At 66.1% G+C, this 47,519-nt stretch carries 45 protein-coding genes and 1 pseudogene; 18 read left to right on the top strand and 28 right to left on the bottom strand.

Translation table 11 applies throughout. The features are described from left to right. The coding region (locus QZ994_RS02690) for an RNA methyltransferase (RefSeq protein ID WP_290867835.1) at positions 1 to 642 on the bottom strand (642 nt) is incomplete at its 3' end. Positions 643 to 842: 200 nt separating this feature from the next. On the opposite strand from QZ994_RS02690, the gene QZ994_RS02685 reads away from it, so the two are divergent. Continuing rightward, the gene (locus QZ994_RS02685; RefSeq protein ID WP_290867832.1) at positions 843 to 1,913 is read left to right on the top strand and encodes an inositol monophosphatase family protein; all 1,071 of its coding nucleotides are present in this window, start codon (positions 843 to 845) and stop codon (positions 1,911 to 1,913) included. 83 nt (positions 1,914 to 1,996) lie between these two features. Here the strand turns inward: QZ994_RS02685 and QZ994_RS02680 are convergent, their stop codons facing one another. The 6 genes from QZ994_RS02680 to QZ994_RS02655 all read right to left on the bottom strand — a co-directional run bounded on the left by QZ994_RS02680 (position 1,997) and on the right by QZ994_RS02655 (position 9,206). Further along, positions 1,997 to 5,755, bottom strand: a complete 3,759-nt coding sequence (locus QZ994_RS02680) for a PilC/PilY family type IV pilus protein (protein WP_290867828.1) — start codon at positions 5,753 to 5,755, stop codon at positions 1,997 to 1,999. A gap of 13 nt (positions 5,756 to 5,768) precedes the next feature. Further along, positions 5,769 to 6,410, bottom strand: coding sequence for a hypothetical protein (locus QZ994_RS02675; RefSeq protein ID WP_290867825.1), 642 nt, complete (start codon positions 6,408 to 6,410; stop codon positions 5,769 to 5,771). Continuing rightward, on the bottom strand, positions 6,404 to 7,555 hold the full coding sequence (locus QZ994_RS02670) for a PilW family protein (protein WP_290867823.1): 1,152 nt from the start codon (positions 7,553 to 7,555) through the stop codon (positions 6,404 to 6,406). The genes QZ994_RS02675 and QZ994_RS02670 overlap by 7 nt, the downstream gene beginning before the upstream one ends. Next, a complete protein-coding gene (pilV, locus tag QZ994_RS02665; RefSeq protein WP_290867819.1) occupies positions 7,552 to 7,980 on the bottom strand; it encodes a type IV pilus modification protein PilV in 429 nt (142 codons plus the stop codon). Before pilV ends, QZ994_RS02670 begins: the two co-directional genes overlap by 4 nt. 75 nt (positions 7,981 to 8,055) lie before the next feature. Continuing rightward, positions 8,056 to 8,703, bottom strand: coding sequence for a Tfp pilus assembly protein FimT/FimU (locus tag QZ994_RS02660; RefSeq protein ID WP_290867817.1), 648 nt, complete (start codon positions 8,701 to 8,703; stop codon positions 8,056 to 8,058). Continuing rightward, on the bottom strand, positions 8,700 to 9,206 hold the full coding sequence (locus QZ994_RS02655; RefSeq protein ID WP_290867815.1) for a type IV pilin protein: 507 nt from the start codon (positions 9,204 to 9,206) through the stop codon (positions 8,700 to 8,702). The genes QZ994_RS02660 and QZ994_RS02655 overlap by 4 nt, the downstream gene beginning before the upstream one ends. A gap of 209 nt (positions 9,207 to 9,415) precedes the next feature. Here QZ994_RS02655 and mutS point away from each other — a divergent pair, with 209 nt between their 5' ends. Next, the gene (gene mutS, locus QZ994_RS02650; RefSeq protein WP_290867812.1) at positions 9,416 to 12,130 is read left to right on the top strand and encodes a DNA mismatch repair protein MutS; all 2,715 of its coding nucleotides are present in this window, start codon (positions 9,416 to 9,418) and stop codon (positions 12,128 to 12,130) included. Continuing rightward, positions 12,127 to 12,954, top strand: coding sequence for a proteasome-type protease (locus QZ994_RS02645; RefSeq protein WP_290867810.1), 828 nt, complete (start codon positions 12,127 to 12,129; stop codon positions 12,952 to 12,954). The genes mutS and QZ994_RS02645 overlap by 4 nt, the downstream gene beginning before the upstream one ends. 27 nt (positions 12,955 to 12,981) lie before the next feature. Here QZ994_RS02645 and QZ994_RS02640 read toward each other — a convergent pair whose 3' ends face one another. Further along, positions 12,982 to 13,722 (bottom strand): 1-acyl-sn-glycerol-3-phosphate acyltransferase, encoded by a 741-nt coding sequence (locus QZ994_RS02640; protein WP_290867807.1) that lies wholly within the window; start codon positions 13,720 to 13,722, stop codon positions 12,982 to 12,984. Between the two features lie 176 nt (positions 13,723 to 13,898). Here QZ994_RS02640 and QZ994_RS02635 point away from each other — a divergent pair, with 176 nt between their 5' ends. The 6 genes from QZ994_RS02635 to QZ994_RS02610 all read left to right on the top strand — a co-directional run bounded on the left by QZ994_RS02635 (position 13,899) and on the right by QZ994_RS02610 (position 19,622). After that, positions 13,899 to 15,554: a CTP synthase gene (locus QZ994_RS02635; protein WP_290867805.1), complete on the top strand. Its 1,656-nt coding sequence runs from the start codon at positions 13,899 to 13,901 to the stop codon at positions 15,552 to 15,554. Positions 15,555 to 15,578: 24 nt separating this feature from the next. Continuing rightward, the gene (gene kdsA / locus QZ994_RS02630; RefSeq protein ID WP_290867803.1) at positions 15,579 to 16,436 is read left to right on the top strand and encodes a 3-deoxy-8-phosphooctulonate synthase; all 858 of its coding nucleotides are present in this window, start codon (positions 15,579 to 15,581) and stop codon (positions 16,434 to 16,436) included. Between the two features lie 150 nt (positions 16,437 to 16,586). After that, complete coding sequence (gene eno, locus QZ994_RS02625; RefSeq protein ID WP_290867801.1) at positions 16,587 to 17,870, top strand: phosphopyruvate hydratase; 1,284 nt, start codon at positions 16,587 to 16,589, stop codon at positions 17,868 to 17,870. A 143-nt stretch (positions 17,871 to 18,013) separates the two neighbouring features. After that, entirely contained in the window at positions 18,014 to 18,334 is a 321-nt protein-coding gene (gene ftsB / locus QZ994_RS02620) for a cell division protein FtsB (RefSeq protein ID WP_290867799.1), read from the top strand. Beyond that, complete coding sequence (pnuC, locus tag QZ994_RS02615) at positions 18,334 to 18,990, top strand: nicotinamide riboside transporter PnuC (protein WP_290867796.1); 657 nt, start codon at positions 18,334 to 18,336, stop codon at positions 18,988 to 18,990. The genes ftsB and pnuC overlap by 1 nt, the downstream gene beginning before the upstream one ends. Further along, positions 18,987 to 19,622, top strand: coding sequence for an ATP-binding protein (locus tag QZ994_RS02610; RefSeq protein WP_290867793.1), 636 nt, complete (start codon positions 18,987 to 18,989; stop codon positions 19,620 to 19,622). The genes pnuC and QZ994_RS02610 overlap by 4 nt, the downstream gene beginning before the upstream one ends. Positions 19,623 to 19,667: 45 nt before the next feature. On the opposite strand, the gene QZ994_RS02605 is transcribed toward QZ994_RS02610, so the two are convergent. After that, entirely contained in the window at positions 19,668 to 20,651 is a 984-nt protein-coding gene (locus QZ994_RS02605) for an Hsp33 family molecular chaperone HslO (RefSeq protein ID WP_290867791.1), read from the bottom strand. A gap of 7 nt (positions 20,652 to 20,658) precedes the next feature. Continuing rightward, positions 20,659 to 21,195: a gamma carbonic anhydrase family protein gene (locus QZ994_RS02600; RefSeq protein WP_290867788.1), complete on the bottom strand. Its 537-nt coding sequence runs from the start codon at positions 21,193 to 21,195 to the stop codon at positions 20,659 to 20,661. A 262-nt stretch (positions 21,196 to 21,457) separates the two neighbouring features. On the opposite strand from QZ994_RS02600, the gene yaaA reads away from it, so the two are divergent. The 3 genes from yaaA (at position 21,458) to QZ994_RS02585 (ending at position 23,376) form a co-directional block, all read left to right on the top strand. Then, positions 21,458 to 22,234 carry a peroxide stress protein YaaA gene (yaaA, locus tag QZ994_RS02595; protein WP_290867784.1) on the top strand — a complete coding sequence of 259 codons (777 nt, stop codon included), beginning with the start codon at positions 21,458 to 21,460 and terminating at the stop codon, positions 22,232 to 22,234. Positions 22,235 to 22,407: 173 nt separating this feature from the next. Beyond that, entirely contained in the window at positions 22,408 to 23,073 is a 666-nt protein-coding gene (locus tag QZ994_RS02590) for a 2OG-Fe(II) oxygenase (protein WP_290867781.1), read from the top strand. 120 nt (positions 23,074 to 23,193) lie between these two features. Next, complete coding sequence (locus QZ994_RS02585; RefSeq protein WP_290867778.1) at positions 23,194 to 23,376, top strand: hypothetical protein; 183 nt, start codon at positions 23,194 to 23,196, stop codon at positions 23,374 to 23,376. Positions 23,377 to 23,549: 173 nt separating this feature from the next. Here the strand turns inward: QZ994_RS02585 and QZ994_RS02580 are convergent, their stop codons facing one another. Beyond that, positions 23,550 to 24,929, bottom strand: coding sequence for a DEAD/DEAH box helicase (locus tag QZ994_RS02580; RefSeq protein ID WP_290867775.1), 1,380 nt, complete (start codon positions 24,927 to 24,929; stop codon positions 23,550 to 23,552). Between the two features lie 286 nt (positions 24,930 to 25,215). Between QZ994_RS02580 and dnaX the strand changes: the two genes are divergently transcribed. Genes dnaX through QZ994_RS02560 form a run of 4 tightly spaced genes read left to right on the top strand, consistent with a single transcriptional unit; the run spans position 25,216 to position 28,710 of the window. Next, entirely contained in the window at positions 25,216 to 27,258 is a 2,043-nt protein-coding gene (gene dnaX, locus QZ994_RS02575; RefSeq protein WP_290867772.1) for a DNA polymerase III subunit gamma/tau, read from the top strand. 54 nt (positions 27,259 to 27,312) lie between these two features. Then, positions 27,313 to 27,639, top strand: a complete 327-nt coding sequence (locus QZ994_RS02570; RefSeq protein WP_290867769.1) for a YbaB/EbfC family nucleoid-associated protein — start codon at positions 27,313 to 27,315, stop codon at positions 27,637 to 27,639. A 15-nt stretch (positions 27,640 to 27,654) separates the two neighbouring features. Then, the gene (gene recR / locus QZ994_RS02565; protein WP_290867766.1) at positions 27,655 to 28,242 is read left to right on the top strand and encodes a recombination mediator RecR; all 588 of its coding nucleotides are present in this window, start codon (positions 27,655 to 27,657) and stop codon (positions 28,240 to 28,242) included. Between the two features lie 60 nt (positions 28,243 to 28,302). Further along, complete coding sequence (locus QZ994_RS02560) at positions 28,303 to 28,710, top strand: MAPEG family protein (protein WP_290867763.1); 408 nt, start codon at positions 28,303 to 28,305, stop codon at positions 28,708 to 28,710. An 83-nt stretch (positions 28,711 to 28,793) separates the two neighbouring features. On the opposite strand, the gene QZ994_RS02555 is transcribed toward QZ994_RS02560, so the two are convergent. Then, complete coding sequence (locus QZ994_RS02555; protein WP_290867759.1) at positions 28,794 to 30,617, bottom strand: transglycosylase SLT domain-containing protein; 1,824 nt, start codon at positions 30,615 to 30,617, stop codon at positions 28,794 to 28,796. A gap of 2 nt (positions 30,618 to 30,619) precedes the next feature. Then, entirely contained in the window at positions 30,620 to 31,396 is a 777-nt protein-coding gene (gene gloB / locus QZ994_RS02550; RefSeq protein ID WP_290867757.1) for a hydroxyacylglutathione hydrolase, read from the bottom strand. Between gloB and QZ994_RS02545 the strand changes: the two genes are divergently transcribed. Both QZ994_RS02545 and rnhA read left to right on the top strand, forming a co-directional pair. Next, on the top strand, positions 31,395 to 32,252 hold the full coding sequence (locus QZ994_RS02545) for a class I SAM-dependent methyltransferase (RefSeq protein ID WP_290867754.1): 858 nt from the start codon (positions 31,395 to 31,397) through the stop codon (positions 32,250 to 32,252). The genes gloB and QZ994_RS02545 overlap by 2 nt on opposite strands. Next, the gene (gene rnhA / locus QZ994_RS02540; RefSeq protein ID WP_290867751.1) at positions 32,249 to 32,698 is read left to right on the top strand and encodes a ribonuclease HI; all 450 of its coding nucleotides are present in this window, start codon (positions 32,249 to 32,251) and stop codon (positions 32,696 to 32,698) included. Before QZ994_RS02545 ends, rnhA begins: the two co-directional genes overlap by 4 nt. Positions 32,699 to 32,726: 28 nt before the next feature. Here the strand turns inward: rnhA and QZ994_RS02535 are convergent, their stop codons facing one another. The 15 genes and pseudogenes from QZ994_RS02535 to QZ994_RS02465 all read right to left on the bottom strand — a co-directional run. Further along, entirely contained in the window at positions 32,727 to 33,266 is a 540-nt protein-coding gene (locus tag QZ994_RS02535; protein WP_290867748.1) for a GNAT family N-acetyltransferase, read from the bottom strand. Beyond that, positions 33,259 to 33,867 carry an NTP transferase domain-containing protein gene (locus tag QZ994_RS02530; protein ID WP_290867745.1) on the bottom strand — a complete coding sequence of 203 codons (609 nt, stop codon included), beginning with the start codon at positions 33,865 to 33,867 and terminating at the stop codon, positions 33,259 to 33,261. The genes QZ994_RS02535 and QZ994_RS02530 overlap by 8 nt, the downstream gene beginning before the upstream one ends. A 25-nt stretch (positions 33,868 to 33,892) precedes the next feature. Continuing rightward, positions 33,893 to 35,038: a GTP 3',8-cyclase MoaA gene (gene moaA / locus QZ994_RS02525; RefSeq protein ID WP_290867742.1), complete on the bottom strand. Its 1,146-nt coding sequence runs from the start codon at positions 35,036 to 35,038 to the stop codon at positions 33,893 to 33,895. 77 nt (positions 35,039 to 35,115) lie between these two features. Further along, the gene (locus tag QZ994_RS02520; RefSeq protein ID WP_367172250.1) at positions 35,116 to 35,898 is read right to left on the bottom strand and encodes a C40 family peptidase; all 783 of its coding nucleotides are present in this window, start codon (positions 35,896 to 35,898) and stop codon (positions 35,116 to 35,118) included. Positions 35,899 to 36,038: 140 nt separating this feature from the next. After that, on the bottom strand, positions 36,039 to 36,461 hold the full coding sequence (locus QZ994_RS02515; protein ID WP_290867739.1) for an organic hydroperoxide resistance protein: 423 nt from the start codon (positions 36,459 to 36,461) through the stop codon (positions 36,039 to 36,041). Positions 36,462 to 36,558: 97 nt separating this feature from the next. Further along, the gene (locus QZ994_RS02510; protein WP_290867736.1) at positions 36,559 to 37,059 is read right to left on the bottom strand and encodes a MarR family winged helix-turn-helix transcriptional regulator; all 501 of its coding nucleotides are present in this window, start codon (positions 37,057 to 37,059) and stop codon (positions 36,559 to 36,561) included. A gap of 3 nt (positions 37,060 to 37,062) precedes the next feature. Continuing rightward, positions 37,063 to 39,054 carry an ABC-F family ATP-binding cassette domain-containing protein gene (locus tag QZ994_RS02505; RefSeq protein ID WP_290867734.1) on the bottom strand — a complete coding sequence of 664 codons (1,992 nt, stop codon included), beginning with the start codon at positions 39,052 to 39,054 and terminating at the stop codon, positions 37,063 to 37,065. 23 nt (positions 39,055 to 39,077) lie between these two features. Next, positions 39,078 to 39,962 (bottom strand): 50S ribosomal protein L3 N(5)-glutamine methyltransferase, encoded by an 885-nt coding sequence (gene prmB / locus QZ994_RS02500; protein WP_290867732.1) that lies wholly within the window; start codon positions 39,960 to 39,962, stop codon positions 39,078 to 39,080. Further along, positions 39,959 to 41,113, bottom strand: coding sequence for a succinyl-diaminopimelate desuccinylase (gene dapE / locus QZ994_RS02495; RefSeq protein ID WP_290867729.1), 1,155 nt, complete (start codon positions 41,111 to 41,113; stop codon positions 39,959 to 39,961). The genes prmB and dapE overlap by 4 nt, the downstream gene beginning before the upstream one ends. Positions 41,114 to 41,125: 12 nt before the next feature. After that, positions 41,126 to 42,310: a PilT/PilU family type 4a pilus ATPase gene (locus tag QZ994_RS02490; RefSeq protein WP_290867726.1), complete on the bottom strand. Its 1,185-nt coding sequence runs from the start codon at positions 42,308 to 42,310 to the stop codon at positions 41,126 to 41,128. A 57-nt stretch (positions 42,311 to 42,367) separates the two neighbouring features. Continuing rightward, positions 42,368 to 43,192, bottom strand: a complete 825-nt coding sequence (gene dapD / locus QZ994_RS02485; protein WP_290867724.1) for a 2,3,4,5-tetrahydropyridine-2,6-dicarboxylate N-succinyltransferase — start codon at positions 43,190 to 43,192, stop codon at positions 42,368 to 42,370. Between the two features lie 8 nt (positions 43,193 to 43,200). Next, complete coding sequence (dapC, locus tag QZ994_RS02480) at positions 43,201 to 44,442, bottom strand: succinyldiaminopimelate transaminase (protein WP_290867721.1); 1,242 nt, start codon at positions 44,440 to 44,442, stop codon at positions 43,201 to 43,203. Positions 44,443 to 44,475: 33 nt separating this feature from the next. Next, on the bottom strand, positions 44,476 to 45,657 hold the full coding sequence (locus tag QZ994_RS02475; protein ID WP_290867718.1) for a GGDEF domain-containing protein: 1,182 nt from the start codon (positions 45,655 to 45,657) through the stop codon (positions 44,476 to 44,478). Then, positions 45,654 to 46,865 carry a GGDEF domain-containing protein gene (locus tag QZ994_RS02470; protein ID WP_290867716.1) on the bottom strand — a complete coding sequence of 404 codons (1,212 nt, stop codon included), beginning with the start codon at positions 46,863 to 46,865 and terminating at the stop codon, positions 45,654 to 45,656. The genes QZ994_RS02475 and QZ994_RS02470 overlap by 4 nt, the downstream gene beginning before the upstream one ends. Positions 46,866 to 46,963: 98 nt before the next feature. Then, positions 46,964 to 47,519: pseudogene (locus QZ994_RS02465) on the bottom strand (hypothetical protein); the annotation flags it as partial.

Below are 47,519 nucleotides of genomic sequence, written 5' to 3'. Positions count from 1 at the left end.
GGGCATCAGCTTCTTGGGGGCGGCGGGGTCGAGGAAGCCAATGGCTGTGAGCGACTGCTCGAGGTGCGCCAGGAGGCCTTGCACGGCCTCCCCGCTGGCCAGTTCGGGCTCGGGCGTCCGGGGGGCCACGCCGAATCCACCGAGGGCCTGGCGCCACTCGTAAGCCAGCAGCTGCACGGCCTGTGAGAGGTTGAGCGAGCCGTAGTCGGGGTTGGTGGGGATGCTGAGCACGGCGTGGCAGCGGTAGACGTCTTCGTTGGCCATGCCATGGCGCTCGCTGCCAAACACGAACGCGACCTTGTGCGCAGGGTCGTGTCGGGCCAGGTCGGCCAGGCCTTCGCGAGGTCTGAGTGTGGGGGGGCCGAAGTCGCGAGGGGTCATGGCGGTGGCCAGGGCGAAGGTGACGCCATCGAGCGCTTCGGCCAGCGTGTCGACCACGCGGGCGCGCACCAGGATGTCGGCGGCACCGCTGGCCAGCGCGACCGTTTCTTCCTGGATCAGCACATCGGCAAAACGTGGTCGCACCAGCACCAGTTCAGAAAAGCCCATGACCTTCATGGCGCGCGCCGTGGCGCCCACATTGCCCGGATGGCTGGTGCCGATCAGGATGAATCGGGTGGGGTCGGGCTGGCGTGTGCTCATGGGTGCAGAACGGGGGCAAAAAGAAGGATGCAAAAAGCGAAGGCTTTCTATAGAATGCTCGATTCTCTTCGTTCTTTGATCACTGTTGCCGTCTTTCCCGCCGCGCCGGGCCCTCTGTGGCACTGCAGGTCATGCTTCTCATGAACCTGGGTGTTTGTTTGGGTTGGCCGTGGTGTCAACGCCTCTCGACCATCCAAGATATGTCACAAGCCCTGCACCCCATGCTCAACATCGCCATCAAAGCTGCCCGCGCAGCCGGGGCGATCATCAACCGGGCGTCGCTCGACATCGAGCGTCTGACCGTGACCGCGAAGTCTCACAATGATTTCGTGACCGAGGTGGACAAGGCGGCAGAAGACGTGATCATTGCCACCCTCCTGGAAGCCTACCCCGGCCACGGCATCCTGGCCGAAGAGTCGGGCCGCGAGCATGGCGCCAAGGACAGCGACTTCGTCTGGGTGATCGACCCCCTCGACGGCACCACCAACTTCATCCACGGTTTCCCGGTCTACGCGGTGTCCATCGCCTTGACCTGGCGTGGTCAGGTGCAGCAGGCCGTGGTTTACGACCCGAGCCGCAATGACCTGTTTTACGCCAGCAAGGGCAAGGGCGCCTACCTGAACGACCGCCGCATCCGCGTGTCCAAGCGCACGCGCATGCTGGAAACCCTGATCGGCACGGGCTTCCCCTTCCGCAAGGGCGACAACTTCCAGCGCTACATGAAGATGTTCGAAGAGGTGATGGTGCAGTGCGCCGGCATGCGTCGCCCGGGTGCCGCTTCGCTGGACCTGTGCTACGTGGCAGCAGGCTACCTCGATGGCTTCTTCGAGACCGGTCTGAGCCCTTGGGACGTGGCCGCAGGCTCGTTGATCATCACCGAGGCCGGTGGCCTGGTGGGCAACTTCACGGGCGAACCCGACTTCCTTTACCAGCGTGAAATCGTGGCGGGCACGCCCCGCATCTACGGCCAGCTGGTCAAGACCCTGGCGCCTTACACCCGTGTCATCACCGAAGACCCGAAGGCCGTCGGTGCCGACGAGATCGGTGCCGACGAGATCGATGCCGACGAAGGCGAGTCGGACCCGGAAGACGACGCCCTGATCTCGCAACTGCAGGCGGCCGAAGATGAGGCACGCGCCCAGAAGGCCGCTGCGCCGGTCGAACCCAAGCGCACCCGCATCACGGCCGCGGCAAAGGCCGCCGAGGTACAGGAAGAAGCCGCCAGCGACAAGCGTTCGCAAGGCCGCAAGCGCGACGACGCCCCCTTCTGATCTCTGTGATCGGCCGCACCGTGTGAGCCAGCCAGGCGCCCCCAGTGGGCGCCTTTTTCATGCCGGCGTGTGAAGGGGCGGCCTCACTGGCCGATGATGAGTTCGCGCCAGGACAGGCGGCGCGTGGCCGTGCTGGTGCTGGACGTGGGGATGGTGTAGACGCCCCGGCTGCCGTCCGAGAGGGCCACGATGCCCTTGGTGTTGCCGGTGGTGGTCTTGATGAGGGTGGCGGAACTGGCCAGGGCGGTGCCCGAAAGCAGGACGCCGGCCTCGGTGGCCGTGCCCACGGCGAGCCCGGTTTTGTACGACAGGTAGTTGAGGTAGCTGGAGCCCCCGGTGCTGCAGGCGCCGGCGCTGCTGGGGACGTTGCTCACGAAAACGAGGGTGCCGTTGCTCAGTGAAGGATCGACGTTGATGCGCTCGCCCGACACGGGCATGTCGACAAACCAGCCGTTCATGGTGGCGAGGTCGACGCTGTAGCTCACGGTGCTGGAGGCGGTGCGGGTGCTGCCGCCATCGCTGTTGGTCAGCACCTGCTGAACGAAACAGCCCGATGTGGTGGCGCTGCCGCAGACCTGGCTGCGCGGGCTGGCGTACAGCGCGGTGCTGGTCGAACTGCCCGTCAAGGGGTCTTTCAGGGCGTACATGGTTTGGGTCTGGGTGGTCGAGACATCGCTCACGCCCAGGTATCGGCCCGTGCCCACGTAGACCATGTGCTGGCTGCTGGCGTAGCCCAACTCAGGCGTGGTGGTGACCGGCTGGCGGCTGCCGTCTGCATCGGCCAGGGTGGTCAGCAACTGCACGGTGGCGCTGCCGCCTGTGGCGGTGAGGCCGGTGATGTCGAAGCGCCAGAGGTTGCCGTAGAGGTCGCCGCCGTACACGTATTCAGCGGTGTTGTTGCGGGTGTTGTCGACCCAGGCACTCAGCTTGGCGAGGCCACTGGGGCAGGGCAACACGCTGCAGCCCGTCACCAGGCTGCCGCTGGCGTTGGCGCCCAGCCCCGTGTTGAGCTTGTGCAGGATGGCGCCGGTGGCCGCGTTGAGCACCCAGAGGTGACCTTTGCCACTGCCGGGCGACACGTTGTTGTAGCCCGAAGAGAGCAGGACCACCCAGGTCCCATCCGAAAGCTTGGTGACGATGGGCGTGCCAAAGCTGTAGCCCAGGTCTTCGTCGCGCACATACCCATTGGCGGCGCTGGTGTCGTGGGTGAACTCCCACAGCACCTTTGGACCGGCCGGGTCGGTGACGTCGAGCGCGTAAAAGCCGCGACCCCCTGCGCCCAATCCACCCACGAGGATGGTGTGCCAGGCACTGTCGACGTAGATGTCGGCGCGGGTCAGGCTGCCGTTGACGAAGTGGCTGTGGGTGGACGCGTGGTTCTTGTCGGCCAGCTTGTAGAGAGAAGGCAGCAGCATCGAGGGGATGTAGGCCCAGGACTCCGCGCCCGTGTCGCTGCGGAAGGCATGGAGCATGCCGTCGTTGGCACCCACATAGACCATGCCTTGTCGGCTCGCGTTGGCGGTCTTGAAGCTGCTGTAGCCGGTGTCGCTGTAGGAGAAGGAGGGGGCCTGCACGTAGATGGCCTGGGCATCGACGATGTCGCCCAGCACATGGGTGCGGGGGAAGTAGTACTTCGTGTTGGCCGAGCCTTCGTTGCTTCGGTCGCCACGGAGGTAGTTGACGAGGTTGATGCCCCCCGCGCCTGTGGTGGTGCCAGCGGTGCTGCTGTCGACCTGGGCGCTGGTGGGCAGGCAGGTGCTGCCCGCCGCACACATTTGAGACAGGCTGGACAAGGCCGCCACCTTGAAGTAGCTCTGCATGGTGCTGGTCAGGCTGCTCCATTCAAAGGGGATCAGTGTGGAGCTGGCGGCTGGGTTGTAGGTGTAGACCTTGCGCGTGCTCCAGCTGAGGTTGTCGAGCAGGGCGGTGGTCGTGAGGGCACCGCTGGACGAGGTGCAGTCACTGCCTGCGCCGGATTGGGCCCAGTCGGGTGTGCTGGCGATGGCGCCTGTGCTGGCATCCAGCGTGTAGCGGGCCAGTTCGCCAAACCACTTGGCCGAGCAGAAACTGCTGGAGAAGACGTAGTTGGCGCTGGTGGCCGACAGGTTGGGGGTGCTGGCCGTGGCCGCGGCGGAGTTGCTGGTGGCGGCGCTGACAGCGTTGACGAAGTTGGTCAGGCCGGTTTTGAGTTCCGAGGGGCTGGCCGCGCTGTAGTAAGCGCCGCGGCCGTTGATGGCCGCATGCCAGAGGTCGTCGACCGCTGTTTGGGTGTTGTTGGCCGGCGTGGGCCAGTTGCAGGCTCCCGAGCTTTGCCAGGGGCAGGTGCCCGCCGCCAGGGTGGCGCTGCTGGTTGCCGTGCCTTTGAGCACATCGTAGTAATCGCCGCTGGTGGCCGACGCGTAGTTGCTGTCGAACAGCATGTACCCCGAGGCCCCCAGGCCCAGGGTGTAGGTGTACATGCGCTGCTGGCCGTTGCTGTAGCTGTTGCTGGAGACGTCGGTGCCAGTGCTGCGGTTGGTGGCGTTGCCAAAGGCCGAAGTCCGGAGGTCGGTGGCGTGGTAATACTCGGCGATGTCGGCCAGGGTGTTGGACTGCGCATTGCCGTCGTAATAGGGGCGCGACTCGCTGCCGTCGGTGTTGCCGATCTGCGTGCTGCCATCCACCTGATACGGGGTGGTCGACTCGTTCCAGTAGCCGTCGGTGGAGAGCAGGGTGTAGTTGCGCTGGCAGGCGTATTCGATCGGGTCGCCAGCGGTGACGCCATTGATGGTTGTGAGCTTGCCGGCGTAGTAACGACCTGCTGTGTAGAGCGCCTTCTTCAAGGGGGTGGTGCCGTTGGGCTTGGCGGCAAACAGCTTGGCGTAGAACTTGGCTTTCTGCCCACCGCTGGTTGTCGTGATGTCGGTGATGTCCAGAAAATCGCTGCCAGTGGCGTTGTTGATGCTCATGAAGCCCAGGCGATAGCTTGTGCTCAGGTCGATGAGGGCCAGGCTGGCGGCCGACTTCATCATCTGCATCCGCGTGCGGTAATAGGCGTACCAGTTGGCATAGTTGACCATCTCCTCCGTGTAGGTGCAGGTGGTGGTGTTGGTGGTGCAGTCGGTCCGCGTCGAGGCGCGCGTGCTGCTGCCTGGGTAGGTGTAGCTGCTGGTGCTTGAGCTGATGGTGACGGTCTGGATGCTCCCGGGGACGGTTCCGCCAGAGATGCTGGCCGTCGGGTAGCGCGGGTAGGTGTAGGTCGAGCCGCCGCTGGGTGCCGTCGAGATGTAGCGCGCCTGGCAACTGCTCAAGGCCGAGTTGGTGCACCAGCGCAGCGTTGCGGGGTAGGGATAGGTGGTGGACGCTGCGCTCTGCGTGGCGCAGGTGTGCAGGCTGGGTGTGGTGCAGTACTCACCGGCGATGGAGACGTAATAGGTCTTGGTGGCGGTGGCCAGGTTGGTGGTCGAGGTGGATTGCACCCCAAAGCCGTCCACCGGTACGGTGCTCCAGGCGCTGGTGTTGGCCGAGGTCATGCTCGGGTAGCTGCTGCCGTCGTATTTGACGGGCGGGGTGTAGGTCACCGCAGGGTCGTAGTAGACCCCATTGAAGGTTGGATTCTTATAGAGCTTGTCGATGCTGACATAGGTGTTGGCCCAATCAGGCAGGTAGGCCGAGCTCATGCTGCCCGAGTCGTCCAGGATGAAGAAGATGTTGGGCTTGACCAGTGTGGCCGTGGAGGTTTCCAGCGGCGCGCTGGCCAGGTCGGTCACGGCGGTGTGACCCCAAAGATGCAACGTCATGCCCAGGCTCAGGCAGACAGGCCGGATCAGGCTTTGGCGGAAGAGGGGGGGCGTGTGGTTCATGGGCGTTGTCTCTTCACATGGCCACCATGCTCTGGGTGTAGCTGACCGTGTTGCGCGGGCCGGTGGTTTTGACAGTGATGCGGTAATAGACCTGGCTGTCGCACCCCGTGCTGCCGCTGTTGACGTTGTGGCTCTGGCCGCATTCGGTCGAGCTCGGTGTGATCGCACAGCTGCCGCTGCTGGCGTCGCCGGTGGCATTGCACATGCGCTGGATCAGGTAGCTGACGCTGTTGCCGGCGGCGTCGCTGGCCAGGCTCACCGGTGTCACCGCGGCGGCGAGCGTGGTCCACCAGGCGTCCAGCGCCACGCTGCTGGCGGGGTCACTGCGGGTTGCCAGGTAGCCTTGGGCGCTCTGATCGCAGGCCAGCACCGACGAGCCGACGCTGCAGGCGCTGGCGCTGCTGGAACTGCTCAGCCCCTTGTTGTTTTCCAGCCAGGCCACCGCGGCCTCGGTGCCGCGGTCGCTTGATCCGACCGCCGACTGCTGAAAGGCCAGGTTGCCGGCGATCACCTGTCCGGAGCCCACCGATCGCATCATGGCCGCCGTGGCCAGGGCGAGGGCCACCAGCACGATCAGCGCCACAAACAGAACGAGCCCCTGCTGAGTGCGGGGGCGCGGAACGCGTGGAACAACGGCGCGTGGGCGGTTCAGCATCCGGAATCGCCTCCCTGGTAGGTCGTCTGTGAGCCCTGCCAGATGATGTTGCGCAGGGGCATGGTGGTTTCGAGCAGTCGGTAGCGAAAACGCTGCCAACCGGTGTTGGAGTTGGAGAGGTCGATCGCCGCACCACTGCTGCCCGACCAGGTCGGGTTGGTGGCCGTGTAGCTGGTATCGGTGTGCTGGCTGCGGCCCACCACGGCAAAGCGCGCCCCGATGACCCGTGCCCAGCGGCAAGCCAGGGCGATGCTGCTGGTGTCGTTGCTGCTGCCTGGGGTGAGTTGGTCGTAGGTGTCGGCCACGCCGGTCATCCTGGATGTGCTGCCCGAGATGCCGGACGTGTCTCGGGCGTACTGCGCCCTCAGGCTGACGATGCGGCTGACGACCGGCACCCACACGGTCTGGTTGCTGGTGTAGCTGCTGAGCCCGCATTGGTAGCGCAGGTAGTCGCACACCGTGAGTTGCCCATTGCGAACCGCCCAGGCCAGGATGGAGGGCGCACTCCCCAGGTTGTAGAGCACGGCATCCGCACCCACCGAGGTGGTGGCATTGTTGGCGGAGGTGCTCAGTTGCACCCCGTCGTCCACGCTGGTCACGGTACCCATGTAGAGCGCGCAGGAGGTGCCCCGGGTGAGCGGCGCTGGCACGACCCAGTCGCCTGCGCCGAAATAGCCATGGGTGGTGGCGGTGAAAGCCGTGCCGGTGCCGGATGCCGTTGGCGTGGTGGTGAGTGGATCGCCTTCGCTGGTGACGTTGGCGTTGCCACTGACCACGAGCAGCGTGTCGGTGTTGGCGTCGCCCTTTGGCACCATTGAGGAGGCCGGGTTGACGGTGATGGGTGCCAGGGCTGTCAGGGTGACCGAGGCCTTGTCCGTGAGCGTGGTGTACGTCAGGCTGCAGCCCAGCAAGCGGAAGGCATTGAGGCCGTAGCCGGCCTGACGGATGCTGCGGCCCAGCTCATGCGTGGCCATGGTGGCGCTGACCTGGGCATCGTTGCCATGCGTGGTGACGCGGCTCTGGATGTCGCCCTTCAGGTAGAGCTGCAACACGGTCAGGATCGAGAGCATGCCGATCACCAGCCCGATCATGATCTCGATCAGGCTGAAGCCCCGCTGCGGTGAGGTCGAGGGACGCTGGGTCACTTGAGTTGCGCCGTGGCGGTGTACTGGTGGGCGGCCTCATCGCCAGGCCCCTGCCAGTAAATGGAGATGGTGGCCAGGCTGCTGGACGCGGCGCTCGTGCCACCCGCCACCGTGGTGAAGCTGACCGTCGGCGGATGCTTGCTGACCCCGGGCAGGCCGGATGCCGCCAGCGCGCTCAGCCAGGTGGTGTAGCCACTGCCTTGGCTGCTGCTGGCGAATTGCGCCTGCAAGGTTGCGGCGGTGCGGTCGCTCAGCCACATCTTGCTGACCAGATCGGCCGCCTGCGTTGCCGCGATGGCGCGGTATTGCGCGGCGCTCGCTTGCTGCACCGCCTGGCGCTGCCCTGCGAGCAAGCCCAGGATGCCCAGCGAAAAGATCAGCAAGGCCACCAACACCTCGATCAGCATGAAGCCGGAGGTTCGCATCAGCCCAGCCCTGCCATGAGGGCGGGATGAACTGCGTGCGGACGAAGCGGAGGCGGCGCGAAAGTGCATGGCGATTCAGTTGCTGGTGGTGGGGCAGGACATGGGGTCGGTGGTGTCGCTGCGTGCCGGGTCGCACAACTGGACCTCGCCTGCGCTGCTGACCTGCACCCTCAGGCAACGCACCGTGCCCCCTGCTGCCGCGCAGGTCCCATCGCTGCTGCCCACATTCACGGTCAGGCCTGTGGTGACGGCCTGGCCGCCCAGGCTGTTGAGCCTCCCCAGGCCATCAAAACCGATCAGGGCCGTGCTGCCCACCATGGACAAGGTTGAGTTCGCTGGCAAGGCAGGGCTGCGCTGCAACACATACGGCGCGTTCGTGTCGGCAATGGCCTGGCCGCACGCACCCGCAGGCGAGGTGCTCTGCCCGCTGCCGTCTGCCACAGACAGGCTGACCAGCCAGTGAGGCCCCGTGGCCTGGAGTTGGCAGGAAGCGTCTTGCGTGCTGGTGAACTGAAAGCGCACCAACTGATTGCGACGTGCAGCCTCGGCCTGGGCAAATTGCAGGCCGCCTTGCACCGCCAGTGCGGCGTTGCGCACGCGGGCGTTGCGCAGCCAGTCTGCGAAGGAGGGCAGGGCATAACCCAGGGCCATGGCCATCACCGCCAGACCCACCATCAGCTCGACCAGACCCAATCCCCGCTGTGAACCGGATCGGTTTGTCATGGGCACTGGCCGCCGGGTTGCGTGATCCAGCAGCTGTTCGAGGTGGCCGCCCAGCCGCTGGCCGTGATGACCGACGTCTTGTTGCCGTCCTGGTCCACGGTGTAGGCGAAACCGGCCATGCTGCCCAGGCCGGTGGCCTTGAGTTGGTAGCTGCTGGACGACGACGGGGTGCAGGCAAAACTGAAGCTGCTGGTGGCGGTGGGCGTGGACACGCCGCAGGCGCTGGTGCTCCCAGAGGCGTAGACGCTGCGGGTGTCCTGGAACCACTGCTCCATCTTGATTTGCCAGGCCGCGAGGGTGGCCGTCGCCTCCGGGATGCGACCGCGCATGATGTAGCGGGTGTACGCGGGCATCGCGACCCCCGCCAGGATGGCCACGATCGCCACCGTGATCATCAATTCGATGAGCGTGAAGCCCTTGCTGGCGCATGTGGCGGGCCTCGCTGGCGCGCGCCAGGGCAGGCCGGACGACAGGGCGAGAGGAACAGCAAGAACGGGTGTCATGGGCCAGGGAAGAGTGCCCTGGTGATGATGGGGTGCCTGTGCAAAGGCACTGTGTCCAGCTGGTCGTGTAATGTGAAGGCTCGGTATCGGGCTCGACACAGTGCCGGGCGCTTAAAATCCGCGCCTTTGGTTTCAGGGCCCTGGATGGCCCTGCCGGCTGTCAGCGCATGTGACTGAGGGCTGGCTGTGCACAGCGTGCAAGGTGACGGATGGACAAGGACAAGACAAAAGTGGTCGACAGCGCGGCGGGCTTCGAGAAGCACACCCCGATGATGGCCCAGTACCTTCGCATCAAGCTGGAGTACCCCGAGACCCTGGTCTTCTATCGGATGGGGGACTTTTACGAACTTTTCTACGATGACGCACGCAAAGCCAACCGCCTGATCGACATCACCCTGACCGTGCGCGGCCAGTCTGCCGGCGAGCCGGTGGTCATGGCCGGTGTGCCCGTGCATGCGGTCGAAACCTACCTCGCCAAGCTCATCCGCCTGGGTGAATCGGTGGCCATTGCAGAGCAGATTGGCGAGCCTGGGGCCACCAAGGGCCCGATGGAGCGCAAGGTCGTGCGGGTGGTCACACCCGGCACCCTGACCGATGCCGAACTCCTCAACGAGCGCGCCGACGCCCTGCTGCTGGCGGTGGTGATGGACAAGCGCGGCCGCCACGCCGAGCACGCGGTGCCCTGTGGCCTGGCCTGGCTGGGGCTCTCCAGCGGTCGCCTGGGGCTGACCGAGTGCACCGAGCGCGACCTCGCCGGTTGGCTGGCGCGCCTGCAACCCGCTGAAATCCTGTACGACCGCGAGCGCGTGCCGCCAACCTTGCAGCCCATGCTGGGCCAGGGCCGCGGCACCGCCATGACCCCGCGCCCCAGCTGGCAGTTCGACACCGGCCTGGGCGCCCGCAAGCTGTGCGAACAACTGCAGGTGAGCAACCTGCAGGCCTGGGGCGCCCAGGAGATGGCCCTGGCGCAGTCGGCCGCGGCCGCACTGCTCAGCTTTGCCGAGCACACCCAGGGCAGGGCGCTGTCGCATGTGGCCTCGCTCGATGTGCCCCGCACCAACGAGCTGCTGGACCTGCCCCCGGCCACCCTGCGCAACCTTGAACTCACGCAGACCCTGCGTGGTGAAGACGCGCCCACGCTGCTGTCGCTGATCGACACGTGCCGCACCGGCATGGGCAGCCGAGCCCTGCGCCTGTGGCTCACACAGCCGCTTCGTGAGCGCGCTGTGGCCAGGAGCCGGCTGGACGCCATCGCCTGCCTGCTGGCCCCCGCGCAGCACGAGCAGGGATACGAAGCCTTGCGCGAAGCGCTGCGCCAGATGAGCGATGTCGAGCGCATCACCGCACGGATTGCCTTGCGCCAGGTGCGTCCCCGTGAACTGGCCGGTCTGCGCGACACCCTGCTGGGTCTGCCCGCCTTGCGCGAGCGCGTGGCCGAGACCACACCCCTGTTGGCCCAGCTGCACGGTGCGCTGCAGCCCGATGCGGCCATGGCGCAGCGCCTGCAGGCCATGTTGCTGGAAACCCCCGCGGTGTTGCTGCGCGACGGCGGCGTCATCGCCCATGGCTTCGATTCCGATCTCGACGAACTCCGCGCCATCTCCCAGAACTGCGACGCCTTCCTGCTCGACATGGAGGCCCGCGAGCGCGAACGCACCGGCATCCACAACCTGCGCGTGCAGTTCAACAAGGTCCACGGCTTCTACATCGAGGTCACGCAAAGCCAGGCCGACAAGGTTCCGCTCGACTACCAGCGACGCCAGACCCTGAAAAACGCCGAGCGCTTCATCACGCCCGAACTCAAGGCCTTCGAAGACAAGGCCCTGTCAGCCCAGGAGCGTGCCCTGGCGCGCGAAAAGGCCCTGTTCGACCAGCTGATCGACTTTCTCCAGGCCCACATCGCCACCCTCGGCACCCTGGCGCGGGCCCTGGCCACGCTCGACGCTCTGGCCGCCCTGGCCGAACGTGCCGCCACCCTGGGGTGGGCCCGCCCTGAGTTCGTCAACCAGCCCTGCATCGAGATCGAAAAGGGCCGCCACCCGGTGGTCGAAGCCCGCCTGATGGAAACCACCGGCGCGGCCTTCATTCCCAACGACTGCCGTTTCGACGCCAACCGCCGCATGATGGTCATCACCGGCCCCAACATGGGCGGCAAGTCGACCTTCATGCGCCAGGTGGCCCTGATCGCGCTGCTGGCGGCCATGGGTTCCTACGTGCCGGCCGCCGCCTGCCGACTGGGCCCCATCGACGCCATCCACACCCGCATCGGCGCGGCCGACGACCTGGCCAACGCCCAGTCCACCTTCATGCTGGAGATGACCGAGGCCGCAGCCATCGTCCACACGGCCACCGAGCACTCGCTGGTGCTCATGGACGAGATCGGCCGCGGCACCTCGACCTTCGACGGGCTGTCGCTCGCAGGAGCCATCGCCAGCTACCTGCACGACAAGAACAAGGCCTTCACCCTGTTCGCCACCCACTATTTCGAGCTGACCTCGCTGCCCGAGAAGCACCCTCGTGCGATCAACGTGCACGTGGGGGTGGCCGAGGCGGGGGATGACATCGTCTTCCTCCATGAGCTGCAGCACGGCCCCGCCAGCCGCAGCTACGGGGTGCAGGTGGCCCGCCTGGCCGGCATGCCCCACACCCTGATCCGTCAGGCCCGCGCCACGCTCGAATCCCTCGAGGCGCAGCAAAAGCAGCACGAAACCCAGATCGACCTTTTTGCCGCCCCTGTGGCGCCTGGCTTCGATGCCGAGGCTCTGGCCGCTTCCGGCAGCGCCCTGGCTGCTCCGGCAGGTGAGACACTCAGCCCTGCGGATGCCCAGACCCTCTCCTTGCTGGCCGGCATCGATCCGGATACCCTGACCCCTCGTGAAGCGCTGGACGCGCTCTACAAACTCAAAGCGGTGTTTTCATCATGACCTATTGCGTTGCCATGCGGCTTGAAGCCGGGCTTGTTTTCCTGTCTGACTCACGCACCAACGCGGGCATGGACCAGATCAGCACCTTCCGCAAGATGACGGTCTACGAAAAGGCAGGCGAACGCGTGATCGTCCTGCTGACGGCCGGCAACCTGGCCATCACCCAGGCGGTGAAGCAGCTGCTGGCCAATGAAACCATCGAGGGCTCGGATGGAGAGCCTGTCACCGTCTGGACGGCCAAGAGCCTCTTCGACGTGGCCCGCATCGTGGGCAGTGCCGTGCGCAAGGTCCACGCCCGCGACGCCGAGGCCCTCAAAAAGCATGGCATCGACTTCAACTGCAGCATCATCGTTGGCGGCCAGATCCAGGGCGAAACCATGCGCCTGTTCAACGTCTACGCTGCTGGCAATTTCGTCGAAGCCGGCATCGACGGCGTCTGCTACTTCCAGATCGGCGAATCCAAGTACGGCAAACCCGTCATCGACCGCGTGGTCACCCCACGCACGCCGCTGCAGGAGGCCGCCAAGTGCGCGCTGATCTCGATGGATTCCACCCTGAAGTCCAATCTTTCGGTCGGTCTGCCGCTCGACCTGCTGGTGTACGAGGCCAATGCGCTCAAGGTCGACAAGCTCATCCACATCGACGAGAGCAACAGCTACTTCCGCATGATCCGCAGCAGCTGGGGCCAGCGTCTTCAGCAGGTGTTCGACTCGATTCCCGATCCCACCTGGAGTGGCGACCAGCCTGACCTGAACACCGGCGCTACCAGCGCCCAGCCTCAGGCCATGAACCCACTGAGCAAGATCAGCGCTCCCAACGGCTGAACCCGCAGCCCGGTCACCCGGGTGTGGTCAGTGGCCCCGAGCGGCGGCCGCCTGGGCGACCTCGGCGTCCAGCGTGGCGATGCACTCCACCATCAGGGTGCGGCAGCGTTCCATCAGCGCCGGCACGTCGTCCAGCGTGAGGCCGGTCGTGGGGATGGGGTCGAGCGAGCGCAACACCACGTCACCGCTGTGCCAGCGGTTCAGTTTCATGTGCGTCACATAGGTGCTGGCGCACACCGGCACGATGGGCACCCCCGCATTGATCGCCATGACGAAGGCGCCTTTTTTCAGGGGGGCCAGCCCCTTGCCGTGGTTGCGCGTGCCTTCGGCAAACACCCAGATCGAGAGGTCGTGCTGCTGCAGCGCCTCGGTCACGGCCAGCATGGCCTGCTTGGCCTTGACCGCATTGCCCCGGTCGATCAGCACATTGCCGGCCAACCAATAGAGCTGCCCGAACAGCGGCAGCCACTTCAGGCTCTTCTTGCCCAGGCTCACCGTGCGTTCCGGCACCACGCGCCCGAACACGAAGAGATCGTGGTTAGAGAGGTGGTTGCTCACGATCACGGCCGGACGGCGGTGGTGGCGCAGCGACTCGGTTTCGCGCTTCACCCTCAACCCCAGGATGCGCAGGGCAGGGCGGCTGTAGAGGCGGGCACAGACCCGGCTGTTGTCGGGGTTGAAGGGGCGCAGCAGGCCAACCAGCAAACCCAGCACACTGGCCACGACGAACAGCGCGCTCAAGAGCAGCATGCGGAGCAAAAACAGCAAGGGCGTCTCCGTTATCAGGCGCCCGAAGCCGGGCAGAGCGCGGCATTATGCGGCGCCCCGCACGCCAGGCGTCGTGCACCAATCCACGCATGCGGGCGCCGTGAAGGGGGCCTGAGCACCTATAATGCCTCTTTACCACCGCAGCGTTCGTTCAACAGCGAACGCTTTTGCGCAACATGACCAAGTTTGTCTTCGTCACCGGCGGTGTGGTGTCCTCCCTCGGTAAGGGCATCGCCGCTGCGTCACTGGCCGCCATCCTCGAATCGCGTGGCCTCAAAGTCACCCTGATCAAGCTGGACCCGTACATCAACGTGGATCCCGGCACCATGTCGCCTTTCCAGCACGGCGAGGTCTTCGTGACCGACGACGGCGCTGAAACCGACCTCGATCTGGGCCACTACGAGCGCTTCATCACCACGCGGATGAAGAAGCCCAACAACTTCACCACGGGCCAGATCTACCAGAGCGTGCTTGAAAAAGAACGCCGCGGCGACTACCTGGGCAAGACCGTCCAGGTCATCCCCCACATCACCAACGAGATCCAGGATTTCGTGCGCCGTGGCGCCGGTGTGGGCACACCCGAAGCGGTTGACGTGGCCATCGTCGAAATCGGCGGCACCGTGGGCGACATCGAGTCGCTGCCCTTCATGGAAGCCGCCCGCCAGATGAGCCTGAAGTCGGGGCCTGCCAGCACCGCCTTCGTTCACCTCACCTACGTGCCCTTCATCGCGGCCGCGGGCGAGCTGAAGACCAAGCCGACCCAGCACACCGTGCAGAAGCTGCGCGAAATCGGCATCCAGCCGGACGCGCTGCTGTGCCGTGCCGACCGTGCCATCCCCGATGACGAGCGCGAGAAGATCTCGCTCTTCACCAACGTGGCCGAATCGGGCGTGATCTCCGTGTGGGATGCCGACACCATCTACAAGGTGCCGCGCATGCTCCACGAGCAGCACCTCGACGACCTCATCTGCACCAAGCTGCAGCTGCAGACCAAACCGGCCGACCTCAGCCGCTGGGACAACCTCGTCTACGAGGTCGAGAACCCCAAGGGCGCCATCACCATCGCGATGTGTGGCAAGTACACCGAGTTGTCCGACTCCTACAAGTCGCTCAACGAGGCGCTGCGCCACGCCGGCATCCACAACCATGCCCGCGTCAACATCGAATACGTCGATTCGGAAACGCTCACGGCCGAGACCGCCAGCCAGCTCAAGCAGTACGACGCCATCCTGGTGCCCGGCGGCTTCGGCAAGCGTGGTGTCGAAGGCAAGATCGTGGCGGCCCAGTTCGCCCGCGAAAACGGCATCCCTTACCTGGGCATCTGCCTGGGCATGCAGGTGGCCACCATCGAGTACGCGCGCCACAAGGCCGGCCTGACCGACGCCAACTCCACCGAGTTCGAGCCCAACACGCCGCACCCCGTGATCGCGCTGATCGACGAGTGGCTGGACGCCGATGGCACCGTGCAGAAGCGCGACGCCAGCTCCAACCTGGGCGGCACCATGCGCCTGGGCGCCCAGAGCTCCGATGTGCTGCCTGGCACCCTGGCCCACGAGATCTACGGCCCGGTCGTGACCGAGCGCCACCGCCATCGCTACGAGGCCAACGAACGTTACCTCGACAAGCTGCGCGAAGCCGGTCTGGTCATCTCGGCCATCACCCAGCGCGAAAAGCTGACCGAGATGGTCGAGTTGCCCACCAGCGTCCACCCCTGGTACGTCGGCGTGCAGTTCCACCCCGAGTTCAAGTCCACCCCCTGGGACGGCCACCCGCTGTTCACCAGTTACGTGAAGGCCGCCCTGGCACACCAGGCCGCCAACATCCAGGCCTGATCGGGCCGACAGGAAGCACTCCCCATGAAACTCTGCGGTTTTGACGCTGGCCTTGAGCATCCCTTTTTCCTGATCGCGGGCACCTGCTCCATCGAGGGGCTGGAGTTGTCCCTTGAAGTGGCGGGTCGGCTCAAGGAGGCCTGTACGGCCTTGGGCATCCCGCTGATTTACAAGGGCTCCTTTGACAAGGCCAACCGCTCCTCGGGCACGACCGCCCGTGGCGTGGGCATGGAGAAGGGCCTGCAGATCCTCGACGAGGTGCGTCGCCAGACCGGTCTGCCGGTGCTGACCGACGTGCACGACGAATCGCAGGTGGCCGAAGTCGCCAGCGTGGTCGACGTGCTGCAGACCCCGGCCTTCCTGTGCCGCCAGACCGATTTCATCCGTGCGGTGGCCAAGTCGGGCAAGCCGGTCAACATCAAGAAGGGCCAGTTCCTCGCGCCCTGGGACATGAAGAACGTCATCGACAAGGCCCGTGCTGCCGCAGTGGAAGCCGGCCTGTCGCCCGATCTCTTCCTGGCCTGCGAGCGCGGGGTGAGTTTCGGCTACAACAACCTGGTGGCCGACATGACCAGCCTGGCCGAGATGCGCAAGTCTGGCGCCCCGGTGGTCTTTGACGTGACCCACTCGGTGCAAAAGCCCGGCGGCCTGGGCGGCGCCAGCGGCGGCGCCCGCGAGATGGTGCCGGTGCTGGCGCGTGCAGGTGTGGCCGCGGGTGTGGCCGGCCTCTTCATGGAGACCCATCCGGACCCCGCCAAGGCCTGGAGCGACGGCCCCAACGCCGTTCCCCTCAAGCACATGAAGGCCCTGCTCGAAACCCTGGTCGAACTCGACCGCATCACCAAGAAGAACGGTTTCCTGGAAACCGACTTCTCCGCCTGAACCACGCGCACGCGTGGCCTGGCACCGTCCGGATGGGTGTGGTTTGCACGCACCGGGCGCCCCTCGGGTCGGTTATAACGTCGCCGGCATCGGCCGCAGGCCCGAGTTTTCCTTTGTTCAACACCATTCTTATTTCTTGAGGATTCCCAGATGAGCGCCATCGTTGACATCATCGGCCGCGAGATCATCGACAGCCGAGGCAACCCCACCGTCGAATGCGACGTGCTGCTCGAAAGCGGCGTCATGGGCCGTGCTGCCGTGCCCTCGGGTGCCTCCACCGGTTCGCGCGAAGCCATCGAACTGCGCGACGGCGACAAGTCCCGCTACCTGGGCAAGGGCGTCCTCAAGGCCGTCGAGCACATCAACAACGAAATCGCCGAAGCCGTGCTGGGCCTGGACGCTGCCGAGCAGGCCTTCCTGGACAAGACCCTGATCGACCTCGACGGCACCGACAACAAGGGCCGCCTGGGTGCCAACGCCATGCTGGCCGTGTCGATGGCCGTGGCCCGTGCCGCCGCCGAAGAAGCCGGCCTGCCCCTGTACCGCTACTTCGGCGGCATGGGTGCCGTGCAGTTGCCCGTCCCGATGATGAACGTCATCAACGGTGGCGCTCACGCCAACAACAACCTCGACCTGCAGGAATTCATGATCCTGCCGGTGGGCGCCCCGACCTTCCGCGAAGCCCTGCGCTACGGCGCCGAGGTCTTCCACGCGCTGAAGAAGATCCTGCACGACAAGCACATCAGCACCGCCGTGGGCGACGAAGGCGGTTTCGCTCCTTCCGTGGCCAGCCATGAAGAAGCCATCCAGCTGATCCTGCAGGCCATCGAAGCCGCTGGCTACACCGCCGGCGAGCAGATCGCCCTGGGCCTGGACTGCGCCGCTTCCGAGTTCTACAAGGACGGCAAGTACCACCTGGAAGGCGAAGGCCTGGTGCTGAGCGCCGAGCAGTGGACCGACATGCTGGCCACCTGGTGCGACAAGTACCCCATCATCTCGATCGAAGACGGCATGGCCGAAGGCGACTGGGATGGCTGGAAGCACCTGACTGAGCGCCTGGGCAAGAAGGTCCAGATCGTGGGTGACGACCTGTTCGTGACCAACACCAAGATCCTGAAAGAAGGCATCGACAAGGGCATCGCCAACTCGATCCTCATCAAGATCAACCAGATCGGCACCCTGACCGAAACGTTTGCCGCCATCGAGATGGCCAAGCGCGCCGGCTACACCGCCGTGATCTCGCACCGCTCTGGCGAAACCGAAGACAACACGATCTCCGATATCGCCGTGGGCACCAACGCGGGCCAGATCAAGACCGGTTCGATGAGCCGTTCCGACCGCATGAGCAAGTACAACCAGCTCCTGCGCATCGAAGAAGACCTGGGCAACGTGGCCGTCTACCCCGGCCGCAGCGCGTTCTACAACCTGCGCTGATTCGGCGAGGGCAGGGCGCCGTGCGGTGCCCATGCTGCGTCACCATGAAAGGGCCCTTGAGGCCCTTTTTTCATGGTGCTCGGGCGTTGATCGCAGCGCTGACGGGAGGGGGGTGACTGCGGCCTCTGTTAAGCTTGCGCGCCATGCGCATTGCCACCTTCATCCTGCTCGCCCTCTTGGCCGTGGTGCATGCCGAACTCTGGTTCGGCAAGGGCGGCGTGCCGCGCGTGGCCAAGCTCAGCCAGCAACTCCAGGCCCAGCAAAAGGTCAACGACGAAGCCCAGGCCCGCAATGAGCAACTGGCCGCCGAGGTGCGCGACCTCCAGGAAGGTCTGGAGATGGTCGAGGAAAAAGCCCGCACCGAGCTGGCCATGGTCAAGCCGGACGAGGTCTTCGTGCAACTCACGAGTCGCCTGCCGGAAGTGACCGCACCCACTCCTTCTGCGCCCTCCGCCGGCCACTGATGTCGGGCTCTGCGCTGCTGGCTGCCGGGCTCGCCTGGCTGGACTGGTCACTCTTGCCGTGGTTCACCGCCTGGGCGGTCCCCGTCAGCCGACTGGAAGGCGTGGCCTGTGTGCTGTCGCTCTGGATGGTGGCCTGCAATCTGCGTGTCAATCCGCTGGGCTGGCCCTTGGCGATGCTGAGCTCGGTGCTGTATGGCCTGCTCTTCCTGCGCTCCGGGCTGTACGGCGAGGCGGGTCTGCAACTGGTGTTCGTGCTGGTCTCTGCCTGGGGCTGGCGGCAATGGCTCAAGGGTGACGCCAGCCAGGGCGGCGAATCGGTGTCCTGGCTCACGGCCAGGCAGCGCGCCGGGGCCCTGCTGGTGCTGTTGTTGGCCTGGCCTGCACTGGGGCTGCTGCTGCGTCATTTCACCGACTCCGACGTGCCTTTCGCCGATGCCCTTCCCACCGCCGCCAGCCTGTTGGGCCAATGGCTGCTGGCGCGCAAGCGAGTGGAGAACTGGCCCTGCTGGCTCGCCGTCAACCTCTTCAGCATGGCCCTGTTCGCCCACAAGCAGCTCTGGCTCACGGTGTGGTTGTACGCTGTGTTCGCCTTGCTGTCGGCGTGGGGCTGGCGAGCATGGCGAGCATTGGCGCGCGCCGAGGCCCCTGCAGCATGAGTGGCACCGTCATCGTGGTGCTGGGGGCCGAGAGCACCGGCAAGACCACCTTGTGCGAAGCCATCGTGCAACGCCTGCAGGCAGGTGGGGTCGATGCGGTCATGGTGCCTGAGTGGTTGCGAGGCTTTTGTGACCAGGCCGGTCGCACGCCCCGTGTGGAAGAGCAGTTGGGCATCGCCGCCGAACAGAGTCGCCTGATCGCCCGCGCGGCGGACACGCACGATGTGGTCATCGCCGACACCTCTGCGCTCATGATCGCGATCTACAGCGAGTTCGTGTTCGGTGACCGCAGCCTTTATCCGATGGCCGAGGCCGCTCATCGGCAGGCCGACCTGACCCTGCTCACCTCGCTTGACCTGGCATGGCAGGCAGACGGGCATCAACGCGATGGCCCCCATGTCCGCGAGCCTGTGGATGACCTGATCCGCCAGGCCCTGCAACGCATGGGGGTGGGCTATGGGGTGGTGGCCGGTCAGGGTGACACCCGGGCTGAGCGCGGCCTGTCTTTGGTGACGCACTTGCTCGACGAGTCGGCCCGTGTGCGCCGGTCTGCAGGCCCCAGCACCTGGCGCTGGGTCTGCGAGCGCTGCGACGATGGCGACTGCGAGCAGCATTGGCTGCCCCGCAGCTGAATCACGCAGGCGGATGGGGCAGGGCGCCTGGCCTTGCCTGGGGTGTCACTGCAGGCGGGAGGAACCCGGTGGGGTCACGCCACCGTCGGTGAAGAGCCCTGCGGCGTCGACCGGGTCGAACTGGTAGTGCTGGCCGCAGAACTCGCAGCCGATGTCCACCTGGCCTTGTTCCGCGATGATGCTTTCGATCTCTTCCGCCCCCAGGCCGCGCAGCATCTGGGCCACGCGTTCGCGTGAGCAGGTGCAGGCAAAGCGAGGGGCGGTGGGGCCGGCCATGGGCTCGAAATGGCGCACGTCCTCTTCCCAGAAGAGTCGGCGCAAGATGGTGTCGACGTCCAGCGTCAACAGCTCTTCCTGGCTCAGGGTCGAGGCCAGGTGCGCGATGCGGTTGTAGTGCTCGTTCAGACCGATCTCATCTTCCTGAGACAGTTTGGCGCCCAGGTTGCCTTCGCCTTCCAGAGGGATGCGCTGGATCAGCAGGCCGGCGGCCACTTCGTCGTTGGCGGCCAGCACCAGGCGGGTGTCCAGCTGCTCGGACTGCAGCATGTAGTGCTCCAGCACCTCGCTCAGCTTGTGCAGGGGCTCCTTCTGGTCGCCATGCAGTGGCACCACGCCCTGATAGGGCTGTTGGCCGGGCTGTCGGTCCTGCGGGTCGAGGGTGATCGCGCAACGGCCCTTGCCATCCACGTTGACCATCACCTCCAGGGGCAGGTGCCCATTGTCGCTGGCAGGCAGTTCACCCACGACCTTGGCGGTCGAGCGGAAAGCCAGGTCGGGCTGGACTTCGGTCACAGCCAGCTTCACCGGGCCGTCACCAAAGATCTGCAAGACCAGCGCGCCGTTGAACTTGATGTTGGCCTGCATCAGCACGCCGGCCGCGCTCATTTCGCCCAACAGGCGTCGCAAAGGCGCATCGAAAGGTTCACCTTCTTCGCGTCGGCGAAGCAGCTCCTGCCAGCCATCGGTGAGGCGGACGATCATGCCGCGCACGGGCAGGCCTTCGAACAGGAACTTGTGCAATTCACTCATGGATTTTTCACTTTGACGGTGCGTCAACGCGCACCAGATCGGTCTTGTACTGGACCGCCTTGTTCACATACATGGCCGTGCCGACGCGCATGCGGGTTTTCTCGGCATCGGTGAGGGGGCGCACGGCCTTGGCGGGCGAGCCGAGGATCAGCATCCCGTCTTCGAACACCTTGCCTTCCGTGACCAGCGAGCCTGCGCCAACCAGGCATTCCTTGCCGATCACCGCGCCATTGAGCACCACGGCCTGGATGCCGATCAAGGCACCGTCACCCACCGTGCAGCCATGCAGCATGACCTGGTGACCCACGGTGACGTCGGCGCCAATGGTCAACGGAAAGCCGACGTCGGTGTGCAGCACGGCGCATTCCTGGATGTTGGAACGCTCACCCACGGTGATGGGCTCGTTGTCCCCCCTCAGCACGGCCTGCGGCCAGATGCTGCTGCCTCGTGCCAGCCGGACCTGACCGATCACGTCGGCGGATTCCGCCACGAAGGCCACGGGGTGGACGTCTGGAACCTGATCTTTGATGCGGTAGATGGCCATGGGGGAGGCGCCAGGCGCGGCGCAGCATGTGGGAGGCCTTGATTCTAGGTGGCTTGGGCCTCCCCGGGGGCGCCCTGGTGTGAAGCACCTCCGGGAAGTGGTGCGATCGATGGTGCGACAGGCCGCTGAGTGGGGCGACGCCGCCCGACGATTCGCTCAAGAATGCTGCCGACACGCTGGCGACGCGGTGGATCCGGCAGAATCCAAGCATCTTCTTGCCGGCCTGCATGCCCTGCCTGGCCGCACCTCGCCCTGACCCGACATGATCATCCTGCTGTCTCCGGCCAAAAGCCTCGACTACGACACCCCACCGACCACCAGCAAGCACACCTTGCCTCAGTTCACTGCCGCTTCGTCCGAACTCATCGAGGTGCTGCAGCCTTACACGCCGGCGCAGATCGCCAGCCTGATGGACCTGAGCGACGCGCTGTCGGCGCTGAACGTGGCGCGCTACGCCACCTGGACCCCGACCTTCTCTGCCTCCAACAGCAAGCAGGCCGTGCTGGCCTTCAATGGCGATGTCTATGAAGGCCTGAATGCCAACACCCTGAGCCAGGCCGACCTCGACTGGGCGCAGGAGCACCTGGGCATCCTGTCGGGACTCTACGGTGTCCTTCGCCCGCTGGACTGGATGCAGCCCTATCGCCTCGAGATGGGCACCCGTCTGCCCAACCCGCGTGGCAAGGACCTGTATGCCTTCTGGGGTGACACACTGGCCGAGCACCTCAACCAGCGCCTTGCAGCCCAGGGCGACGATGTGGTCCTCAACCTGGCCTCGCAGGAGTACTTCAAATCAGTGAAGCGAAAGGCCCTGCGCGCCCGCGTCGTCGAGTGTGTCTTCGAGGACTGGAAGGCGGGGCAGTGGAAGATCATCAGCTTCCATGCCAAGCGTGCCCGCGGCCTCATGGCGCGTCATGCGATCGTTCAACGGGCCCGCACGCCCGCCCAATTGCTGGACTTTGACGCGGAAGGCTATGCCCACGACGCAGCAGCCTCGGAGCCGGATCGCCTGGTTTTCCGCCGGCGCCTGGTGGATTGAGGTCGTTCAGCATGGTCGATCAGTTGGTGACACCGGCCTTGCTCCGGTGGATACGCGAGCAGACCGAGGCTGGTCAGCCACCTTTGGCCCTGCAAGAGGCCATGGAGCGCAGCGGCTGGGAGCCCGGCGTCGCAGCACGGGCCCTGGCTGAAGGGATGCGGCCTGAGGGGGCGATGCCTCGTGCCCTACCCGAGTTGTGCGTTCCGGAAGGCCTCAGCCAGTGGGAAGACCAGGGCGGCCATGCGGTGCAGGTGCTGGCGAGCCTGCAGCATCCGCGCGTGGCCATCCTGGGGCAGATGCTGAGCCCAGCCGAATGCGCAGCCCTGATCGACGAGGCACGCCCCAGGCTGTCTCGCTCGGAGACGGTCGTCAACGAAACCGGAGGCAGCGAGGTCAACCGGGCCCGGACCAGCCAGGGCATGTTTTTCCAGCGAGGTGAGACCCCCCTGTGTCGGCGCATCGAGGCGCGCATTGCCGCCTTGCTGGGTTGGCCCGTCGACCATGGCGAGGGCCTTCAGGTCCTGCGGTACGCGCCGGGCGCCGAATACAAGGCCCACTACGACTACTTCGACCCGGATCACGCCGGCACCTCCAGCATCCTTCGCCGCGGGGGGCAGCGTGTGGCGACCCTGGTGATGTACCTGAACACCCCGGAGGAGGGCGGTGCCACCGTCTTTCCAGATGCTGGGCTCAGCGTGAGCGCCGTGGCCGGCCAGGCGGTGTTTTTTGCCTACGGCTCGCCCGAGCCTTCCACAGGCACCCTGCATGGCGGGGCGCCCGTGGTGCGAGGAGAAAAGTGGGTGGCGACGAAATGGCTGCGTGAAGGCCATTTCGAATGAGCAAAAAATGTGCGGAAGGTGTCAACGGACCTTCTGCATGCCACGTTGAAACCTCACAACCCGGCCAAGAACGGGTTGTCACACACACCAACGTGCCTCTTTCCTCATTCGGAGTGAACCATGAAAAAACTGATCGCCGCCCTGATTGCCTCGATGTTCGCTGTGGGCGCTTTCGCCGCTGAAACCGCTGCTTCGGCTCCTGCTGCCGCTGCTTCGGCTCCCGCCAAGAAGGCTGCCAAGAAGGCCCATCACAAGGCCGCCAAGAAGGCTGCTGCCGCTGCTTCGGCCGCTGCCTCCAAGTAATCGGGTTCAGCTTGCCGGCCTGCGGGCTGGCGAGTCCGACAGAAAAAAGCCCGGCTTGTCCGGGCTTTTTGTTGTCCGTCATTCTCTGCGTGGATGGGCCATGAAAAAACCGGGCAGAGCCCGGTTCTCGTCGATCTGCGCAAGGAGGAGGCCATCGCCCCCCTTCCGTGCATTCAGCGACTGCGGTGTCGCAGCGATGTTGCCTGACCAGCAGAGGGCCGATCGCCGCTGCCACGCTGCTCGGGGCGGGCCGAAGAGCCTCCGCGTCCGTTGTTGCGTCCTTGGCCATTGCTTCCGCCGTTGCCGCGGGGTGCCTGACCGCCGGAGCGCCCACCGCCACCCGATCGGGAGCCTGCGCCGCCATGCAGCACACGGCGACCCAATTGAATCGGCTCGGGGCGTGCATGCGGGTCGGGCTCATAGCCCGCCACCACTTCGCGTGGGATGCTGCGTTTGATCAGCTTTTCGATGTCGGCCAGGAAGCCTTCTTCGTCGACGCAGACCAGGGAGACGGCCTCGCCCTCGGCGCCTGCACGGCCCGTGCGGCCGATGCGGTGCACGTAGTCTTCCGCGATGTTGGGCAGCTCGAAGTTCACCACATGGGGCAATTGGTCGATGTCGATGCCGCGTGCTGCGATGTCGGTCGCGACCAGCACTTGCAGTTCACCGGACTTGAACTCCGACAGCGCACGTGTGCGGGCGCTCTGGCTTTTGTTGCCATGGATGGCCATGGCCGTCACGCCTTGCTTGACCAGGAACTCCACCAGCCTGTTGGCGCCATGCTTCATGCGCGTGAACACCAGCACCTGGTGCCAGTTGTTCGACTGGATCAGGTGGGTCAGCAGTTCCTTCTTGCGGTCGCGATCGACCGGGTGGATCTTCTGGGCAATGGTGTCGGCGGTCGCGTTGCGGCGGGCCACCTCGATGATCTGAGGCTGGTTCAGCAGGCGCTCGGCCAGGGCCTTGATCTCGTCGGAGAAGGTGGCCGAGAACAGCAGGCTCTGCTTCTTCGGGGGCAACACATTCAGCACGCGGCGGATGTCGTGGATGAAGCCCATGTCGAGCATGCGATCGGCTTCATCGAGCACGAAGTACTCGACCTGACTCAGGTCCAGCGTGCCTTGCTGGTGGTGATCCAGCAGGCGGCCAGGGGTGGCCACGAGCACGTCGACACCACGGCGCAGGGCTTCGATTTGCGGGTTCATGCCCACACCACCGAACATCACCATCGATTTGATGGGGAGGTACTTGCCGTAGACGCGCACGCTTTCTTCGACCTGGGCGGCGAGTTCGCGCGTCGGGGTCAGGATCAGGGCACGGATCGGGCGCTTGGTACCCGCAGCGGGACGGCTGGTCGATTGGACCAGGTTGTGCAGCAAGGGGAGGGTGAAGCCTGCGGTCTTGCCTGTGCCCGTCTGGGCGCCGGCGAGGAGGTCCCCACCTTTGAGCACGGCCGGAATGGCCTGTGCCTGGATCGGGGTTGGCGTCGTGTAACCGGCTTCGAGAACCGCTTTCAACAGAGGTTCGACCAACCCCAGATTTTCAAATGACATCACAACAGGCCCACTCAAGGTTGTTCGGCGACTGCACTCGTCTTCACCGGGCCTGGCGAGATCGAGTCAACCGGGAATTCGATTCCAGGGTGCACGGGAATACCCGCGAACCGTGACGCGTTTCACTGTTCGCGTCAGCTGAAATTGTAGGGGGCGCAGCCCGGGCTGGATAGCCCTGCCTGGCAATTCAGGTTAACTTTGTGGGTGGACTTGTCACCAGATGTGTCCGAAAGGACCAACACAGCGCCCCGCAATCCGGGGGGGAAGGAGCACCTAGAATCGCGTCATGACTTCCATGGTTCTCGCACGCAAATACCGTCCTCGGGGCTTCGACAGCATGGTCGGTCAGGGGCACGTGGTTCAGGCACTGGGCAATGCACTCACGCAACAGCGCCTTCACCACGCCTACCTGTTCACAGGCACCCGGGGTGTGGGCAAGACCACGGTGTCACGGATTCTGGCCAAGTCGCTGAACTGCGTGGGCCCGGAAGGGAGTGGCACGATCACCGCCTCGCCCTGCGGGCAGTGTCAGCCTTGCCGCGACATCGACGCCGGGCGCTTTGTCGATTACGTGGAACTGGATGCCGCGTCGAACCGCGGTGTCGAAGAAATCTCGCAGCTGCTCGAGCAGGCGGTCTACAAGCCGGTCGTGGGACGCTTCAAGGTCTACATGATCGACGAAGTGCACATGCTCTCGAACACGGCGTTCAACGCCATGCTCAAGACGCTGGAGGAGCCGCCGGATTACCTCAAGTTCGTGCTGGCGACCACCGACCCCCAGAAGGTGCCCGTCACGGTGCTTTCGCGCTGCCTGCAGTTCAACCTGCGGCCCATGGCCGCTGAAACCGTCCTGCAACACCTGCAGCATGTGCTCGGCATCGAGGGCATCGGCTTCGACATGGGCGCCTTGCGCCTCCTGTCGCGCGCGGCCCGAGGCTCGATGCGCGATGCGATGTCCTTGGCTGATCAGGCCATCGCCTTTGGCGGTGGGCAACTGGAGGAGGGCGCGGTGCGCCAGATGCTGGGGTCGGTCGACCGCCAGCATGTGCAACGCATTGTCGAGGCCGTGGCCGCCAACGATGGGGCCGGACTGGTGGCCAGTGTGGATGCCTTGCGTCACGCTGGTTTGTCGGCATCGGGCACGCTCGAGGAGTTGGCCACCGCCTTGCAGCGCATGGCCGTCCTGCAGGCGGTGCCCCAGGCCTTGGACCCCGAGGACCCGGATGCGGCCATCTGGCAGGGGCTGGCGCCCTTGCTGGCCCCCGACGAAACCCAGCTGTTCTACAGCCTGTGCCTGCAAGGACGCGCCGAGTTGGCCCTGGCCCCCGACGAATACAGCGGGCTCTTGATGCTGTTGCTGCGCCTGTTGGCCTTCAAGCCAGGGCAGGGCGCTTCGCCCCCAAAAGCACCGGGCCCGGCAGCGCCACGTGAGGCTGCCGGGCCCGCAGGCAGCCGAGGGGTGAGCGTCGCGCCAGTGACGCGTCCCGTCCCTTCTGTGCCTGTCTCGGCCCCTGTGGCGCCTGTGGGCGCTGTGCCCCCCGTGGTGGCGCACTCCGCTGCGCCGGCGCCGCAGGCTCCGCCGGTGGTTGCGCTGCCCCCCGTGCCGTCGCCCGCAGCGCATGCGGCCCCCCCCGTGCCGCCTGTGGCATCGCCGACGGAGCCAGCCCGCCGTGCGGCACCGCCTCAGCAGGTGGCTCCGCCTGCGCGTTCGCAGGCCTCGTCATCCGAGGCGCCCCCCTGGGACGACATCCCGCCGGGCGAGCCCGATGGCTGGGCCGACAACGAACCACCCATGCCCATGGACGAGATGGTGTCGTCGTCGCGCCCTGGTGAGCAGGACGAACCGGCCTGGGCCGATTCGGAGCCCACCGCAGCGCAGGCTCCCACCGTGCGGACGGTGTCGCTCAGCCTGCCAGCCCCCGGAGAGGATCCCTTGGGTGAGCGCTGGGGCGCTCTGGTGAATGAACTCAACGCCAAAGGGCTGGTCACGGCCCTGGTGCGAGAGCTCGCCATGCAGGCTCAATGTCTGGCCCAGGCGGACCAGGGCGGCGAGAGCCACTGGCGCTTGCAGGTCGAGCGAGAGAACCTCCGCAGCGATGCCCTCAGGGAGCGGCTGGGTCAGGCCATGGGCCAGGTGCTGGCGGTGCCGGTGGTGTTGGAGATCGGCGCAGGCAAGGCTTTCAACACCCCCGCCCAGCGAGAGCAGGTGGCGCGAGAACAGCGCCAGTTTGCGGCCGAGGACCTGATCCAGGGCGATCCTCTGGTGCAAAGCCTCCTCGCCACCTTCCCCGGGGCACGGATCGCACATGGCTCGATCAAGGTGGTCTGAGCCTCTGCCGGTGTTCCCGGCGACAATCGCGTTTTGCGCAAGAAAGGATGAGCCATGCTCAAAGGACAACTCGCGGGCCTGATGAAACAAGCCCAGCAGATGCAGGACAACCTGAAGAAGGCCCAGGAGCAACTGGCCCTGATCGACGTCGAGGGCCAGTCGGGCTCCGGTCTGGTCAAGGTCGTCATGAGCTGCAAGAACGAGGTCAAGCGCGTCACCATCGACCCCAGCCTGCTGGCCGATGACAAGGACATGCTGGAAGACCTCGTGGCCGCCGCGTTCAACGACGCCGTGCGCCGCGCCGAAGCCACCAGCGCCGAGAAGATGGGCAAGCTGACGGCGGGCATGCCCTTGCCGCCCGGCATGAAGCTGCCGTTCTGATCTGGCTGGTGCTGAATGGCCGATTCCGCCCTGGACGCCTTGATCGACGCCCTCCGCTGTCTGCCGGGCGTGGGGCAGAAATCCGCCCAGCGCATGGCCTACCACCTGCTTCAGCATGATCGCCCATCGGCGCTCAAGCTGGCCCGGGCGCTGGAAGGCGCCGTGTCAGACATCGGGCATTGCCAGCGTTGCCACACCTTCAGCCGCGCGCCCGTGTGCGACGTGTGCCAGGACGAGGGGCGCGATGGCAGCCTCCTCTGTGTCATCGAGACCCCGGCCGATCAGGCTGCGCTCGAGCGCACGGGCAGCTACAAGGGGCACTACTTTGTCCTGCTCGGGCGCTTGAGCCCGCTGGATGGCCTGGGCGCCCGCGACATCGGCCTGGCCGCGCTGTTGGAGCGGGCCAGCGATGGCCTGGTCCAGGAGGTGATTCTGGCCACCAGCTTCACCGCCGAAGGCGAGGCCACGGCCCATGTGCTCAGCGAGCAGTTGCGAAACCGGGGCTTGAAGGTGACACGGCTGGCCCGTGGCGTGCCCGTGGGCAGCGAACTGGAGTATGTTGACCTTGGGACGATCGCCCACGCGTTCATGGACCGCCGTTGAGCGTGTTCGATCGGTGCCCTTGATCCATTCCAACAGGCCCGAGAGGCCAAGGAGACGTGCATGAGCATCGCCAATTGGTGTGTGGTGGCAGCGTGTGTGCTGCCGGTGTTGACCGTGGGCATGGCCAAGGCCAGCTTTGGCCTGAAGAGCCGGCGCAATCAGAACGGTTACGACAACCACCACCCTCGTGAGTGGGCTGCCAAGGTGCAGGGTTGGCAGGCGCGTGCAGTGGCAGCTCAGGCCAATGGCTTCGAAGCACTGCCGCTGTTCATCGCTGCGGTGGTGCTGGCTCAGCAGGCCCATGCGGACCAGGCCCGCATCGATCAGTTGGCGCTCGCCTTTGTGGCCGTGCGCGTGGCGTACGTTGCCGTCTACCTGATGAACCTGGCGATGGTGCGCAGCCTGGTCTGGTTCCTGGGCCTGGGTCTGTCGATTGCCATCTTGATGATGGCCAACGGGGCGGTCTGACCGCTGGCGGGCATCGACCCAAAGCAAAGGGGCCCCTGCAGGGCCCCTTTTTCATGTGCTGGTGCGTGCGTCGCCAGAGGGCATCAGCGTGCGCTGGCCACCCTCACGCGAGCCCGAGCGGCCGGTGCCGAGGGCTTGCTGGGCGTGCGGGCCGCACTGCGGTTGGCACCCTTGTTGCCGACAGGGGCCGCGCTGGCGATCCGGACCACCTTGGCATTGCCGCGAAGGGGCTGCGAGCGAGTGGTGCTGCGGTTGTCCCTGCTGTCCTTGTTGTCCTTGGCATTGCGAACCGCCACGGATGCCACTTGGGTGTTCGGGCGCCCCGCGGGCACGTAGACCGTGAGGGCCTGTCCCCGCGTGAAGCTAGCCTTCGTGCCCACGCGGTTCCATTGGGCCACCTGCTGTGGCGTGACCTTGTAGCGGCTGGCCACGGAGGCCACGGTGTCGCGCTTGCCGGCCTTGAAGTTGATGCGTCGAAGCGGTGGCACGTCGGGTGCCAGGGCCATCATGGCGTTGTCGGCCAGCGACTCGGAGACGTCCTGAGCGCGTTGCTCTGATCGCGGCACCAGCAGAGTCGATCCGGCCTTCACCAGCATCTTGGGTGGGATGTGGTTGAGCTCGCGCAAGCTGCCTTCGTTCATGCCCACTTCGCGTGCGGCGTCGGCCGGACGCATGGTGCGGGGCACAACCCAGGCGGTCAGCGAGGCCAGCGGGCCGCGGTGATTCTGGAGGTTGCGCACGAAGAGGTTGGCGTTGTCGTACGGCAGCAGAACCTGCGGGGTGCCGGCTGCCAGGATCACCGGCTTGTTCTGGGAAGGGTTCAGTGCCTTGAACTCATCGGCGGGCAGGCCGGCCAGGCGGGCAGCCAGGGTCAGGTCCATGTCGCGCTGAATGGGCACGCTGACGAAATAGGGGTGGTTTTCCACCGGCGTCAGGGTGAGATTGAAGGCCTCAGGGCGGGCCACGATGTGCTTGACCGCGTGCAACTTGGGCACGTAGTTGCGCGTTTCGGGCGGCATGTTGAGGCTCAGGTAGTCGGTGGGCAGGCCGGCTCGCTGGTTGCGGGCGATGGCCTTTTGCACATTGCCTTCGCCCCAGTTGTAAGCGGCCAGGGCCAGGTGCCAGTCACCGAACTGACGGTAGAGGCGCTGCAGGTAATCGAGCGCGGCACGGGTGGAGGCCAGCACATCGCGCCGATCATCACGGAACATGTTCTGCTTGAGCGCGAAGTCCTTGCCGGTGGCGGGCATGAACTGCCAGATGCCCGAGGCGCGCGCCGAAGACTGCGCCTGGGGATTGAAGGCGCTCTCGATGAAGGGCAGCAGGGCCAGTTCGGTCGGCATCTGGCGGCGCTCGATCTCCTCCACGACGTGGAAGAGGTAACGGCTGCCGCGATCGGTCATGCGCTGGACGTAATCGGGGCGGGCTGCGTACCAGCGTTCATGGTCGGCGACGAGGTCGGTCTCGAGTTCGGGCAGGGCGAAGCCCTTGCGCACACGTCCCCAGAGGTCCTGGTTGGCGGTGCTGTCCGACAGGTTGATCGGGGCGTCGGCGCGCAGCGGATCGGTGGGTGTGCCCACGGCTTCCCGGCCCTCTTCGTCGCCCGTGGCGGTCTGAGCCGATGCTGCGTTGACCAGCGAGGCGGCGATGCTGGGCGAGGTGTTGGAGGTGGGGACGGCGCCGGTGTCGACGCGCAAGCCGGTGATGGGGTCGGGGCGGGTGCCGAGTCGGCCCCCGCTCTGGATGTCACCACGGGCCGCGGTGGGGGCGTTTTGCACCAGGCGTTCCGGGTTCAGCGCCAATCGGCTGTTCTGAGTGGGCTGGCTGCTGCATGCCCACAGGCTCATGCAGCTGAGAAGGGTCAGGCCCAGGTGTGCCGGGCGTCGCAGCGCTTGCTTGTGCTTCATCGTCAGAATGTGTTCTTCCAGAGCCTCAGGGCGGAGAAGACCGACACAGGCTGGGTGTCCGCTGCCCCATGTTCCAGGGCGGCGGCCATGACCGCAGGTTGATCGCAGCGCAAGAAGGGGTTGATGCGCTTCTCGGTTTGCATCGTGCTGGGCAGGGTCGGCAGGTTCTGCGCACGCAGACCTTGGCAGTGGGCGAGGTGGCCCCGGATGTCTGGGTTGTCGGGTTCAACCGCCTGCGCAAAACGCAGGTTGCTGAGCGTGTATTCGTGGGTGGCGCATACCCGGGTGTGGTCGGGCAGTTGCGCCAGCCGGTTCAGGCTCTCGTGGAGTTGCTGCATGCTGCCCTCGAACAGGCGACCGCACCCAGCAGAAAACAGTGTATCCCCAACGAAGGCGAGCGGATCGGCATCGGTGGACGAGAGCCCCTCGTTCAAGATGTAAACGATGTGCCCGCGCGTGTGGCCGGGGGTGTCCAGCACCTGAAAGCTCAGGCCATGCCAGAGGACCATGTCACCGCCGCCCACGGGATGGGTGACCCCGGGAATGCCTTCGCGCTGGGGGCCATAGACCGGGATGGACCCTGTTTGCAACGAAGGGATGCCACCCACGTGGTCGGCATGATGATGGGTCACTAGAATGGCGCCCAGGGACAGCCCAAGGGCTGACAAGGCGCTCTTCACCGGCGCGGCGTCGCCCGGATCCACCACCAGGGCTTCACGGTCATCGTGCAGCATCCAGATGTAGTTGTCGGCGAAGGCGGGCAGGGCTGAGAGTTTCATGTCGATAGTCAAGCCGATTATAGAGTTGCACCCCTGGCTGGCTTTGCCGCCGGGCCAGGCCTTGCTCGCCTGGGAGCAGGCCCAGATGGACCGCCTGGTGGCCGATGTGTTCGGCTTTCACGCGTTGCAGCTGGGCCTGCCGGAGCTCGACGGCCTGCGTCACAACCGCATGCCGCACCGCTGGCTGGCGCTGGACGCAGCCTACCAGGGATGGGTGGCGCCACCCGAGGTGATGCCGTCGCCCTTTCCGACGCAGGGGCCCACAGCCGAACCGTTTCAAGGCGCGCCATTGAGCCTGCGTTGCGACTTCGAGGCTTTGCCGTTCCCGAGCAACAGCCTGGACCTCGTGGTTCTGCCCCATGCCCTGGAGTTGGCCCGTGACCCCCACGACACTTTGCGCGAGGTGGAGCGGGTGCTGATGCCGGAGGGGCGTGTGGTCATTGCCGGCTTCAACCCGGCCAGCCTGTGGGGCCTTTGGCAGCGCATGGGGCACTGGGGCGTGCAGTCGGCGACGGTGTTGCCGCAGGGCGAGTTCATCGCCTACTGGCGCTTGCGAGACTGGCTGCGTCTGCTGGACCTGGAGGTGGAGGCCGGGTGCTTCGGGTGCTACCGCCCGATGGTGCAGGGCGAGACCTGGTGGCAGCGGCTGAGCTGGATGGAGGCCGCAGGCGACCGGTGGTGGCCGGTGCTGGGTGCGGTGTATTTTGTGGTGGCGGTCAAGCGCGCGCGCGGCGTGCGCCTGATCGGCAAGGTCAAGAAGGCCAGGATGCCCGCGTCGGCGGCGCCGGCCGTGGTGGCCCAGCGGCATCAGCGCTGCGGGGCAGTCAAGAACGCACAGAAGGATGTGAACGGATGAGTGAAGCAGCAACGCCTGCCGTGGTGGCCTACACCGACGGCGCGTGCAAGGGCAACCCGGGCCGAGGCGGCTGGGGCGTCTGGATGGTCAGCGGCCCGCATGAGCGCGAGATGTGGGGGGGCGAAATGGTCACGACCAACAACCGCATGGAGCTGACCGCGGTCATTGAAACCCTGAGGGTGCTCAAGCGCCGATGCAAGGTCGTGATCTACACCGACAGCGAATACGTGCGCAAAGGCATCACCGAGTGGATCCACGGTTGGAAACGCCGTGGATGGAAGACGGCCGACAACAAACCGGTGAAGAACGACGACCTCTGGCGCGAGCTGGAGGCCCTGGCGGCTGGCCACGATGTGGACTGGCGCTGGGTCAAGGGTCACGCTGGCGACCCCGGCAACGAACGAGCCGACGGCCTGGCCAACCGCGGCGCGGCGGAAGCCCGCTGAGGCCACGACGGGCCTCGCCCCGTCAGGTTCAGAGAATCAGGACCATGGTGAGCTTGTCGAAGTAGCGCACCTGGCCGGGGCCGTCGACCAGCCTCAGGGCGTGGGGCACCACGCCGCAGCCACGGAAACCGGCCCGTTCGTAGAGGCGGATGGCCGATTCGCTGGAAGTGCTGACGCGCAGGGTGATCTGCTCAAGCCCGATGGCCTTGCGGGCCTCGGCGACCAGGGCCTCCACCAGCATGATGCCGATGCCTTTGCCGGTGTGGCTGGGGTGCACCATCATGCTGTTGAGCTCGGCGCTGTGGCGCAGCTTGTGCATCGACTGGCGTTCCAGGCCGATGACGCCCACCATGGTGCGCTGCTCCCAGGCGGCCAGCAGGAAGGTGCCGCCCAGGGGTTCGGTGAGGCCCAGTTTGCCCAGGAAGCTCTCGGGGGGGCGGGCCTGCTCGCTTTCGATGTCGGCATCGAAGGCATCCGGGTAGAGGCGCAGGCCTTCATCGCGGAGGCTCTTGTAGGGGCTGAGGTCGGCCGGTGCGATGCGGGCAAGGCGCACGGGGGAATCAGTCACCACCATCGCGGGTCTCCAGGGTATTGATGTTGTGGAAGCTGGCGTGATTTGTAAAGCATACGCCGAGCCATTTGCAGCGGGTGATGGCAGAGCGAACTTTACGTTCGCCTTTCACAAACTCGGCCGCGATTGTCGGAGAAACCCGCTTGTGCAGCAAGGCGCAAACCCAATGGTGTCGCATGGCGTCACCCGGCGCCTGGGACCAGGGTATGGCGACATCGGCGCCCTGAGCAAGGGCATGCGACAAGAGGCGATTCGCCAGGTCGACAGGCAGGTCAGGCAGGTCGCAGGGGGAGACCAGCACCCAGTCGTGCGGGCTGTGCGCCAATGCGGTCAGGATGCCGGCCAGCGGTCCACTGCGTTCGGGCCAGAGGGCATCGTCCGGGCGCACCCCAAGTGAGAGGGGGGATCTGGCGACGCCATTCAGGCTGTCATGCAGCAGTGCCTCGTAGGCGGTCAGGTTGCGGTTGGCCACGATGCCCAGGGCCTGGGCCTGTGGAGCCAGGCGAGCCAGCCCCCATGTTGCCAGGGGCTGCCCGCCGTGCAGAACCAGCCCCTTGTCCCGTCCGCCCATGCGCCGGCCCTCGCCGCCGGCCAGCATCCAAGCACTGAGGGCTGGCAGGGGCTCAGCCACCGATGAAGCTCATTTCCACGCGGGACGCAGCCGAGTCGGCCATGGCCTGGCCTTGCCCTCGGAGGGCAGAGTAACGATCGGTGCGACCGGCCCACAATGCGGCCACCCGGGCACGCAGGGTGGCCTCGTCCTGCCCGTCACGCAGCGGGGTGCGCAGGTCGTGTCCTTGGGTGGCGAACAGGCAGGTGTAGAGGCGGCCGTCGGTGGACAGGCGCAGCCGGCTGCAGTCGCCACAAAAGGCCTGGGTGACGCTGGAGATGAAGCCAACGTGGCCGGCACCATCGGCGTAGGCCCAGCGCTTGGCGGTGGCGCCTGGTTGGCCGGCATCCGCGGGCTGCAATGGGTGGGCGGCATGGATGAGGTGGCGCACCGCCTCCGAACTCAGCACGTGGTCCATCTGCCAGCCATTGGTTGCACCGACGTCCATGAATTCGATGAAGCGCAGTTCGATCCCTGTGCCGCGGAAATGGCGGGCCATGGGCAGGATCTGCGCGTCGTTCACGCCCCTTTGCACCACCATGTTGACTTTCACCTGGCTCAGGCCGGCTGCGCGGGCGGCATCGATGCCGGTCAGCACGTCGTCGACCTGCAGGCCGGTGTCACTCATGCGCTGAAAGGTGGCGGGGTCCAGTGCGTCGAGGCTGACGGTGACGCGGTCCAGTCCGGCATCTCGCAGCGCCTGGGCCTTGCGGGACAGCAGGCTGCCGTTGGTGGTGAGCGTGAGTTCAGGTGGGCCGCCGTCGAGGGTGCGCAAGGCGGCAAGCTGGGCCACGAGCCGTTCGAGGTCCTTGCGCAGCAGCGGCTCCCCTCCCGTCAAGCGGAGCTTGCGCACACCCAGAGAGAGCATCACCCGGGCCACCCGGGTGATTTCTTCGAAACTGAGTAACTCGGCATGGGGCAGGAACGCGTGGTCGCGCCCGAAGACCGATCTTGGCATGCAGTAGCCGCATCGGAAGTTGCAGCGGTCAGTCACCGAGATGCGCAGATCGGTGAGGGGGCGACCCAGCGTGTCGAGAGGCAGTTCATCTGCAGGCGACGGCAAGGGGGGAGGGAGGGCCTGCCCGCTGTGGCGCACAGGAGCGGCAGCAGCCTGGATGGGGATGACCACAGAGGGGCGTTGAACGTGCGACGGGCTCATGTTGCTGCGCATTGTCGTTCAAGGGAGGGCCGAGCGTGCGACAGCGTGGCGACGCCCACGCCAGGACCGGGGCCGATTCAGTTGGCCGGTGCGGCGGCCTGGCGGCCGTCGACCTTGGGCGCGCGGCGGGCGCCGTCAAAGCGGGCCTGCCAGTAGTCCAATCGGATGTCTTCCACACGCACTTCGCCACCGGCGCGGGGGGAGTGGATGAACTTGTTGTCGCCGATGTAGATGCCGACGTGCGAGAAGGTGTGTCGCAGGGTGTTGAAGAACACCAGGTCGCCAGGCTTGAGTTCGGCGCGGGAGACCGGCACGAGATCTGGCGAATTCGCCTGTTCGATCGCACGGCGGGGCAGGATCAGGCCCACGCTGTTTTCAAACACATGGCGGGTGAAGCCACTGCAGTCGAAGCCCTGTTCACGCGACTGCCCCCCTCGTCGGTAAGGCACGCCCAGGAAGTTCATGGCGGAGACGACGAGGTTGGAGGCCATGTCGGTCGCACGGTCGCGGACCTGCTGGGCCATTTCGACCACGGGACGGGTGTTGGGCATCAGGCCTTTGTCGGCCAGGAAGCGGGTGACGGGGTCTTCGGCCGGGGCCGTTGTACCCGAATTGCCCGCGGTGACCGAGCCTGCACTGCCTGCAGAGCCGGTGGGCAGATTGCCCGCGGGTGCGGTGACTGCAGGGGCCGTGACGGCAGCGGTTTGCGCCTGGGCATCAGTCTGGGCGATGCCCGGCACGAAGCCCGAGGCTGTCAGGAAGACGGCCAGGGTGCAAAGGGCACGGGAGATGCCTCGCCCGAAAGCATGGTCGCCCGAACAAGGGGCAGGGCGGCCGTGTGGGCTCTGGAAAAAACGCATGGGTCGCAAGCGTAGGCATGGGCCGGCGGCCCGTCAACCTCTGGAAGTGGGTGTAAACCTGAGGTTAGCACCGTTTCACAGGGTTTGACCGGAGCCGCTGGCCCCATCCTGATCCCTTTGGCGAGGGATTTTGTGCGATATCACACCAGCTTCAGGGTGACGTCGATGTTGCCTCGGGTGGCGTTGGAGTAAGGGCAGACGATGTGGGCTGCGTCCACCAGAGCCTGCGCTTCCTCAGCTGGCATGCCCGGCAGGGTGATGTTCAGCGTGACTTCGATGCCGAAGCCAGTGGGCAGGGGGCCAATGCCGACGTCGGCGGCGACCTGGGTGCCCGCGGGCAGCAGCTTTTTCTGTTGTCCGGCCACAAAGCCCATGGCACCCAGGAAGCAGGCCGAGTAGCCGGCGGCAAAGAGTTGCTCGGGGTTGGTGCCCTGGCCTTGTCCGCCCAGTTCTTTCGGGCGGGCCAGTGCGACGTCGAGCTTGGCGTCGTCGGAGGTGGCGCGGCCATCGCGGCCGCCGGTGGAGGTGGCGTGGGCCACGTAGAGGACTTGATCGAGTGCCATGGTGCTTCCTTTATTTTGCGCTATTTCATTGCGCGCAATTGAATTATCTGGGAAGCAGGTCGCAGGCGTTCGAGCGGGCCTCAAGCCCATGTCGGGATCAGGCCTTTGGTTTGGGAGGGGACTGGAGGCGTGCCTGCAGGCCGAGCAAGGTCTGGCGCAGTTGGGTGAATTCGGCTTCGCCCATGCCAAGTTGGCAGGCCATGGCGACGGGCACCGCCTTGGCGTCGTCGCGCAGGCGCTGGCCTGCTTCGGTGAGCTGAATGCGAACGCGTCGCTCGTCCTCGGGATCGCGGTGCCGGCTCAACCAGCCGCTGGTGGCCATGCGCTTGAGCAGGGGCGTGAGCGTGCCGGAATCCAGGTGGAGGGCCTGGCCCAGCTCCAGCACGGTGCGGCCGTCCTGCTCCCAGAGCACCAGCATCACGAGGTACTGGGGGTAGGTCAGGCCCAAAGGCGCCAGCAGGGGTTTGTAGGCCTTGGTCATGGCCAGGGAGCTGGCATGCAGGGCGAAGCAGAGTTGCTGGTCCAGCGCGAGGAAATCGGCCTGGGCCTCGCTGGCGACAGCCGGGGGCGATGACGGTGCGCCAGCGGGTGAGGTCATGCGTCAGGCGCCGATCTGCTCGATGGCTTCGCTCAGCTCCAGCCATCGGGCTTCGAGCTCGGCGATCTCGTCGTCCAGGGCCTTGAGGCGCTTGCCCTGGTCCGCCCTTTCGGAGGGGCCAATGCTGATGGAGCCCAGAGACTGGGTGAGCTTGGCGTGCTCTTCATGGGCCTTGCTCATGCGCTCGTCGACCTTCTTCAGTTCGGCCTTGAGCGGGCGCAGCTGTTCGTTGAGCTTCTGACGGGCCGCGGCCTGGGCCTTGCGGTCCTCCTTGCCCTTGCTGTTGAACACTGCGGGTTCACTGGCTGGCTGGGTTTCGGTCGTCACCGAAGGGCTCGTGCCACGATCGGCGCTGCGGGCCGCTTTCGCGGCCTGGGCGGCTTCGCGGGCGACGTCGGCAAGGTACTTCTGGTAATCGTCCAGGTCGCCATCGAAGGTGCTGACCTCGCCTTTGGCCACCAGCCAGAATTCGTCGCAGACTTCGCGCAGCAGCGCGCGGTCGTGGCTGACCAGCATCACGGTGCCTTCGAACTCGTTGAGCGCCATGCTGAGGGCCTCGCGGGTGGTGAGGTCGAGGTGGTTGGTGGGTTCGTCGAGCAGCAGGAGGTTGGGGCGCTGCCACACGACCAGGGCCAGCACCAGTCGGGCTTTTTCGCCGCCGCTGAACTGGTGCACGGGCTGGTTGACCATGTCGCCGCTGAACTGGAAGCGGCCGAGGAAGTCCCGCAGCTCCTGTTCACGGGCGTTGGGCCCGACCTCGCGCGCCAGGCGAATCATGTGCTGCATGGGACCTTCGTCCGGGCGCAGCACGTCGAGTTCCTGCTGGGCGAAGTAGCCGATGCTCAGGCCCTTGCCTTCGGTGATCTCGCCGCTGACCAGCTTGTTCATGCGAGAGAGCGTCTTCACCACGGTGGACTTGCCCTGGCCGTTGGCGCCGAGGATGCCAATGCGCTGGCCCGGCAACACCGAGCGGTTGATGCCCGAGACGATGGTCAGGGGGGCAGCGCCTTCGCGGTGGTAGCCGCAGGCGAGCTCCTTGAGGGAGAGCATGGGGTTGGGCAGGCTCTGGGGCTCGGGGAAGCTGAACTGGAAGTCGCTGGCGGTGAGCACCGGGGCCAGCTTTTCCATGCGTTCCAGCGCCTTGACGCGGCTTTGGGCCTGGCGGGCCTTGCTGGCCTGGGCCTTGAAGCGCGCGATGAACTTGCTCAGGTGGGCGATCTTGTCCTGCTGCTTGGCGAAAGCCGCCTGCTGCTGGCTCATGCGCTCTGCACGCATGGACTCGAAGGCCGTGTAGCCACCGGTGTAGCGGGTGAGCTTGCCGTCGTCGAGGTGCAGGGTGACCTTGGTGATGGCGTCGAGGAATTCGCGGTCGTGGCTGATGATGATCAGCGTGCCTTCGTAGCGTTGCAGCCAAGCTTCCAGCCACACGAGTGCGTCGAGGTCCAGGTGGTTCGTGGGTTCGTCCAGCAGCAACAGGCTGGCCGGGCACATCAGGGCGCGCGCCAGTTGCAGGCGCATCCGCCAGCCGCCCGAGAAGCTGTTGACGGGCGCCAGGGCCTGTTCCAGTGTGAAGCCCAGGCCCAGCAGCAGGGCTTGGGCGCGGGCGGGGGCGTCGAAGTGGCCGGCTTCGGCCAGGTTGGCGTGGGCCTCGCCGATGGCGTTGCCGTCGTCGGCGGCCTCTGCGGCAGCCAGGTCGGCCTTGGCCTTCATCAGGCGGGTGTCGCCCTGCAAGACATATTCGGTGGCGTCCTCGTCGGTCTCGGGCATGTTCTGCGCGACCTCGGCCATGCCGCCGGGTTGCAGCCAGGCGGGCGGGAATTCCACGTCGCCGGCATCGGGGTGCAAGCGGCCGGCCAGCAGCGAGAACAGCGAGGACTTGCCCGCGCCGTTGCGGCCGATCAGGCCGACTTTTTCTCCGGGATGGATGGTGGCGTTGGCCTGGTCCAGGACGGGTTTCACGCCTCGCAGCAGGGAGACGTTTTTCAGGACGATCATGTCGGAAACAGGTTGGACGCGGTTCAGGCCGCGTCGAGGAGCAGGGCGTCGCGGGTGAGCAGCAGGAGCTGGTCGGCGCCGGAAGAGGTGTCCAGCCAGGTGACGGCCAGATCGGGGAAGGCGCGCTCGAAGTTCGGGCGCTCGTTGCCGATTTCCAGCACGAGCACGGCGTTTTCGCTGAGGTAGCGGTCGGGCTCCGCGCGCAGGGCGGCGAACAGGGCGCGGGTAAAGTCCATGCCGTCTTCACCGGAGGCCAGGGCGAGCTCGGGCTCAGCCTGGTACTCGGCGGGCAGGGCCTTCATCGAGGTGGCGTTCACATAGGGTGGGTTGCACAGGATCAGGTCGTAGGGCCCCTGGACGCCCGCGAGGCCGTCGCTGTGCAACAGGGTGATGCGCTCGGCCAGCCCGTGCTGGTCGACGTTGATGCGGGCCACGGCCAGGGCGTCGGGGCTGATGTCGGCGCCATCGACGCTGACATCGGGGTAGGCCATGGCGGCCAGAACGGCCAGGCTGCCGTTGCCGGTGCAGAGATCGAGCACACGGGTGGTGTGCTCGCCCAGCCAGGCATCGATGCTGCCATCGGCCAGCACCTCGGCGATGAAGGACCGAGGCACGATGGCGCGCTCGTCCACGTAAAAAGGGACGCCCTGGAGCCAGGCCTGCTTCGTGAGGTAGGCCGCGGGCTTGCGGGTGGCGATGCGGTCCTGGATGAGGGCGTACACCGCATCGGCCTGTTCGCCAGTCACGGGCAGGTGCTCGACCTCGTCGAGGGCATCAATGGGATGTTGAAGTTGCCACAGCACCAGCCAGGCGGCTTCGTCGAAGGCATTGGTGGTGCCGTGGCCGTAGCCGACCTGGGCCGCATCCAGGCGGGCGGCGGCCTGCTCGATGAGCTCGATCACGGTCATGCGAGCAGCCTTTCCAGGGTCTGGAGGTAGATGTCTTTCAGGGGCTCGATGTCGGCCAGGGCCACGTGTTCGTCGATCTTGTGGATGCTGGCGTTGCAGGGGCCGAACTCGACCACTTGCGGGCAGATCTGGGCGATGAAGCGGCCATCGGAGGTGCCGCCGGTGGTGGACAGTTCGGTGTCGAGGCCCGTGACCTGTTTGATGGCCGCAGCCATGGCGTCGACCAGCGGGCCGCGCCGGGTCAGGAAGGGGCGGCCCCCCAGCGTCCAGCCGATGCTGAAATCGAGGCCGTGTCTGGCCAACACCGCTTCAAGCCGAGCCTGCAGGCCTTCGGGCGTGGATTCGGTCGAGAAGCGGAAGTTGAAGTCGATGACCAGTTCGCCCGGGATGACGTTGTTGGCGCCAGTGCCGGCATGGATGTTGGACATCTGCCAGCTGGTGGGGGGGAAGTGGTCGTTGCCGGCGTCCCAGGTGATGGCGGCCAGTTCGGCCAGGGCCGGCGCAGCCAGGTGGATGGGGTTCCGGGCCAGGTGCGGGTAGGCGATGTGGCCTTGCACACCCTTGACGGTGAGCTTGCCCGAGAGCGAGCCACGACGCCCGTTCTTGATCATGTCGCCCACCTGCTTGACCGAGGTGGGCTCGCCGACGATGCAGGCGTCCAGGCGTTCACCTTGTTGTTGCAGCCATTCGCAGACCTTGACGGTGCCGTCCACCGAGGGGCCTTCTTCGTCACTGGTGATCAGGAAGGCGAGGCTGCCCGCGTGCTGGGGGTGGGCGGCCACGAACTCCTCGCTGGCCACGATCATGGCGGCGAGCGAGGTCTTCATGTCGGCGGCGCCGCGGCCGTAGAGCAGGCCATCCCGGTAAGTGGGCACGAAGGGCGGGCTGGTCCACTGATCGAGGGGGCCGGTGGGCACCACGTCGGTGTGGCCGGCAAAGACCAGGGTGGGCGCGCCGCTGGCGTGGCCTGTGCCGCGCCGGATGGCCCAGAGGTTGGTCACGGGAGCGGATTCGGGGCCGAAGACCAGGGTCTGGCAGCTGAAGCCGATGGCCTGCAGGCGCTCGGCCATCAGGGTCTGGCAACCGTCGTCGACGGGGGTGACAGAAGGACGGGCGATCAGCGCCTCGGTGAGGCGCACGGTGGCGGACATGTCAGGGCGGGCTCAGAAACGGGTGGACGAGAAACCGCTGACTTCGTCGTGGTTGACGTCCAGCGTGATCTCGGTAAAGGAGGGGCCATCGTCCTGCTCCTCGACCTTGGCCGCCAGCTTGCTGGCCCTGCCTTCGTCGTTTTGCAGGCGCCACATCAGGTTGGTGGGCGAGTCGGCGTGGCTCAGGCCCTCGTCGCGGGTGACCAGGCCTTCGGTGATGAGGCGGGCGATGTCCTGCTCGTAGCTCTGCGAGCCTTCGGCCATCGACTTCTCGATCGTCTCCTTGACGCCGGTGAAGTCGCCGCGCTCGATCATCTCGCTCACGAGCTGGGTGTTGAGCAGCACCTCGACGGCCGGCACACGCCCGCCGCTGGTGGATTTCAGCAGGCGCTGGGACACGATGGCCTTGAGGCCCGAGGCCAGGTCACTCAGCAAGGCCGGGCGGGCTTCGGGCGTGTAGAAGGACAGGATGCGGCCGAGCGCGTGGTAGCTGTTGTTGGCGTGCAGGGTCGACAGCACAAGGTGGCCCGAGAGCGCGTACGACAGCGCCGCCGTCATGGTTTCGCGGTCGCGGATCTCACCGATCAGGATGCAGTCGGGGGCCTGGCGCAGGGCGTTCTTCAGGCCGACCTGCAGCGATTGGGTGTCGCGCCCCACTTCCCGCTGGTTCACGATGGACTTCTTGTTGGAGAACAGGAATTCCAGCGGGTCTTCGATGGTGAGGATGTGCCCCGTCATGCGCTGGTTGCGGTGCTCCAGCATCGAGGCGATGGTGGTGCTCTTGCCCGAACCGGTGGCACCGGCCAGCAGGATCAGGCCGCGCTTCTCCAGCACCAGCTGGCTGAGGCTGTCGGGCACATTCAGGGATTCGAGCGGCGGGATGTCGGTGGGGATGTGGCGAAACACCGCCGCCACCGAGCCGCGTTGCTTGAAGGCGCTCAGGCGGAAGATGGCGACCCCGGGGATGGTGATCCCCAGGTTCAGCTCGCCGGTCTCGTCCAGCTCTTCCATCTGGGTTGACGAGATCAGCTCCGACAGAAGCTGACGCGGCTGTGAGGGCGTCAGCACCTGGTCGGTGAGCTGCATGATCTGCCCGTGGATCTTGATGAGGATGGGTGTCTTGGCAGACAGGAAGACGTCGGACGCCTTTTTCTCGGCCATCAGGCGCAAGACCCTTTCCAGATTCCCACCGCTCATCAAGTGCCTCCTCGGGCGTTACGAACCAACAGACAGATCACGTCGGGCGCTGGCCAATCAGGCGCCGCGCAGCAGGTCGTTGATGCTGGTCTTGGAGCGCGTCTGGGCGTCCACGCGCTTGACGATCACGGCGCAGTAGAGGCTGTACTTGCCATCGGCCGAAGGCAGGTTGCCCGACACCACCACCGAACCGGCGGGGATGCGGCCATACGACACTTCGCCGGTGGCGCGGTCGTAGATCTTGGTCGACTGGCCGATGTACACGCCCATCGAGATCACCGAGTTCTCTTCCACGATCACGCCTTCGACCACTTCCGAGCGGGCGCCGATGAAACAGTTGTCTTCGATGATGGTGGGGTTGGCCTGCAGGGGCTCCAGCACGCCGCCGATGCCCACGCCGCCCGACAGGTGGACGTTCTTGCCGATCTGGGCGCACGAACCCACGGTGGCCCAGGTGTCGACCATGGTGCCTTCATCGACGTAGGCGCCGATGTTGACGTAGGAAGGCATCAGGATCACGTTCTTGGCCTGGAAGGAGCCACGGCGGGCCACGGCCGGCGGCACCACGCGCACACCGGTGGCGCGCAGCTGCTCGGCGCTCATCGAGCCGTACTTGCTGGGGACCTTGTCGAAGAACTGCAGGGGGCCGTCGCCCATGGGCACGTTGTCGTTGAGGCGGAAGCTCAGCAGCACGGCCTTCTTGATCCACTGGTGGGTTTCCCAGGCACCGTTGATCTTCTCGGCGACGCGCAGCTTGCCGGTGTCGAGCTGGTCGATGATGTGGTTGACGGCGTCACGCACTTCGGCGGGCGCATTGGCCACGGACAGCTCGGCACGGCCTTCCCAGGCGTTGTCGATCACGGTTTGCAGGGCTTGGGTCATGTTTCTTCTCAGACAGAAAGGGATTGGATGAAGGCCTTGATGCGTTCGGCCGCTTCGACGCACTCGTCGACACCGGCCACCAGGGCCATGCGGATGCGTCCCGCACCCGGGTTGACGCCACCGGCCTCACGGGCCAGGTAGCTGCCGGGCAACACGGCGACATTGTATTGAGCCAGGAGCTCGCGGGTGAACCATTCGTCGTCGCTCAGGCCGCTTTGGCCCGCCACGCCCACAGGCACCTTGGCCCAGAGGTAGAAGCTGGCATCCGGCAAGGCCACGTCCATCACCGAGGCGAGGAGGGGGGTGACGCGTTCGAACTTCTGGCGGTAGAGCGCACGGTTCTCGACCACGTGGGCCTCGTCGTTCCAGGCGGCGATGCTGGCGCGCTGCACGGCCACGCTCATGGCGCTGCCATGGTAGGTGCGGTAGAGCAGGAAGGCCTTCATGATGGCCGCGTCGCCCATGACGAAGCCCGAGCGCAGCCCCGGCACGTTGGAGCGCTTGGACAGGCTGGTCAGTGCGATCAGGTTCTTGAAATCGCTGCGACCCAGTTTGGCGGCGGCTTCCAGGCCGCCCAGGGGCGCGGCGTCGGCCCCTTCGCGGAAATAGATTTCGGAGTAGCACTCGTCGGAGGCGATGACGAAGCCGAAGCGGTCGCTCAGCTCGAAGAGCTTGGCCCACTCGCTCAGTGGCATCACGGCGCCCGTGGGGTTGCCGGGCGAGCAGACATAGAGCAGCTGGGTGGTCGCCCAGGTCGCTTCGGGGATGCTGCCCCAGTCGGCCGCGAAGTTGCGCGCCGGGTCGGAGTTGGCGAAGACCACGCGGGCTCCGGCCAGCAGGGCCGCGCCTTCGTAAATCTGGTAGAACGGGTTGGGGCAGACCACGGCGGGGCCGCCGGCGTCCAGGTGCTGCGTCGGGTCGATGACGGTTTGGGCCAGGGCGAACAGGGCTTCGCGCGAGCCATTGACCGGCAGGATCTGCGTGGCGGCATCCAGCTTGAGGCCATAACGGCGCTCGACCCAGGCGGCGCAGGCTTCGCGCAGGGCGGGCTCGCCCGCGGTGGCGGGGTAGGCGGCCAAGCCATCGAGCGCGGCGGTGAGCGCATCCTTGATGAAGGCGGGCGTGGGGTGCTTGGGTTCGCCGATGCCCAGGCTGATGGCGCGATGGCTGGCGTTGGGTACCACACCGGCCGTGAGCTTGCGCAGGCGCTCGAAGGGGTAGGGCTGGAGTTTGGAGAGCAGCGGGTTCATGGGGCGTGATTATCCCCGCGCCGCGGCACGAAGTCAGACGGCCCTGAGCGAAGGCGCACGGACGTCGCGGCCTCGTCCCGCTTCTTTTGCCTGGTAAAGGGCGCGGTCGGCGCGCTCCAGGGTCTGGGTCAAGGGCGTGGCCACCTCGTGCACCGCCACCCCAGACGAAAACCCCAGCCTGATGCCCGCCTCGGTGGCCCCCACGGTCGTTTCACTCAGCATCGAGCGCAACCGTTGCAGGGCGGTGGTGGCCTTGTGGGCGCCGGTGTGTGGCATGAGCACCAGGAATTCTTCACCGCCCCAGCGGGCCACGGTATCGGTCTCGCGCAAGCAGGTGGTGGCGGCTTGTGCAAAGGCCTTGAGCGCATCGTCTCCCGTGCGGTGACCGTGTTGGTCGTTGATGCGCTTGAAGTGGTCCAGGTCGATCAAGGCCAGGGCGAAGTGTTCGCCATGGCGCTCGAAACGGCGCAGCTGCTCGTCGAGCAGGTCCTGCATGGCCCGGCGGTTGAGCAGTCCGGTGAGGGCGTCGCGGGTGGCAAGCTGGTGCACCTGGTCAAGTGCCTCCTGCAGCTCGCGGCGCTGCGTTGACAGCCGTGTCCGCCAGCTGGCGAGCTGGAAGCCGGACAGGATGAGGGCCGGCATGGTGCCGGCCATGAGTTCGAATCGGATGAGTTCCCGGGCAGGCGGGTAGTAGACCGGGTCCCAGCGAGAGAGCACGACCATGCTGCCCCCCAACAGGAGCATGGCCATCACACCGATGGCAGCCGATTGTCGGGGGGTGTGGGTGTACATGCCGAAAACCACGACCAGGGCGATGAGGACGAGCACGGCGCCTCGGTCGTTCGGGCCCACGGCGGTGTAGGCGAAGGCGATGGCCAGCAGGGCAAAGACGTTCTGCGGCACCATCAAGGCCGGGTCAGACAGTTTTTGGGTGCGGCCGCTGCGCACCAGTGCGTAGATGACCAGGTAGGCCGGCACGCAGGTGGCCTCGAGCAAGGTGGGCGCAAAAGCGCGCATCAGGCCCAGCTCGGCCGACAGCGAGGCGGCGGCGCAGCAGATGGCGTACATGACGGCGCAGAGGAGGATGGCGCGTGTGCGGGCACGGGTGGCCCGGTCAGTGCCCAGCACCGCATCGCCCAGGCGGTGAAAGGGTGCCAGCAGCACGGAGGTGTGCCTCGCGGGCGACTCACGCTGGGGCCGTTTGGCGTGCTTCACGCAGTCCCTCCTGCCGGCAGGGGGCCGCAGAACGGAGGTCGTGCCAGTTCATGTCGAGGTTCGCTCAGTGACGGGGCTGGCGAGGGCGAATCGCTCACGCCAGCCACCACGCAGCGATTGCGCCCCAGCCGTTTGGCCCGGTAGAGCGCCTGATCGGCCCGGTCGACCAGGGATTCGGGCGTGTCGTCCGGGCGCGCTGCAGCCAGGCCCACCGACAGCGCAATCCGCAGGTCCGGGTGGGCATCGATCCGGATCGCATTGGTGCCGATGCGCAATCGCTCGAGGGTTTCCAACGCGTCGTCCAGGTTCATGCCGGGCAGGATGAGCAGGAACTCCTCACCGCCCCAGCGCCCCAGCTTGTCTGGCGGCCTGACCTGGCCCCGAGCGTGGTCGGCCAGCGCGCGCAAGGCCAGGTCGCCAGCGTGGTGGCCGAACTGGTCGTTGATGCGCTTGAAGTGGTCGATGTCGATCAGGGCCACGCACACGAGCTGCCCATGTCGGCTGTGCATTTTGAGTTCCCGACCGAGGTGCTCTTCCGTGACCCTGCGGTTGAGCAGTTCGGTGAGCATGTCGGTGGTCGCCATGTGCTGCAGCCGTGTCAAGGTCTGCTGGAGGGTGTCGGCCTGCCGCCCCAGGTGCACCCGGATTTCACTCACCCATTTGCCCACCAGGGAGAGCAGCAGCAAGGTTGATCCGCCCATCAGCAACTGGACGCTGGCGACCAGAAGAGACAGCGAGTCGGGCGACGTGAGCCGCACATGCAGCACGGCAGCGCACAGCATGCCCACGCTGATCAGGCCGAGCTTGAGGATCTGGTGCGGACGCAGGCGGAACATGGCGGCCACGATGGTCTGCCCCATCAGGATCATGATGTCGGCCCCGTCACGCCCCAGCAGAACGTAGGCCAGCACGCACAGGAATTGGCAGGCCAGCGCATGAGGGAAAGTGAGCACCGGGTCGTCCAGCCGGGCCGACCAACCGCTGCGCACCAGGGTGAACACGACGCCGAATACCAGCACGCAGCAAGCCAGCAGGGTGAGGGCGACCGGTTTGCGGATCAGCCCGTGGCCCATGCCCTGGAAGATGACCACCATGCTGACCATGTAGAGCTGGGCCGTCGCCAGAACGAACAGGACGTGACGCCGCCGCCGCGCACTGCGGCCAAGCAGGAGGGCGAGGAAGGAGGTCAGCCAGGGAGGAGAGGTCATCGCATCACGGCGCCGGTTGCCTCACCTTATCGGCGACCTGCCGGGAATGCTTGACCGGCTCGGCGTGGCGCATGTCACGGAGGTGGCCGTTGGCGGCCTCAGGGTTGCCGTGGTGCAGGCGGCGGCAGGTAGCGAGCGTCGGAGTAGGTCAGCATCCACTGCGGCTTGAAGGCCACGAAGATCGCGGTCAGCATGCCGGTGCTGAAGGCCTCTCCGAAGCCGAGCAGCCAGTGCGCCAGCACCCATTCGGCGCTGCTGATGCTGCCGGGCAGGCGCTCGGCCAGGGTGCTGAGCACGCCCACCAGGCCCACGGCGAGGCCGGTCACGATGAAACCGCGCCCCAGGATGAAGACAAAGATGTGGTGAGGCAGAAAGCGCCGCGCCAGGAGGCCCAGCGCAAGGGCCAGGGTGGCGGGCAGCACGCCCATCCACGCGGCCTGGCTGACGATGTCGTTGAGGTGGTGCAGCAGCCACTGGCCCAGGTCGGCCAGGTCGTGCACGGGCATGAGCATCCCGGCGGTGCCCCAGGCCATGCCGTGCAGGCCGCAAACGATGGCCAGGCTACTCAGCCACGCAGGATGCTCGCGCTGGGATGCTCGTCGATACAGCAGCAGGTGGATGATGCGCAGCACAGAGGCGCCCACACACAGGCTG

The sequence above is a fragment of the Aquabacterium sp. genome (assembly GCF_021768455.1).
Classification (GTDB): domain Bacteria; phylum Pseudomonadota; class Gammaproteobacteria; order Burkholderiales; family Burkholderiaceae_C; genus Aquabacterium.
Note: the sequence above shows the minus strand (reverse complement) of the source record. Positions and strands in the feature narration are given on the sequence as shown.

What these genes read in the sequence shown, in the direction of transcription:
- eno (WP_290867801.1), top strand. Translation starts at nt 16,587, where the DNA reads ATGAGCGCCATCGTTGACATCATCGGCCGCGAGATCATCGACAGCCGA.
- moaA (WP_290867742.1), bottom strand. Translation starts at nt 35,038, where the DNA reads ATGAGCCCGTCGCACGTTCAACGCCCCTCTGTGGTCATCCCCATCCAG.
- QZ994_RS02520 (WP_367172250.1), bottom strand. Translation starts at nt 35,898, where the DNA reads ATGCGTTTTTTCCAGAGCCCACACGGCCGCCCTGCCCCTTGTTCGGGC.
- QZ994_RS02505 (WP_290867734.1), bottom strand. Translation starts at nt 39,054, where the DNA reads ATGATCGTCCTGAAAAACGTCTCCCTGCTGCGAGGCGTGAAACCCGTC.
- QZ994_RS02555 (WP_290867759.1), bottom strand. Translation starts at nt 30,617, where the DNA reads ATGAAGCACAAGCAAGCGCTGCGACGCCCGGCACACCTGGGCCTGACC.
- QZ994_RS02515 (WP_290867739.1), bottom strand. Translation starts at nt 36,461, where the DNA reads ATGGCACTCGATCAAGTCCTCTACGTGGCCCACGCCACCTCCACCGGC.
- QZ994_RS02660 (WP_290867817.1), bottom strand. Translation starts at nt 8,703, where the DNA reads ATGACAAACCGATCCGGTTCACAGCGGGGATTGGGTCTGGTCGAGCTG.
- QZ994_RS02560 (WP_290867763.1), top strand. Translation starts at nt 28,303, where the DNA reads ATGAGCATCGCCAATTGGTGTGTGGTGGCAGCGTGTGTGCTGCCGGTG.
- recR (WP_290867766.1), top strand. Translation starts at nt 27,655, where the DNA reads ATGGCCGATTCCGCCCTGGACGCCTTGATCGACGCCCTCCGCTGTCTG.
- dapD (WP_290867724.1), bottom strand. Translation starts at nt 43,192, where the DNA reads ATGACCCAAGCCCTGCAAACCGTGATCGACAACGCCTGGGAAGGCCGT.
- pnuC (WP_290867796.1), top strand. Translation starts at nt 18,334, where the DNA reads ATGTCGGGCTCTGCGCTGCTGGCTGCCGGGCTCGCCTGGCTGGACTGG.
- dapC (WP_290867721.1), bottom strand. Translation starts at nt 44,442, where the DNA reads ATGAACCCGCTGCTCTCCAAACTCCAGCCCTACCCCTTCGAGCGCCTG.
- QZ994_RS02680 (WP_290867828.1), bottom strand. Translation starts at nt 5,755, where the DNA reads ATGAACCACACGCCCCCCCTCTTCCGCCAAAGCCTGATCCGGCCTGTC.
- QZ994_RS02470 (WP_290867716.1), bottom strand. Translation starts at nt 46,865, where the DNA reads ATGACCTCTCCTCCCTGGCTGACCTCCTTCCTCGCCCTCCTGCTTGGC.
- QZ994_RS02605 (WP_290867791.1), bottom strand. Translation starts at nt 20,651, where the DNA reads ATGAGTGAATTGCACAAGTTCCTGTTCGAAGGCCTGCCCGTGCGCGGC.
- QZ994_RS02635 (WP_290867805.1), top strand. Translation starts at nt 13,899, where the DNA reads ATGACCAAGTTTGTCTTCGTCACCGGCGGTGTGGTGTCCTCCCTCGGT.
- QZ994_RS02655 (WP_290867815.1), bottom strand. Translation starts at nt 9,206, where the DNA reads ATGACACCCGTTCTTGCTGTTCCTCTCGCCCTGTCGTCCGGCCTGCCC.
- prmB (WP_290867732.1), bottom strand. Translation starts at nt 39,962, where the DNA reads ATGACCGTGATCGAGCTCATCGAGCAGGCCGCCGCCCGCCTGGATGCG.
- rnhA (WP_290867751.1), top strand. Translation starts at nt 32,249, where the DNA reads ATGAGTGAAGCAGCAACGCCTGCCGTGGTGGCCTACACCGACGGCGCG.
- QZ994_RS02675 (WP_290867825.1), bottom strand. Translation starts at nt 6,410, where the DNA reads ATGCTGAACCGCCCACGCGCCGTTGTTCCACGCGTTCCGCGCCCCCGC.
- QZ994_RS02610 (WP_290867793.1), top strand. Translation starts at nt 18,987, where the DNA reads ATGAGTGGCACCGTCATCGTGGTGCTGGGGGCCGAGAGCACCGGCAAG.
- dnaX (WP_290867772.1), top strand. Translation starts at nt 25,216, where the DNA reads ATGACTTCCATGGTTCTCGCACGCAAATACCGTCCTCGGGGCTTCGAC.
- QZ994_RS02545 (WP_290867754.1), top strand. Translation starts at nt 31,395, where the DNA reads ATGTCGATAGTCAAGCCGATTATAGAGTTGCACCCCTGGCTGGCTTTG.
- QZ994_RS02600 (WP_290867788.1), bottom strand. Translation starts at nt 21,195, where the DNA reads ATGGCCATCTACCGCATCAAAGATCAGGTTCCAGACGTCCACCCCGTG.
- QZ994_RS02490 (WP_290867726.1), bottom strand. Translation starts at nt 42,310, where the DNA reads ATGAGCGGTGGGAATCTGGAAAGGGTCTTGCGCCTGATGGCCGAGAAA.
- dapE (WP_290867729.1), bottom strand. Translation starts at nt 41,113, where the DNA reads ATGTCCGCCACCGTGCGCCTCACCGAGGCGCTGATCGCCCGTCCTTCT.
- ftsB (WP_290867799.1), top strand. Translation starts at nt 18,014, where the DNA reads ATGCGCATTGCCACCTTCATCCTGCTCGCCCTCTTGGCCGTGGTGCAT.
- mutS (WP_290867812.1), top strand. Translation starts at nt 9,416, where the DNA reads ATGGACAAGGACAAGACAAAAGTGGTCGACAGCGCGGCGGGCTTCGAG.
- QZ994_RS02685 (WP_290867832.1), top strand. Translation starts at nt 843, where the DNA reads ATGTCACAAGCCCTGCACCCCATGCTCAACATCGCCATCAAAGCTGCC.
- QZ994_RS02585 (WP_290867778.1), top strand. Translation starts at nt 23,194, where the DNA reads ATGAAAAAACTGATCGCCGCCCTGATTGCCTCGATGTTCGCTGTGGGC.
- kdsA (WP_290867803.1), top strand. Translation starts at nt 15,579, where the DNA reads ATGAAACTCTGCGGTTTTGACGCTGGCCTTGAGCATCCCTTTTTCCTG.
- gloB (WP_290867757.1), bottom strand. Translation starts at nt 31,396, where the DNA reads ATGAAACTCTCAGCCCTGCCCGCCTTCGCCGACAACTACATCTGGATG.
- QZ994_RS02590 (WP_290867781.1), top strand. Translation starts at nt 22,408, where the DNA reads ATGCCTCGTGCCCTACCCGAGTTGTGCGTTCCGGAAGGCCTCAGCCAG.
- yaaA (WP_290867784.1), top strand. Translation starts at nt 21,458, where the DNA reads ATGATCATCCTGCTGTCTCCGGCCAAAAGCCTCGACTACGACACCCCA.
- QZ994_RS02645 (WP_290867810.1), top strand. Translation starts at nt 12,127, where the DNA reads ATGACCTATTGCGTTGCCATGCGGCTTGAAGCCGGGCTTGTTTTCCTG.
- QZ994_RS02530 (WP_290867745.1), bottom strand. Translation starts at nt 33,867, where the DNA reads ATGCTGGCCGGCGGCGAGGGCCGGCGCATGGGCGGACGGGACAAGGGG.
- QZ994_RS02570 (WP_290867769.1), top strand. Translation starts at nt 27,313, where the DNA reads ATGCTCAAAGGACAACTCGCGGGCCTGATGAAACAAGCCCAGCAGATG.
- QZ994_RS02580 (WP_290867775.1), bottom strand. Translation starts at nt 24,929, where the DNA reads ATGTCATTTGAAAATCTGGGGTTGGTCGAACCTCTGTTGAAAGCGGTT.
- QZ994_RS02510 (WP_290867736.1), bottom strand. Translation starts at nt 37,059, where the DNA reads ATGACCTCACCCGCTGGCGCACCGTCATCGCCCCCGGCTGTCGCCAGC.
- pilV (WP_290867819.1), bottom strand. Translation starts at nt 7,980, where the DNA reads ATGCGAACCTCCGGCTTCATGCTGATCGAGGTGTTGGTGGCCTTGCTG.